The sequence below is a fragment of the Pseudomonas sp. NPDC090752 genome (assembly GCF_055584805.1).
The window spans coordinates 344032-399075 of sequence record NZ_JBVJLI010000001.1 but is presented as its reverse complement, the minus strand read 5'-3'; the positions used below and the strand labels follow the sequence as shown (position 1 = coordinate 399075).

Annotated in this window: 58 protein-coding genes and 3 tRNA genes (2 of these 61 cut by a window edge); 39 read left to right on the top strand and 22 right to left on the bottom strand. The window is 61.4% G+C overall.

The features are described from left to right. From ACZ6YA_RS01640 to ACZ6YA_RS01630, 3 genes are all read right to left on the bottom strand, one after another. A protein-coding gene (locus tag ACZ6YA_RS01640; protein ID WP_465895012.1) for an ATPase domain-containing protein crosses the window boundary here: on the bottom strand, positions 1–1072 show its 5' portion. It extends 374 nt beyond the left edge of the window; 1072 of the gene's 1446 nt are visible here — the first part of the coding sequence; its start codon is at positions 1070–1072; the stop codon falls past the left edge of the window. A gap of 4 nt (positions 1073–1076) precedes the next feature. Beyond that, positions 1077–2237, bottom strand: a complete 1161-nt coding sequence (locus ACZ6YA_RS01635; RefSeq protein ID WP_465895011.1) for a two-component system sensor histidine kinase NtrB — start codon at positions 2235–2237, stop codon at positions 1077–1079. An 84-nt stretch (positions 2238–2321) separates the two neighbouring features. After that, positions 2322–2621 carry a hypothetical protein gene (locus ACZ6YA_RS01630; protein WP_465895009.1) on the bottom strand — a complete coding sequence of 100 codons (300 nt, stop codon included), beginning with the start codon at positions 2619–2621 and terminating at the stop codon, positions 2322–2324. A 189-nt stretch (positions 2622–2810) separates the two neighbouring features. On the opposite strand from ACZ6YA_RS01630, the gene ACZ6YA_RS01625 reads away from it, so the two are divergent. Continuing rightward, positions 2811–2895: transfer RNA gene (locus tag ACZ6YA_RS01625), tRNA-Leu, on the top strand. Positions 2896–2998: 103 nt separating this feature from the next. Next, positions 2999–3412, top strand: a complete 414-nt coding sequence (locus ACZ6YA_RS01620) for a DoxX family protein (RefSeq protein ID WP_465895008.1) — start codon at positions 2999–3001, stop codon at positions 3410–3412. A gap of 1 nt (position 3413) precedes the next feature. Here ACZ6YA_RS01620 and ACZ6YA_RS01615 read toward each other — a convergent pair whose 3' ends face one another. From ACZ6YA_RS01615 to sohB, 3 genes are all read right to left on the bottom strand, one after another. Beyond that, positions 3414–3608 carry a hypothetical protein gene (locus tag ACZ6YA_RS01615; RefSeq protein ID WP_465895007.1) on the bottom strand — a complete coding sequence of 65 codons (195 nt, stop codon included), beginning with the start codon at positions 3606–3608 and terminating at the stop codon, positions 3414–3416. A 448-nt stretch (positions 3609–4056) separates the two neighbouring features. Beyond that, a tRNA-Cys gene (locus ACZ6YA_RS01610) sits at positions 4057–4130 on the bottom strand. 152 nt (positions 4131–4282) lie between these two features. Then, positions 4283–5302, bottom strand: a complete 1020-nt coding sequence (sohB, locus tag ACZ6YA_RS01605; RefSeq protein WP_465895006.1) for a protease SohB — start codon at positions 5300–5302, stop codon at positions 4283–4285. 198 nt (positions 5303–5500) lie between these two features. Between sohB and ACZ6YA_RS01600 the strand changes: the two genes are divergently transcribed. The 4 genes from ACZ6YA_RS01600 to ACZ6YA_RS01585 all read left to right on the top strand — a co-directional run bounded on the left by ACZ6YA_RS01600 (position 5501) and on the right by ACZ6YA_RS01585 (position 8634). Beyond that, the gene (locus ACZ6YA_RS01600) at positions 5501–6211 is read left to right on the top strand and encodes a histidine phosphatase family protein (protein ID WP_465895005.1); all 711 of its coding nucleotides are present in this window, start codon (positions 5501–5503) and stop codon (positions 6209–6211) included. A 55-nt stretch (positions 6212–6266) separates the two neighbouring features. Beyond that, positions 6267–6584, top strand: a complete 318-nt coding sequence (locus ACZ6YA_RS01595; RefSeq protein WP_400727441.1) for an SCP2 sterol-binding domain-containing protein — start codon at positions 6267–6269, stop codon at positions 6582–6584. Between the two features lie 191 nt (positions 6585–6775). Next, complete coding sequence (locus tag ACZ6YA_RS01590; RefSeq protein WP_465895004.1) at positions 6776–7843, top strand: phosphotransferase family protein; 1068 nt, start codon at positions 6776–6778, stop codon at positions 7841–7843. Between the two features lie 23 nt (positions 7844–7866). Then, complete coding sequence (locus ACZ6YA_RS01585; RefSeq protein ID WP_400794380.1) at positions 7867–8634, top strand: SDR family oxidoreductase; 768 nt, start codon at positions 7867–7869, stop codon at positions 8632–8634. On the opposite strand, the gene ACZ6YA_RS01580 is transcribed toward ACZ6YA_RS01585, so the two are convergent. Beyond that, positions 8635–9456 carry a class I SAM-dependent methyltransferase gene (locus tag ACZ6YA_RS01580; RefSeq protein ID WP_465895002.1) on the bottom strand — a complete coding sequence of 274 codons (822 nt, stop codon included), beginning with the start codon at positions 9454–9456 and terminating at the stop codon, positions 8635–8637. It lies immediately after the preceding gene. Between the two features lie 52 nt (positions 9457–9508). Beyond that, positions 9509–9859, bottom strand: coding sequence for a hypothetical protein (locus ACZ6YA_RS01575; RefSeq protein WP_465895000.1), 351 nt, complete (start codon positions 9857–9859; stop codon positions 9509–9511). A gap of 115 nt (positions 9860–9974) precedes the next feature. Between ACZ6YA_RS01575 and ACZ6YA_RS01570 the strand changes: the two genes are divergently transcribed. From ACZ6YA_RS01570 to ACZ6YA_RS01550, 5 genes are all read left to right on the top strand, one after another. Beyond that, positions 9975–10277, top strand: coding sequence for an RcnB family protein (locus ACZ6YA_RS01570; RefSeq protein WP_465894999.1), 303 nt, complete (start codon positions 9975–9977; stop codon positions 10275–10277). Positions 10278–10402: 125 nt separating this feature from the next. Further along, positions 10403–10582, top strand: coding sequence for a hypothetical protein (locus tag ACZ6YA_RS01565; RefSeq protein WP_465895334.1), 180 nt, complete (start codon positions 10403–10405; stop codon positions 10580–10582). Positions 10583–10633: 51 nt separating this feature from the next. Next, the gene (locus ACZ6YA_RS01560) at positions 10634–11020 is read left to right on the top strand and encodes a glycine zipper domain-containing protein (protein ID WP_400794370.1); all 387 of its coding nucleotides are present in this window, start codon (positions 10634–10636) and stop codon (positions 11018–11020) included. A 149-nt stretch (positions 11021–11169) separates the two neighbouring features. Beyond that, positions 11170–12999, top strand: coding sequence for an SLC13 family permease (locus ACZ6YA_RS01555; RefSeq protein ID WP_465894998.1), 1830 nt, complete (start codon positions 11170–11172; stop codon positions 12997–12999). A 136-nt stretch (positions 13000–13135) separates the two neighbouring features. Then, positions 13136–14560, top strand: coding sequence for a GGDEF domain-containing protein (locus ACZ6YA_RS01550; RefSeq protein WP_465894997.1), 1425 nt, complete (start codon positions 13136–13138; stop codon positions 14558–14560). A 1-nt stretch (position 14561) separates the two neighbouring features. Here ACZ6YA_RS01550 and ACZ6YA_RS01545 read toward each other — a convergent pair whose 3' ends face one another. Further along, positions 14562–15323, bottom strand: coding sequence for a sulfite exporter TauE/SafE family protein (locus ACZ6YA_RS01545; RefSeq protein WP_465894995.1), 762 nt, complete (start codon positions 15321–15323; stop codon positions 14562–14564). Between the two features lie 99 nt (positions 15324–15422). Between ACZ6YA_RS01545 and ACZ6YA_RS01540 the strand changes: the two genes are divergently transcribed. Next, the gene (locus tag ACZ6YA_RS01540) at positions 15423–16343 is read left to right on the top strand and encodes a LysR family transcriptional regulator (protein WP_465894994.1); all 921 of its coding nucleotides are present in this window, start codon (positions 15423–15425) and stop codon (positions 16341–16343) included. A 116-nt stretch (positions 16344–16459) separates the two neighbouring features. On the opposite strand, the gene ACZ6YA_RS01535 is transcribed toward ACZ6YA_RS01540, so the two are convergent. Beyond that, positions 16460–16654: a hypothetical protein gene (locus ACZ6YA_RS01535; protein ID WP_465894993.1), complete on the bottom strand. Its 195-nt coding sequence runs from the start codon at positions 16652–16654 to the stop codon at positions 16460–16462. Between the two features lie 560 nt (positions 16655–17214). Between ACZ6YA_RS01535 and ACZ6YA_RS01530 the strand changes: the two genes are divergently transcribed. Both ACZ6YA_RS01530 and ACZ6YA_RS01525 read left to right on the top strand, forming a co-directional pair. Continuing rightward, positions 17215–18255: an alpha/beta fold hydrolase gene (locus ACZ6YA_RS01530; protein ID WP_465894991.1), complete on the top strand. Its 1041-nt coding sequence runs from the start codon at positions 17215–17217 to the stop codon at positions 18253–18255. A gap of 302 nt (positions 18256–18557) precedes the next feature. Beyond that, on the top strand, positions 18558–18743 hold the full coding sequence (locus tag ACZ6YA_RS01525; RefSeq protein WP_465894989.1) for a hypothetical protein: 186 nt from the start codon (positions 18558–18560) through the stop codon (positions 18741–18743). 20 nt (positions 18744–18763) lie between these two features. Here ACZ6YA_RS01525 and ACZ6YA_RS01520 read toward each other — a convergent pair whose 3' ends face one another. Continuing rightward, a complete protein-coding gene (locus ACZ6YA_RS01520) occupies positions 18764–19918 on the bottom strand; it encodes an MFS transporter (protein ID WP_465894988.1) in 1155 nt (384 codons plus the stop codon). 269 nt (positions 19919–20187) lie between these two features. On the opposite strand from ACZ6YA_RS01520, the gene ACZ6YA_RS01515 reads away from it, so the two are divergent. Then, positions 20188–21405 carry an amidohydrolase family protein gene (locus ACZ6YA_RS01515; protein WP_465894987.1) on the top strand — a complete coding sequence of 406 codons (1218 nt, stop codon included), beginning with the start codon at positions 20188–20190 and terminating at the stop codon, positions 21403–21405. Between the two features lie 8 nt (positions 21406–21413). On the opposite strand, the gene ACZ6YA_RS01510 is transcribed toward ACZ6YA_RS01515, so the two are convergent. Next, positions 21414–22292: a LysR substrate-binding domain-containing protein gene (locus ACZ6YA_RS01510; RefSeq protein WP_465894986.1), complete on the bottom strand. Its 879-nt coding sequence runs from the start codon at positions 22290–22292 to the stop codon at positions 21414–21416. 262 nt (positions 22293–22554) lie between these two features. On the opposite strand from ACZ6YA_RS01510, the gene ACZ6YA_RS01505 reads away from it, so the two are divergent. The 3 genes from ACZ6YA_RS01505 to arfB all read left to right on the top strand — a co-directional run bounded on the left by ACZ6YA_RS01505 (position 22555) and on the right by arfB (position 23904). Then, entirely contained in the window at positions 22555–22764 is a 210-nt protein-coding gene (locus tag ACZ6YA_RS01505) for a hypothetical protein (RefSeq protein WP_465894985.1), read from the top strand. Between the two features lie 171 nt (positions 22765–22935). Next, positions 22936–23379: a YqaA family protein gene (locus ACZ6YA_RS01500; protein WP_465894983.1), complete on the top strand. Its 444-nt coding sequence runs from the start codon at positions 22936–22938 to the stop codon at positions 23377–23379. 111 nt (positions 23380–23490) lie between these two features. Then, positions 23491–23904 (top strand): alternative ribosome rescue aminoacyl-tRNA hydrolase ArfB, encoded by a 414-nt coding sequence (gene arfB / locus ACZ6YA_RS01495; protein ID WP_465894982.1) that lies wholly within the window; start codon positions 23491–23493, stop codon positions 23902–23904. 79 nt (positions 23905–23983) lie between these two features. Here arfB and ACZ6YA_RS01490 read toward each other — a convergent pair. Then, positions 23984–24071 (bottom strand) — tRNA-Ser (locus ACZ6YA_RS01490). 134 nt (positions 24072–24205) lie between these two features. Here ACZ6YA_RS01490 and ACZ6YA_RS01485 point away from each other — a divergent pair. The 8 genes from ACZ6YA_RS01485 to ACZ6YA_RS01450 all read left to right on the top strand — a co-directional run bounded on the left by ACZ6YA_RS01485 (position 24206) and on the right by ACZ6YA_RS01450 (position 29959). Next, positions 24206–24877: a Bax inhibitor-1/YccA family protein gene (locus ACZ6YA_RS01485; RefSeq protein ID WP_400794346.1), complete on the top strand. Its 672-nt coding sequence runs from the start codon at positions 24206–24208 to the stop codon at positions 24875–24877. 185 nt (positions 24878–25062) lie between these two features. Next, positions 25063–26442: a nucleobase:cation symporter-2 family protein gene (locus ACZ6YA_RS01480; RefSeq protein WP_465894981.1), complete on the top strand. Its 1380-nt coding sequence runs from the start codon at positions 25063–25065 to the stop codon at positions 26440–26442. A gap of 85 nt (positions 26443–26527) precedes the next feature. Beyond that, positions 26528–26920 carry a sulfurtransferase complex subunit TusD gene (tusD, locus tag ACZ6YA_RS01475; RefSeq protein ID WP_465894980.1) on the top strand — a complete coding sequence of 131 codons (393 nt, stop codon included), beginning with the start codon at positions 26528–26530 and terminating at the stop codon, positions 26918–26920. Between the two features lies 1 nt (position 26921). Further along, the gene (gene tusC, locus ACZ6YA_RS01470) at positions 26922–27281 is read left to right on the top strand and encodes a sulfurtransferase complex subunit TusC (RefSeq protein WP_465894979.1); all 360 of its coding nucleotides are present in this window, start codon (positions 26922–26924) and stop codon (positions 27279–27281) included. Beyond that, entirely contained in the window at positions 27281–27577 is a 297-nt protein-coding gene (tusB, locus tag ACZ6YA_RS01465; protein ID WP_465894978.1) for a sulfurtransferase complex subunit TusB, read from the top strand. Before tusC ends, tusB begins: the two co-directional genes overlap by 1 nt. Next, positions 27574–27909 (top strand): TusE/DsrC/DsvC family sulfur relay protein, encoded by a 336-nt coding sequence (locus ACZ6YA_RS01460; protein ID WP_465894977.1) that lies wholly within the window; start codon positions 27574–27576, stop codon positions 27907–27909. Before tusB ends, ACZ6YA_RS01460 begins: the two co-directional genes overlap by 4 nt. Continuing rightward, complete coding sequence (locus tag ACZ6YA_RS01455) at positions 27906–28910, top strand: glycosyl transferase family protein (protein WP_465894976.1); 1005 nt, start codon at positions 27906–27908, stop codon at positions 28908–28910. The genes ACZ6YA_RS01460 and ACZ6YA_RS01455 overlap by 4 nt, the downstream gene beginning before the upstream one ends. 92 nt (positions 28911–29002) lie before the next feature. After that, entirely contained in the window at positions 29003–29959 is a 957-nt protein-coding gene (locus tag ACZ6YA_RS01450) for a glutathione S-transferase family protein (protein ID WP_465894975.1), read from the top strand. Positions 29960–29993: 34 nt separating this feature from the next. Here the strand turns inward: ACZ6YA_RS01450 and cysG are convergent, their stop codons facing one another. From cysG to ACZ6YA_RS01420, 6 genes are all read right to left on the bottom strand, one after another. Continuing rightward, the gene (cysG, locus tag ACZ6YA_RS01445; protein WP_465894974.1) at positions 29994–31385 is read right to left on the bottom strand and encodes a siroheme synthase CysG; all 1392 of its coding nucleotides are present in this window, start codon (positions 31383–31385) and stop codon (positions 29994–29996) included. Further along, complete coding sequence (serS, locus tag ACZ6YA_RS01440; protein WP_465894973.1) at positions 31386–32666, bottom strand: serine--tRNA ligase; 1281 nt, start codon at positions 32664–32666, stop codon at positions 31386–31388. A gap of 30 nt (positions 32667–32696) precedes the next feature. Next, a complete protein-coding gene (gene crcB, locus ACZ6YA_RS01435; protein WP_465894971.1) occupies positions 32697–33071 on the bottom strand; it encodes a fluoride efflux transporter CrcB in 375 nt (124 codons plus the stop codon). Beyond that, entirely contained in the window at positions 33068–34393 is a 1326-nt protein-coding gene (locus ACZ6YA_RS01430) for a replication-associated recombination protein A (protein WP_465894969.1), read from the bottom strand. The genes crcB and ACZ6YA_RS01430 overlap by 4 nt, the downstream gene beginning before the upstream one ends. A gap of 12 nt (positions 34394–34405) precedes the next feature. Continuing rightward, entirely contained in the window at positions 34406–35029 is a 624-nt protein-coding gene (gene lolA, locus ACZ6YA_RS01425; protein ID WP_465894968.1) for an outer membrane lipoprotein periplasmic chaperone LolA, read from the bottom strand. Between the two features lie 61 nt (positions 35030–35090). Further along, positions 35091–37556 carry a DNA translocase FtsK gene (locus ACZ6YA_RS01420; protein WP_465894967.1) on the bottom strand — a complete coding sequence of 822 codons (2466 nt, stop codon included), beginning with the start codon at positions 37554–37556 and terminating at the stop codon, positions 35091–35093. Positions 37557–37928: 372 nt separating this feature from the next. Here ACZ6YA_RS01420 and aat point away from each other — a divergent pair, with 372 nt between their 5' ends. From aat to infA, 3 genes are all read left to right on the top strand, one after another. Beyond that, positions 37929–38609, top strand: a complete 681-nt coding sequence (gene aat, locus ACZ6YA_RS01415) for a leucyl/phenylalanyl-tRNA--protein transferase (RefSeq protein ID WP_465894966.1) — start codon at positions 37929–37931, stop codon at positions 38607–38609. 56 nt (positions 38610–38665) lie between these two features. Further along, the gene (locus ACZ6YA_RS01410; RefSeq protein WP_465894964.1) at positions 38666–39373 is read left to right on the top strand and encodes an arginyltransferase; all 708 of its coding nucleotides are present in this window, start codon (positions 38666–38668) and stop codon (positions 39371–39373) included. A 102-nt stretch (positions 39374–39475) separates the two neighbouring features. Continuing rightward, positions 39476–39694: a translation initiation factor IF-1 gene (gene infA, locus ACZ6YA_RS01405; RefSeq protein ID WP_002553999.1), complete on the top strand. Its 219-nt coding sequence runs from the start codon at positions 39476–39478 to the stop codon at positions 39692–39694. Between the two features lie 161 nt (positions 39695–39855). Here infA and clpA read toward each other — a convergent pair whose 3' ends face one another. After that, positions 39856–42126: an ATP-dependent Clp protease ATP-binding subunit ClpA gene (gene clpA / locus ACZ6YA_RS01400; RefSeq protein WP_400794318.1), complete on the bottom strand. Its 2271-nt coding sequence runs from the start codon at positions 42124–42126 to the stop codon at positions 39856–39858. A 30-nt stretch (positions 42127–42156) separates the two neighbouring features. Next, entirely contained in the window at positions 42157–42519 is a 363-nt protein-coding gene (gene clpS, locus ACZ6YA_RS01395; protein ID WP_012315251.1) for an ATP-dependent Clp protease adapter ClpS, read from the bottom strand. A 230-nt stretch (positions 42520–42749) separates the two neighbouring features. On the opposite strand from clpS, the gene cspD reads away from it, so the two are divergent. Continuing rightward, positions 42750–43007: a cold shock domain-containing protein CspD gene (gene cspD, locus ACZ6YA_RS01390; RefSeq protein ID WP_465894962.1), complete on the top strand. Its 258-nt coding sequence runs from the start codon at positions 42750–42752 to the stop codon at positions 43005–43007. A gap of 68 nt (positions 43008–43075) precedes the next feature. Here the strand turns inward: cspD and icd are convergent, their stop codons facing one another. Next, a complete protein-coding gene (gene icd / locus ACZ6YA_RS01385; protein WP_465894961.1) occupies positions 43076–44332 on the bottom strand; it encodes an NADP-dependent isocitrate dehydrogenase in 1257 nt (418 codons plus the stop codon). Between the two features lie 415 nt (positions 44333–44747). Between icd and ACZ6YA_RS01380 the strand changes: the two genes are divergently transcribed. The 9 genes from ACZ6YA_RS01380 to ACZ6YA_RS01340 all read left to right on the top strand — a co-directional run. Beyond that, the gene (locus tag ACZ6YA_RS01380) at positions 44748–46973 is read left to right on the top strand and encodes an NADP-dependent isocitrate dehydrogenase (protein WP_465894960.1); all 2226 of its coding nucleotides are present in this window, start codon (positions 44748–44750) and stop codon (positions 46971–46973) included. 218 nt (positions 46974–47191) lie between these two features. Next, a complete protein-coding gene (locus ACZ6YA_RS01375) occupies positions 47192–47632 on the top strand; it encodes an NUDIX hydrolase (RefSeq protein ID WP_465894959.1) in 441 nt (146 codons plus the stop codon). A 59-nt stretch (positions 47633–47691) separates the two neighbouring features. After that, positions 47692–48816: a tRNA 2-thiouridine(34) synthase MnmA gene (mnmA, locus tag ACZ6YA_RS01370; RefSeq protein ID WP_465894958.1), complete on the top strand. Its 1125-nt coding sequence runs from the start codon at positions 47692–47694 to the stop codon at positions 48814–48816. Then, positions 48813–49439: a high frequency lysogenization protein HflD gene (gene hflD, locus ACZ6YA_RS01365; RefSeq protein ID WP_403129916.1), complete on the top strand. Its 627-nt coding sequence runs from the start codon at positions 48813–48815 to the stop codon at positions 49437–49439. The genes mnmA and hflD overlap by 4 nt, the downstream gene beginning before the upstream one ends. Before the next feature lie 200 nt (positions 49440–49639). Next, positions 49640–51010 carry an adenylosuccinate lyase gene (gene purB, locus ACZ6YA_RS01360; RefSeq protein ID WP_465894956.1) on the top strand — a complete coding sequence of 457 codons (1371 nt, stop codon included), beginning with the start codon at positions 49640–49642 and terminating at the stop codon, positions 51008–51010. Positions 51011–51091: 81 nt separating this feature from the next. Continuing rightward, the gene (locus ACZ6YA_RS01355; protein WP_465894955.1) at positions 51092–52258 is read left to right on the top strand and encodes a ribosomal protein uL16 3-hydroxylase; all 1167 of its coding nucleotides are present in this window, start codon (positions 51092–51094) and stop codon (positions 52256–52258) included. Beyond that, positions 52251–52685, top strand: a complete 435-nt coding sequence (locus tag ACZ6YA_RS01350) for a GNAT family N-acetyltransferase (protein ID WP_465894954.1) — start codon at positions 52251–52253, stop codon at positions 52683–52685. Before ACZ6YA_RS01355 ends, ACZ6YA_RS01350 begins: the two co-directional genes overlap by 8 nt. 151 nt (positions 52686–52836) lie before the next feature. After that, a complete protein-coding gene (locus ACZ6YA_RS01345; RefSeq protein WP_465895324.1) occupies positions 52837–54783 on the top strand; it encodes a DNA topoisomerase III in 1947 nt (648 codons plus the stop codon). A gap of 179 nt (positions 54784–54962) precedes the next feature. After that, positions 54963–55044 carry the beginning of an NAD(P)/FAD-dependent oxidoreductase gene (locus tag ACZ6YA_RS01340; RefSeq protein ID WP_465894953.1) on the top strand. It continues 1208 nt past the right edge of the window, so 82 of the gene's 1290 nt are visible here — the first part of the coding sequence; the start codon lies at positions 54963–54965; the stop codon falls past the right edge of the window.

The window sequence follows — 55044 nt, the reverse complement described above, 5'->3', positions numbered from 1 at the left end:
TATCGATCAGCACACGCTTGCTGCCCTGCTGCTCGACACATTCGAGCAGTCGCGCACCTACCTGGTCCAGCAACCCTTCGGTTGTCGGCTGCCAGCACAATTGCAAGGCGCCTTGCCGTTCCAGCTCGGCAAAATCGTATCCCAGCGACGCGGCCTTCAGGCGCAACCGCGCTGGTGTTTCGTAGAATCCGAAATGCAGCGCGGGCGCATCGCTAGTGGCGGCGCCAAGAAACGCCAGGCCCAGGGAGGTCTTGCCAATCCCCGAAGGGCCCATCAAAAGGCTGACCGAGCCTGCGGCCAACCCGCCGCCCAGCATGTCATCCAGTGCCTGTACGCCTGTGGTGACCCGCGACAATGTGGCGGAGCCCAACTGGCTGGGGTGACTGTAAAGTGACTCCAGGCGCGGATAGACATGCATCCCTGCCTCATCGATCAAGCATTCATGGCGCCCGGACAGTGAGCCGCTGCCGCGCGTCTTGCGCAGCTGTATATGGCGCACGGCGCGGCTGCCAAGCAGCTGCTCGCCCAACTCGATGACGCCATCGACCATGGTGTGCTCCGGGCTGCCCTCATCCAGCCGCGCGCTGGTCAGCAGTAGCACGGTACACCCGGCAAAGGCGGCATGGCCCTGCAGTTCCGAAACGAACTTCTTGGTGTCCAATGTGGTTTCAGCGCGTACCCGGGCGTTGAGCACGCCATCGACGATCAACAGGCTGGCCTGCTGCCGCACGATCTCCTGGCGGAGCAACTTGACCACCGCGTCCAGCCCTTCCTGTTCGAGGGTATCGAAGGCGCTGACGAATTGAATCTGGTCACCGACCAGGGTCGGGTCGAAAAAATCGAGGGTCGCCAGGTACTGGAACAGCCGCTCATGCGACTCGCTGAGCAAGGTCGCTACCAGTACCCGGCCACCATTGCGCACATGGCCATAGGCCAACTGGTTGGCAAGAATGGTCTTGCCCGCCCCAGGCGGTCCTTGAACGATGTATGAAGCGCCCGCAACCAAACCGCCCATGAGCAGTGCATCGAGCCCTTCAATTCCCGTCAACAGTCGATTGAGTGTCTGAACCATGGGGCTACCTGCGGGGTTGTGTATCTGCATCCTGCTGGGACGCTGGCAAATACAGGCGCATGCAGGTGCCCACGCCAACCGTGCTGTCCACAGTGATTGCACCATTGCTTTGCTTGGCGAAGCCGTAAGCCTGGCTGAGCCCAAGGCCTGTGCCCTTGCCGAACGGCTTGGTGGTGAAGAAAGGCTCGAAGATGCGCAGCAGCACCTGCGAGTCGATACCCGCCCCGTCGTCACTAACTTCGAAGCACACGAACGGCCCGTACAACCCATCCACTTCACCGTTGAGCGCAACAGCATCGAGCGCAATGCAGATCGTGCCGCTCTCGCCGATTGCGTCACGGGCATTGAACAGCAAGTTGAGCAGGACCATCTGCAGTTGTCCCGCGTCCACCTCGATGAAAGGCAAGCCAGGTTGCAGCCGCTCTTGCAGAACAATCTCGCGAGGCAAGGCGTGCTCCAGCAGGCTTCGTGTCGAAGCCAGCACCGTAGCGGGCGCAATAAGGCTGACTTCCAGCTGTCGATGACGGGCAAAGGTGAGCAGTTGCTGCGTCAGTTCCGTCCCCCGCTGACCAGCATCGAGAATGTGCTCGAGCATGCGCTGCACGCGAACCGTGTCCTGACTGCCCAGGGCCAACTTCGCCGAGGTGATGATGATGGTCAACAGGTTATTGAAGTCATGTGCCAGCCCCCCGGTCAGCTGGCCCAGCGCTTCGAGCTTTTGCGCCTGGAACAGTTGCGCACGAACGGCGTCCAGTTGCAGTGCCGATTCGCGCCGATCGGTAATATCGCGGGTAACCTTGGCCAGGCCAATGATCTGCCCCACGTCGTCGCGAATCACGTCAAGGGCGGCCAGTGCCCAGAACTGCGTACCGTCCTTGCGCAACCGCCAGCCCTCATCCTGGGCCACACCTTGTTCCATAGCCTGCTTGAGAAGAAAGTCGGGGCGCCCTTCCGCACAATCCTGAGGTGTGAAGAACAGCGAAAAATGCCGACCGATCACTTCCTCTGCACGGTAACCCTTGATGCGCTCGGCTCCCGCATTCCACGACACCACGCGGCCCGAAGGGTCAAGCATATAGATGGCGTAGTCCACCACCGATTGCACCAGCTGCTCATAGCGGCTGGCGGGCATGACAGGGTGATCGATGCAGTCAGCCGAAACCATGCAAACTCCACAGGCGCAGCGGGAGGGACGTAGTGAGCTTAGCCAATACTACTCGCTTAGGTCAGGCTGCGTGGTAGCGGATCATCAATGCTCACGCTCGACGAGCACAGGGCTGATCCGCCTCGGCATCGCCGCTTTCAACAGCCACAGCCCCACGAACGAGATCAGGACACCAGCGCCCAGCGCCGTCAGCCGCTGATCCAGGGGATGCTCGGCATCAAAGCCGAGCATCAGCAGATAGGCGCCTACACAGATCAGGCTGAAATAGAGGAAAGCTCCCATGAGCACGACCAACATGAATAGCAGACGCCAGATCAGCCTTGGGCGGACAATGCGCCTGTGAGCGTTTGATTTGCTGCCCTGCATCATGGCACTTGCACTCATTGGATCCAACCAGAAGGCTCACAGTGGCCTAATGGCAGCATGGTGTCAATTGCCCGTTAGATCACATCTCCGTACCTTTGATCATAGGTGCTGTAGTTGACTCAAATATAACAATGGGTTATAAAGCGCCCTTGATTGCCAGGCCCTTCTGCTTAGAGGCGCGCCGGTCCAGGTGACCCTTTCAAGCGTGCGAGTGTGGTGGAATTGGTATACACAGCAGACTTAAAATCTGTCGGCGTGAGCCTTGCGGGTTCGAGTCCCGCCACTCGCACCATATTCCTGTAAAAGGCGCCCATGAGGCGCCTTTTTACTGTACGGCGGAAATCCTTAGCGCACCTGCTAGAGTGGAGCTTGTCACCGCCCATTGGAATTTCGCCATGCGCTACTCCCTATTTGCTGGTCAACGCGATGCCATCATCCTCATCGCCCGCATACTCCTGATGATCCTCTTCGTGATTTCTGGCTGGGCCAAGCTGACCGGGTTCGAAGGCACGGTCGGCTACATGACCTCACTGGGCGCCCCCGCCCCCATGCTTGCCGCAGCGGTAGCGGTGATCATGGAATTCTTCGTTGCCATCATTCTGATTCTGGGTTTCTACACCCGTCCGCTGGCCTTCCTGTTCGCCCTGTTCGTGCTGGGCACAGCACTGCTTGGCCACCCGTTCTGGAACATGGTCGACCCTGAGCGCGCCGCCAACATGACCCAGTTCCTGAAAAACTCGAGCATCGTTGGCGGCCTGTTGTTGCTGGCGGTAAGCGGCCCCGGGCGCTTCTCGCTCGACGGGCGCTGAATCAGTCGTCCAGGTCGTCGTGCCAGGCTGGGTGATCGCGCTCGTCGTCATCAAGGTCATCCATCCCTGCTTCGTCTACCTCGACCTCATCCTCGGCACCCTGGGCGTCTGCTTCGGGTTCGAAGTCCTCGTAGAAAAATTCGTGATCGAGCAGGTGATCGTGCTCGGGCTCGTGCAGGTCGTCATTGTCGCGCATGGTTGCTCCTGGGATTTGGGTTCGCCTGTAAGCCGCATCGTCATCCGGGGTCAATGAATTGTGGTTAATGCTGACTTAACCGGCGGGCTTCATCCTACAGCCTTTCCCTTCAAACGCTCCTTGCCCGCCTTCACGGCGGGTTTTTTTTGCCCGCCAGGTGCTGCGGCCTGCATGTCGTGCAAGAAGGGGAATGACCGCGTGTCGACAAACTCTTCACGATTTCATGACATGTGCTTTGCGACATTACCCTTGCTTCGTACGTTCTTTAGGCCCGCCACCTCTTGTTGGCGGGTTTTTCTTTTTCTGGGCTGCGCACTCGAGGAAGAAACCACCAAGCCCGCTCAAGACTAGAGACTCGGAGTCTCCGTCCCTTTATTTTGGCACTCTTGGCTTTTTTTACCCACAAAGAAAAACCCCGCAGACGTTAATCTGCGGGGCTTTCGAATGGTGGAGGCCGAGGTCGGAATCGAACCGGCGTAGACGGATTTGCAATCCGGAGCATAACCACTTTGCTACTCGGCCTCAAAGTTCGGATCTAGCTGCTTGCGCTTCTATCTCCTTGAAACACCGAACCTTTTTCAAAGTTTCCTGCGTTTCGATGGGCGCCATTATGTCTGCATTCATCCAACCTTGCAACCCCCTGAACATAAAAAATATTCAAGGCGTTCAAGGTGTTAGCGCAAGCGGCCCAGTTTGCTCCACAAGCCCACCACGGTGTTCTCCACCGTGCCGCTGGCAGCTATGCCGATACGCTCCTGCAGGCTTTTGCGTTCGGCATAATGCAGGTGGAACAGGTTGGCATTGCGGGCGCGGTCGCTGAGGTACTCGTCACTGGTCTGCAATTGATCCACCAATTGGCGATTCAGCGCAGCGACGCCCAACCAGACCTCACCGGTGGCCACCTCGTCTATGTGCAACTGTGGGCGATAACGCGAGACGAAATCCTTGAACAGCTGGTGCGTGATGTCCAGATCTTCCTGGAACTTCTCCCGCCCTTTATCGGTGTTCTCGCCGAATACGGTCAGGGTGCGTTTGTATTCGCCTGCGGTCAGCACCTCGAAATCGATATCGTGCTTCTTCAGCAACCGGTTGACGTTGGGTAACTGCGCAACCACGCCTATCGAGCCCAGCACAGCGAAAGGCGCGCTGACAATTTTCTCGCCGATACAGGCCATCATGTAACCGCCGCTGGCGGCCACCTTGTCGATGCACACGGTCAGCGGGATGCCGGCCTGACGGATACGCGCCAGCTGCGACGCGGCCAGGCCGTAGCTGTGCACCAGGCCACCACCGCTTTCCAGGCGCAGGACCACTTCGTCTCGCGGCGTGGCCAGGGTCAGCAGTGCAGTGATCTCGTTGCGCAGGCTCTCTGTGGCAGAGGCTTTGATGTCGCCATCAAAGTCGAGCACGAAAACCCGACTCTTCTCCTCTGCCTTGCCCTTCTTCTGCTGTTTTTCTGCCTTGGCCTGCTGCTTGCGCAGGGCCTTGAGCTGGGCTTTGTCGAGCAGGCCCGACTCCAGGCGCTCGCGCAGCTCTTTATAGAACTCATTGAGACGGGTGACCTGCAACTGCCCCCCAGCCTTGCGCCGGCCCTTGCCGCGCAGACCGGCAATGGCGGACAACACCACCAGTATGGCAATCACCAGGGTGGCGGTTTTAGCGAGAAAGCTTGCGTATTCGGCAAGAAACTCCACGTTGACTCCTTCATGAACCAGCGCCTTTAAGGCGCGAAACTGTAGCAAGCATACCGGTGCGACCGTGGCACTGCCAGCGGCGGTAAACGCTAGCAACATAGTTCAAACGACCTTTTCAAACGCTTGTATGTTTTTTCGTTGACAGCCCGAGTAGCGCGTCCTAACCTCGCATCAACCTTCAAGCGGCCGGACATTTTTGTGGGCAACCTCTACCTGATCCGACATGGCCAAGCCTCCTTTGGTGCCGACGACTATGACGTCCTGTCGCCGGTGGGCGTCCAACAAAGCAAGGCGCTGGGCGAGCATTTCGCGCAGCTGGGCCTGAGGTTGGACCGTTGCGTTGCGGGTAACCTGCGCCGTCAGCAAGACACCGCGCGATTGGCACTCACAGCATTGCAAGACAATGGCCACGCAACTCCGGCCGTTGAAACCGACTCGGCGTTCAATGAGTTCGATGCCGACGGCGTGATTCGCGCCCTGCTGCCGGGTCTGTTACCAGACGAGCCAAACGCACGACACATATTGCGCAACGGTACGCAGAATCGCAGCGAATTCCAGCGCCTGTTCGCTCTGATGGTGCAGCGCTGGCATGCCGGCGAACATGCCGACGACGGCCTGGAAACCTGGCAGGCATTTACTTCCCGGGTCAACGCCGGCCTGCAGCGTGTGCTGGACACCGCCGGCAGTGGCGACAACATCGCCGTGTTCACCTCCGGTGGCAGCATTGCCGCCCTGCTCCATCTGGTTACTGGAATTACCCCCAGTCAGGCCTTCGCGCTGAACTGGCAGATCATCAACACGTCGCTCAGCCAGCTGAAATTCCGTGGCCGCGACGTGACGCTGGCTTCCTTCAACAGCCAAGCACATGTACAGCTGTTGAAGGTGCCGGAGCTCATTACTTATCGATGAGCCCGGCCCATTGTGTCCTTGCGGACGCGAATAATTACTTAATAAGGAATACACCATGAGCGACGTAGCTAAAGCAGTCGAAGCGATGAAAGCAAAGTTCAATCCCGCCGCTGCCGCCGGCCTGGACCTGGTGTTCGGCTTCAATATCACCGATGAAGACAAGCACTACGCACTGCTCGTCAAGGATGGCACCTGCGAGATCCAGGAAGGCGAAAACGCCGATGCCAACTGCACCCTGGTCCTGGACAGCGAAACCCTGAAAGGCATCGTCAGCGGTGAAACCGACGGCATGCAGGCCTTCATGGGCGGCAAGCTGCGCGTCGAGGGCGACATGATGCTGTCGATGAAGCTCAGCGAGCTGTTCCCTTCCTGAGTGACGGGCACGCCAAGCGATGCGAAAACCGAAGCCCGAACGGCTTCGGTTTTTTTTTGCCCAACTGTGGCATTCGGGGCAGTGATCGGCCGGCAACACCCTCACCTATAGGGCGTTTGGCACGCTTGTTCCAGAGCAGCAACGCCATTAGATTAGCCAATAATCCTTGCGACTTATAATAAGGAAAACGCATGACGCTCACCGACCAGTCCACCCAGGTACGCCCCGGCGAAGAACTCGACGCGGACGTCATCGACGCTTACCTCAAGGCCAACATCGCAAGCCTTGAAGGCATGCCGCGGATCAGCCAGTTTCCCGGCGGCGCGTCCAACCTGACTTATCTGGTTGCCTACCCGTGCCGCGAATTCGTGTTGCGGCGGCCGCCGTTCGGCCAGAAAGCCAAGTCTGCCCACGACATGGGCCGGGAATTTCGCATTCTCAACCAGCTCAACAGCGGCTTCCCGTACTGCCCCAAAGCCTACGCCCACTGTACCGACGAAACGCTGATCGGCGGCGAGTTTTATGTGATGGAGCGGGTCAACGGCATCATCCTGCGCTCGGACATTCCTGCCGAGCTTGGCCTGGATGCCAAGCGCACCGAAGCGCTGTGCAAAAGCTTCATCGACCGCCTGGTAAAACTGCATCAAGTCGACTATCAGGCCTGCGGCCTGGCCGACCTGGGCAAGCCGGAAGGCTATGTGCAGCGCCAAATCGACGGCTGGACCAGCCGCTATGAAAAAGCCCTCACGCCCGATGCCCCACGCTGGGAACACGTCATCGCCTGGCTGCACGAGAAGATGCCCGCCGACCATCCGCGCCCAGGCATCGTGCACAACGACTACCGCTTCGACAACGTGATCCTCGACGCCGACAACCCCATGCGCATCATCGGCGTGCTCGACTGGGAGATGGCCACGATTGGCGATCCGCTGATGGACCTTGGGAACAGCCTGGCCTACTGGATCGAGGCAAGCGACCCGGCCCCCGTGCAACTGATGCGCCGCCAACCGAGCAATGCCCCCGGCATGCTCACTCGCCGCCAGTTCGTCGACTACTACGCCGAGCGCGCAGGCATCAGCCTCGACAACTTCGATTACTACTACTGTTACGGCCTCTTCCGCCTGGCGGGCATCGTCCAGCAGATCTACTACCGCTTCTATCACGGCCAGACCCAGGACAAGCGCTTCGCCCAATTCATCCACATGAACCGGTTGCTTGAGCAAATGAGCTTGCAGGTCATCGCCAAATCCACGCTCTGACGACAGACAACAAGGAAAACAGCATGTCCAAGACCCACCTGTTCGACCTCGATGGCAAGATCGCTTTCGTTTCCGGCGCCAGCCGTGGCATTGGCGAGGCCATCGCCCACCTGCTGGCGCAGCAAGGCGCCCATGTGATCGTTTCCAGTCGTAAGCTCGATGGCTGCCAGCAGGTGGCCGACGCGATCATCGCGGCAGGCGGCAAGGCCACCGCAGTGGCGTGCCACATCGGTGAACTGGAGCAGATCCAGCAGGTCTTCGCCGGCATCCGCGAACAGTTCGGGCGCCTGGATGTGCTGGTCAACAACGCCGCCACCAATCCTCAGTTCTGCAACGTCCTGGACACCGACCCGAACGCCTTCCAGAAGACCGTTGACGTCAATATCCGCGGCTATTTCTTCATGTCGGTGGAAGCCGGCAAGCTGATGCGCGAAAACGGTGGCGGCAGCATCATCAACGTGGCCTCGATCAACGGTGTTTCGCCTGGCCACTTCCAGGGCATCTACTCGGTGACCAAGGCCGCAGTGATCAACATGACCAAGGTCTTCGCCAAGGAATGTGCGCAGTTCGGCATCCGCTGCAACGCCCTGCTGCCAGGCCTGACCGACACCAAGTTCGCCTCGGCACTGGTGAAGAACGACGCCATCCTCAATGCCGCACTGCAGCAGATCCCGCTCAAGCGCGTGGCCGACCCCAAGGAAATGGCCGGCGCGGTGCTGTACCTGGCCAGCGACGCGTCCAGCTACACCACAGGCACCGCGCTCAATGTGGACGGCGGCTACCTGTCCTGATCAAGCCTTGATCGCCTGCAGCGTGTAGCTGAGCGGCAGGCGCTCGGGACACTCTCGCAGGCGCCACTCGCCGTCGGGGCCTTTGTCCATCTGCCCCGGCAGCGCCTCCCAGGGGATGCTCTGGTGCTCGACCAGGGCCGTTAGTTGCAGGCCGTGCGCCAACAAGGCGCTGATGACCTCGCCGAGGCCGTGGTTCCACTCATGGGTTTCGGTCTGTGTGAGGCGCTGGTCACTGTCGACGTAAGTCTGGTCGGTATGCCATACCGTGGGCGTCTCGTGCTCGAAGTACGGATACTCCAACTGCAGCCGATCCTGCTGGTCCTCGTTGACCGCCATAAGCATCGGGTGCCCATCACGCAAGAACAAGCGTCCTCCCGGCTTGAGTAAGGTCGCCACGGTTCGGGCCCAGGGCTCGATACGTGGTAGCCAGCAGAGTGCGCCAATACCGGTGTAAACCAGGTCGAACGTACCCGCCTGCAGCACCTGATCAGCCTGATAGACATCGGCTTCGACATACTCGATCAGCGTACTGCAACGCTTGGCCAACTGGCGTGCTTCTGCCAGCGAAGCTGCCGAGTAATCCAGGCCGCTGACCTGTGCGCCCAACCGTGCCAGCGAAAGGGTGTCGGTACCGATATGACATTGCAGGTGGACGGTTCGCAGGCCGTGAATGTCGCCGAGCCGTGGCAGGTCGAAGCGCACGGTTTCCGAGAGATGGGCAGGCTGCTGGACCAGTCGCTCGACCTCGTAGTCCTTCGAGGCGGCATGCAGGGGGGCACGTTCGTTCCAGCTGGCACGGTTGAGTTGCTGTGATCGGTCCATGGTGAACATCCTTGTTGCCATTTTTGGTAGGTTGATTGACCCTGCTCAAGCACTACAAGCAGGTAGCCGCCGCCGCACGGCGTTGCAACGCCACACCATCGTTCTTCTGCGCATAGTAGTCCACCCGCGTGCCGCCGCCCTGTGGATACACATCCACAAACGATTCCGCTTCGCGGGTATAGACTGTCAGCCCGCCTTGCTTGCGAGGCTCCAGGTAACCACTGGCGTCATCCCCGAACACATCCTCTTTCTGCCAACTGAACTGAATGCATTGGGCCACCAGTTCCGGCGCCTTGCGCGAGTCGAGTTGCACAGTCGGCTTACCGCCACGTGCCGTATCCATGGTCGCTGAAGCGCAACCGACCAACACCAGCGCTGCAGCCATCGGCAGAATCGCTCGCATGTTCCATCCTCGGGGCAAAAAAGAAAGCGACTCTAGCACTGCCGGGCAGGGCGAGTGAATTGTCCCGCGCTGGCTGCTGTCGCAGATAAAGCATGCCTACAACAGGAGATTTGTCATGAAAGCACGCCATCTTTTGCCTTCGCTGTTCCTCGCCGCCCTGCCCTGCCTGCCCATGGTCGCTTCAGCTGCGCCATCGGCCGAAGAAAGTATCACTGCTCCGGAAACCCATAACCGCGAACTCAAAGTCGGTGACAAAGCGCCGGATCAATACAAGCGCGACGACCAGACTGTCAAGGACTGGAAGGCCAAGGGATTGCCGGCACCCGAGAAGGAAAGCCACTGGGTGCGTATGGGTGAGCACTATGTACTGGTGCAGATTACCAATGGCGTCGTGCTTGCTATCCACCCTGCCTCCTAACTCAGGGCATCAAGCTGCGCCGCTCATCGCCGGCGCAGCAAATCTTGTCCGCTCAGGAAACCAAATGGATCAATCACAGTCCTAGCAAGTGTCCCGTAAACCTATGCGGATCAAGGACCTATATCGTGATGACCCGCCTTGCAAGCTTTTCGCTGATCGGTGCATTCCTGCTTCTCGCCGGCTGCCACCACCATTACCACGATAACGATGACGGCTGGCGCGACGGCGATCGCGGCCATCGTCACCACCATCGGCACGATCGCGACGATGATGATCGCCGCTACCGTGACCGCGACTACCGTTGATACGTCTTTCCACTCCACACATAAACTGATGATTCTTCCGAGGCTCTTATCATGCGTCTGACTTTGCCTTCCCTTGCTCTTGGCCTGCTGCTGTGCCAAGGCGCTTTCGCCGGTGACGGTACTGCCGCCATTGGCGGCGGCCTGGGTGGTGTCCTGGGTAACGTTGTCGGCAAACAGCTCGGCGGCAGCACCGGTGCGGCCATCGGTGCTGGCGTGGGTGGCGCCGCGGGCAGCGCGGTCGCCGCGCGCAAGGGCAACCGCACCGAAGCCGCCATCGGCGGGGGCCTAGGTTCGGCTGGCGGCTCGCTGCTGGGCGGCAAGGTTGGCGGCTCGGCCGGCTCGACCATCGGTGCTGGCCTGGGCGGCGCGGCCGGTGGCGCCATCGGCAATCACCTCGGTGACAATAACGGCAAGAAGCACCGCCGTCACCGTCACTGAGTCATGCAGCACCAGGGCCGCCTTCGCGGCCCTTTTTGTTCAAGCGCTCGCGCGAACCCTGCAACACATCAATACCACCTTCACTACAAACTGCCACACTGACTGCTACTGTCATCCGTGCCCTTTGAGTGAAGGAACACCCCCGCCCCATGAACCAGGAACTGCTCTGGGTACTCGGCCTGCTGGCTGTCGTCGTCGTCCTCTTCGTCATCAACCGTCCGCGCATGGACGTGGTCGCCCTGCTGGTGATCCTTGCCCTGCCTTTGATGGGAATCCTCACCGTCGACCAGGCGCTGGCCGGTTTCAGCGACCCCAACGTGGTGCTGATCGCCGCCTTGTTCGTGATCGGCGAGGGGCTGGTACGCACTGGCATCGCCTACCGCATCGGTGAATGGATGAGCGCGCGTGCCGGCGACAGCGAGGCGCGCCTGCTGGTGTTGCTGATGGTGTCGGTGGCCGGGCTGGGCTCGGTGATGAGTTCGACCGGCGTGGTCGCAATTTTCATTCCGGTAGTGCTGAGCATCGCCGCGCGCCTGCGAATTTCCCCCAGCCGCCTGATGATGCCGCTGAGCTTCGCTGGCCTGATCAGCGGCATGCTCAGCCTGGTGGCCACGCCGCCAAACGTGGTGGTGCACAGCGAGCTGGTGCGCCATGGCGAACAAGGGTTCAGCTTCTTCAGCTTCACCCCTTTCGGCCTGGTAGTGCTGGTGCTCGGCATCGGTTATATGCTGCTGACGCGCAATTGGCTGAACGGTGAAGTTCGCAAGGACGGCCGGGTGGAAAGCCGCCGTACCCTGCTCGACCTGGTGCTCGACTACAAACTCAATGGCCGCGAGCGACGCCTGCGTATTCGCCCACACTCCCCCCTGATCGGTCACACCCTCGGTGAGTTGGCGCTGCGTACCCGACATGGCGCCAACGTGATCGGCATCGAGCGCCAGCACAAGTTCACCACGCGGGTAATCGCCGCTGACTCCAACACCGTGCTGCATCAAGGTGATGTCCTGCTGCTCGACTTGTTCGCCAATCGCGACGACCTGCGCAACTTGTGCCAGACCATGCAACTTGAACCCCTGCACTTCAAGGCCGCCTACTTCATCGACCAGTCCCAGGAGCTGGGCATGGCCGAAGTCTCGCTGCCTCCCGGCTCGCAACTGATCGGCAAAAGCATCCTGGATCTTGCCTTCCGCACCCGCTATGACCTCAACGTGGTCGGCCTGCGCCGCGAGCAGGCAGCGATCGAAGAGCAACTGGTGGAGGAGCCGCTGCGCCAGGGCGATACGCTGCTGGTGGTCGGCCTCTGGAAGGCGGTGCGCCAGCTGCAAAGCCAACCGAAGGACTTCCTGGTGTTGAGCTTGCCCGCGGAAATCGACCAGGTCGCACCGGCGCGCGTTCGCGCGCCCTACGCCTTGATCAGCCTGGCAGTAATGGTCGGGCTGATGGTCAGCGGTGCGGTGCCCAACGTAATCGCCGCGCTGATCGGTTGCTTGCTGATGGGTGCCGGGCGTTGCATCGACATGAACAGCGCCTACCGGGCGATCCACTGGCAAAGCCTGATATTGATCGTCGGCATGCTACCGTTTGCTCAGGCCCTGCAGAAAACCGGCGGCATCGACCTGGCAGTTGGCGGGTTGGTCAGTTTGCTGGGCGGCGCCGGCCCGCTCGTCATGCTCGCCTGCCTGTTCATGGTGACCGCCGTGATCGGCCTGTTCATCTCCAATACCGCCACGGCGGTACTCATGGCGCCCGTGGCCATCAGCACCGCAGCTCAGCTGGGCATGTCGCCTTACCCGTTCGCAATGACCGTGGCTCTGGCCGCCTCGGCGGCATTCATGACCCCGGTCTCCTCGCCGGTAAACACCCTCGTGCTGGGCCCTGGTCAGTACCGCTTTGCCGATTTCATCAAGGTCGGTGTGCCCTTCACTGTACTGGTGATGCTGGTGACGGTGTTGATGGTGCCTTGGTTCTACGGGCTATGAGGGATACAGCGACATGCAGGCTATTTGGCATTATCCTGCACGATTGCGGCAGATTGACATCAACTAGCCTGTGGAAACACACTGTTACGTTATTGCCCCAGGTGCCTGCAGCCGTTGTCCTGGATTTCGTCTCCGCTTGTCGGTCGAACCTATGGTTTTCCCAGCCCAATCGCGCTTGTTACCCTTTGTCGCCCTTTTCGGGCTGACCTTTGCCCTGACCCTAGGTGGGATTCTGGCCCGGCCAATCGAATCTCTGTCGTTGTTCTGGCCGGTCAATGCCGTGCTGGCCGGCATGCTGTTGCGCTATCCGCGCCAGGCCGGCCCGATTGGGTTCGTCTTGGTTTGGCTGGCGATGGTCGCCGCCGACTTGGTCTGCGGCAGCGCCTGGGCGCCGGCGCTGTGGTTCAATCTGTGCAACCTGAGTGTGGTGGTGACAGTGTGGCTGTTGCTGACACGCCTGCCGCGCCAGCACCGACGCCTGCGCAGTCCGCAGGGGGTACTCAGTATGTTCGGCGCCAGCACCGCAGGTGCAGCGGTGGCGGCCAGCCTTGCCTGCGTGATGGCCGCACCGTGGTTCGAGCAATCATTGCGCGCCACCTGGATGGCCTGGTTCAGCGAGCAGTTTTCGACCAGCGTGCTGGTATTACCCGTGCTGCTTACCGCGCCTTCGGCCCGTGCGCTGGTGCGTAGTGGCGCCCAGGCGATCCGCCTGGCCCCCCTGCTGGTGCTGCTGGCGTCGCTGGCCTTGAGCATTCTCTTCGGCGGGCCGGGAGCGATTGCCTTCCCGATCGCAGCGCTATTGTGGTGCGCCTGGACCTACTCGCCGTTCCTGGTATCCCTGCTGACACTCACGGCCGGCAGTACGTTGATCGTCGCTGTGGCGCAGAACCTCATGCATTTCAGCGTGCCGCAGAGCGAACCGGGAGTCACCACACTGATGTCCGCGCGCCTGGGCATCGCCATGCTGGTACTCGGGCCACTGGTGGTCGCCTGTGTCAGCCAGGCCAATCGCAGCCTGCTGGCACGCCTGGCGCATCAGGCCACCGTCGACCACCTGACCGGCGTGCTGACCCGCAGCGCCTTTACCCAGCGCGCCAGCGCCCTGCTCGACAGTCGCCAGGTGCATGCCCAGGCACTGCCGCTGACCTTGATGATGCTGGATATCGACCACTTCAAATCAATCAATGACCACCATGGCCACGGCGTGGGTGACCAAGTGCTGCGTCAGTTCGCCCGTACGTTGCAAGACCAGCTGCACGACGGCGAGCTGCTGGCGCGCATGGGTGGAGAAGAGTTTGTGGTGCTGCTTCCGGGGCTTGCACCAGAGCGCGCGAAGTTCACCGCAGAACGCTTGCGCCGGGCCGTGCAGGACCTGTACGTGGCTCAAGGCGATGCGCGCCTGCAGATCACTGTCAGCATCGGCCTCGCCGGCTGCGCCGCCGAAGTCGCGGCACCAGGCCTTGACGAACTATTGGCACACGCGGACCAGGCGCTCTACCGCGCCAAGGCCCACGGCCGCAATCGCGTCGAACTGGCCGAAGCGCAGCGCCAGGTGGTCTGACTCAACCTGCCAGCAAATCCCAGGACAGCTTGGCGATCAGCACGCACAACAGCATCAGGAACAGCCCGCGCACGAACCCTGCGCCCTTGTGCACGGCCAGCCAGGTGCCGGTCAGCGCGCCGAGCACATTGCACGCCGCCATCGGCAGGGCAATGGCGTACAACACATTGCCGGAAGGCACGAAGAACACCAGGGCCGCCAGGTTGGTAGCGATGTTGACCACTTTGGCCGAGGCTGAGGCATGCAGGAAGTCCAGGGCGAAGAAGCGAATGAACAGGAAGATCAGGAAGCTACCGGTGCCCGGCCCGAATAGACCATCGTAGAAGCCGATAGCCCCACCGATCAGCACGGCCAGGCATTGCTCCTTGCGGCCGATTTTCGCCGGCTTGTGCAAGGTGCCGAAATCCTTCTTGCAGAAGGTGTAAATCGCCATCAGCACGATCAGCACCAGCACCGCCGGCCGCATCACGCTGGGCGGCACCAGCGACACGGTAGCGGCGCCTGCGAACGACATGACGAACGCACTAAGCGCCGCCGGCACGATCAATCCCCAGTCCAGCGTCACCTTGCGGATGAACGAGCGCGCCGCAAAGGCCGTACCGCAGACCGACGCCAGCTTGTTGGTGCCCAACAAGGCCGCTGGTTGCGCGGTGGAAAGCACGTTGAACAGTGCCGGGATCTGAATCAGCCCGCCTCCGCCGACGGCGGCATCGATCAGGCCAGCGGCAAAGGCGAACAGGGAAAGTACGGCAATATCCATCATGAAGCGGTTCCAGACAGCGAAGGCAGACCGCAAGGCTAATCAAAACGCCGCGCTTGTGTTGAAATGCCATATTGCACAAACCGCAACAAGGAGCCTTTCATGGCATTGGACATGCTGCGCGAAATCCAGGCCTTCGTCAGCGTCGCGCACAAGCGCAGCTTCGTCGCCGCCGCCCGCGCCCTCGGCCGCTCGCCCAGCGCCGTGACTCGTGCGGTGCAAACACTGGAAGACAATACCGGATGCAAATTGCTCAACCGCAATGCCAATGCGGTAACCCTCACCGACGCCGGTGAGCGCTTGCTCCCGCACGCCGAACGCTTGCTGGATGTGCAACGTGACGCTGCCGATGAACTGGCCGCGCTCAGTGGCAGCGCGCAAGGCTGGATCCGCTTCGGCGTGCCGCAACTGCTCAGCGAACATGTGCTACCGGGCGTGCTTACGGGATTTTCCCAACGTCACCCGCAGGTGACCCTGGATGTGCAGTACAGCGATGAGGCCCTGGACCCGTTGCTGAGCAAGCTCGATTTCGTGGTGCGGGGCGCCTTCCCACAATCGAGTGAACTGATTGGCTATCCGTTGTGGCGCTACCAGCGCCATGTCTATGCCAGCCCTGCCTACCTGGCCCGCAATGGCACACCTCGACTGCCAGAAGAACTGATGGATCACTCGTTGATCCTGCACACCGCTCCACGCATCCTCAAGGCATGGCATTTCTGCCGCGATGGCCGTATCACCAGCCTGCGCCCTCATCCAAAACTGCGCCTGAGTTCAGGTGATGCGGTGTTTCACAGCACGTTGGCAGGTGCCGGTATCGCTCGCCTGGCTGGCTGGGTCGGTGAAGCACAAGTGAGGGCAGGACGCCTGGTGCGTGTTTGCCCGGATTACCGGTTGACCTCCAGCACTGGACAAGACCCTCAAATGCACGCGGTGTACCCTGCCGGAGAGTTGCCAGTACGGGTACGCGAACTGCTGCTGGCGTTGCGCCAGGCAGGTGAAGCGACTGTTGAACAGCCCGCCTGACGGCTGTTCAAAATCTGCTCAATTTAACAGAAGCCACAAATGGCTTGGCTTGCAGCATTTTATCCACAGACCTACCCACGTTTTTTGTGGACAGATTTCCCCTTGCAAAGAAGGACTTATCGCACGCGCAACAGTGCCGCATTCGCCGCCTTGACCAACTCAATCCATTCAACTGCGCTGATAACACCCGATTGCTCCAGGGCTTCGGCACTGCGCAGCGCAAGATCATATTCGTCCTCGTCGAGGACGTCGGCAGTGAGAAAACGGCTACGCCACTCCAGCATGGCTGAAGTGCCCTTCTTGCATTCCATCTATGTATTGACTCCAAGGCAAATGACTAGGCGCTATGCGACCCATTATGACGCGACCGCGAGAGTACACGAGCAATTTGCACTTGAGAACGACTTGCAGCTACCGCCAGTCCAGCGGTATACCAAATTAGACTGACGAGCAGGTGTGAGATTGGCCCATCTGACGAAGGAGACGGGCCGGAGGGGGGGCGGAACGTCAGCTTGGCGGAATAGTCCCCAGCAGGCCTATCAGAATCGTCAGTAGCAAAAAACCACCCAGAAACAGCGCAAGCTTGCCCATTGGAACCTCTTCAAATGTGGTGTGGGATGAAAAGCATTATGGGCGGTGGGCTGATATGGATACAGATTCAGCTTTGTAGAAAAAAAGCGTATCAGATGACCACTTAGGCCACTGGCTTGTCCTTTCCCATGAGCGGCCGATTTGTATCTGTGTATGTACGAACTGAGACCTGATACACAAAAACGCTTTCTGCAGGGCAACACGACACAACCGCGATACAGCGATGCTATTTACTGGCTTGCACCCAAACAGAGCCGATGGCCAAGCCGAGGAAACACCCATGTACGCCAGCCATGCCCCCGCAATTCGCCGCCCTAAACGTTCCAACCTGTTTGCCTGTGCCCTGCTGCCGCTCGCGCTAATGAGCGCTGGTGCAACCCTGGCAGCACAAATCCAGGCGCCAGCATCCGTAGCGGCTGCAGATGAATTCGGCCCACTGAAACATATCAACGCCGGTGTGCTCGATGTCGCCTATGTTGAACAAGGCCCGGCCGATGGCCCAGTGGTGATTCTTCTGCATGGCTGGCCCTACGACATCCACAGTTTTCAGGAGGTTGCCCCAACCTTGGCCGCTAAAGGCTATCGCGTTCTGGTGCCCTATGTACGCGGCTACGGCGCAACTCGCTTTCTCTCGGCGCAGACGCCTCGCAACGCCCAGCCTTCAGCGCTGGCCAGCGACGTGATCGCCTTCATGGATGCACTGCAGGTAAAACGCGCCGTGCTGGCCGGCTTCGACTGGGGCGCGCGCACTGCCGACATCGTCTCGGCCCTGTGGCCCGAGCGGGTGAAGGCGCTCGTATCGGTCAGTGGCTACCTGATCAGCAGCCAGGAAGCCGCCAAGGCCCCCCTGCCGCCGAGCGCCGAGTTGCAGTGGTGGTACCAGTACTATTTCGCGACCGAGCGCGGCCAGGCGGGCTATGAGAAGGACCGCCATGCCTTCGCCAAACTGATCTGGCAGACCGCCTCGCCAAAGTGGGCGTTCGACGATGTCACGTTCGAACGCAGCGCCAAGGCGCTGGACAACCCTGATCAGGTGGCGATTACCGTGCACAACTATCGCTGGCGCCTGGGGCTGGCGCAGGGCGAGACACGCTACGATCCGCTGGAAGCGAAATTAGCCAAATTCCCCAGCATCAGCGTGCCGACCATTACCCTCGAAGGGGACGCTAATGGTGCGCCGCATCCGCCTGCCCAGGCCTATGCGCAACGGTTCACCGGCAAGTATGAGTACCGGCTCATCGATGGCGGTATCGGGCATAACTTGCCACAAGAGGCGCCGCAGGCATTCGCCCAGGCGGTGGTGGACGCAGATCACTTGTAGGCCCTGGAGGTTTAATTGCTACATCAGGTTTCAGCTCACACCTTCACGGTCCAACTACGGTCGTCAGCGCCCTGCGACCAACCGGCTGGCAAAACTCGAGCAAACTCGGGGGTCAGAGCGGGTCCCGATCTACATGAATAGAAACAGGTGCAACTCAAATTTGTAGGATTTTTTTCCACGCCTAGTGCGAGATATCGTGATCGCATGCCTTCGCTGTATGAAACCTCAGTTTTCGCAGGATTATTGAGCTGCTACGGTCCATTTTCCTACAACGGCACGGAGGCCCTCAGCGTGAGAGACACATGGACCCGTTCAATACTTCTGGCTTGGCACTGCAAAAAAACCTACTCGCATTGCGCAAAGAGCGAGACCGCCTGAAGGCACTGGGCAAGCTTGAGGAGGCGCTGCAGCTTGCGCGACAGATTGCCCAGATCGAGGTAGTCGTTGAGAGGTTACCTCAGGGTGTGAAGCCGCCAACGTTGCAGTAGCGGCTACTCCCTATGCCCGATCAGCATGCAGCCCGAGTGCCGACTCGCTTGGGCATCGCTCCAAGGCATGTCACGGCAAAGGCAATCACCAGCGCCCCAGTTCCCAGCAGGAAGATCAATTGCTGGTTGGAACCGTCCACCAACATCGCGATCAGTGCCGGGGTCACCGCTGCGGCCCCCATCAAAGTGATGCTGACCAGCGGCGTGAGCTTGCCTGTCGGGTCGTTGGTGGTGATCAGTGCCATGTAGTACGACAGCGACAGCACCCAGCCGAAATTAAGCAGCAACAGCGCGACACACAGTTGCATCGGCGTGCGCGTGTGGCCCGTGAGCAGGGCGATGGAGATGAACACCGCCAATAAGCCCACAGCGATCATCAGCTGGCGGCTGATCCGTGCACCGAGCACGCTTGGCAACGCGGCCCCCGGCAAGCCGCCAATGGCCGAGAGGCCGAACGCCCAGCCGATATCGACGCCGCCGATTCCCTGATCACGCGCCAACTGGTCGATGAAGCCCCAGACACAGTAAATGGCGATCTGCATGAACAGCATCCCCACCAGCGCGCTGCGCCCCGTACGTACCGAACCACCTTGGGCCGGCGTACCTTCGCCGCTGTCCGGCAAAGCCATAGGACGACCTGGCAATACCAGACTGGCGACACAGATCAGTAGGTACCACAGACCAAAGGAGCACAAGGCGGTCATGGCGCCACTCTGTGCGGCAAGTAAAGGCAACGCGGCGGAAAACAACGAATACTCCGGCGTCTGCAACAACAACATCAGCCCGAAGGAACGGTCCTGATTGGGCAAGCGCCCCAGCGTCGTCACGGCGTACGCATAGACCAGCCCTGCGCAGGTACCGGCTGCCAGGCGCACGATCAACAGCGTCATGCTGGTGGTGGCAAAGGCAGTGGCAATGCTCAAGGCCACACACAGCACCCCACCCCACAGACACAAGCTGCGCCCGCCATGGCGATTCATCAGCAGCGGACACAGCAAGGTGCCGAGGGTCATGCCGATCATCTCGACCGACACCACCCAGCCCTGCAGGTCGAGTGACAGGCTCAGTCGCTCGGTGATCAATCCCATGAAAATGGGTTGAACTCCACAGACGATGAATGACGTACAGGCAATGAATATGAGGGCGGCACGCACTCGCTTGGAATCGATGATCATGGGCGGACTCCGACACAGCATTTGTTTTTATTGTGGGTGGCGCCCCGACCGGAAAACGCTGCAGCAGGCGGTTGGACGGGGTGCGTGCCCAATGCTGGGCCGAGCGGGTAGGCTTTGAAAGTTAATTATCGGAATCGACCCCAGTGGGCTTTTTAATGCAGGTCCGCATCCATAAATGCACTGCCGTCGATCCTGATAATTAATTTGAGACCTATCCCGATCCTCCCTACCGTGTGACTTCATCCAAGCCTCGAAGAAAAGGCCCTAACATGAACGACCGTGAGTTCATCAACGCCATCGACCCGGATGGCCAGCCCCTGCATATTGCCGTCAAGAACGGACGCATTACCCACATCGGCGCACAGCGCGCCGCCGAAGCGGCGAGCGAGACCATCGACCTGGAAGGCCTGCTGGCTCTGCCAGGCTTCGTCGACGGCCACATCCACCTGGACAAGAGCTTCGTCGGCGACCGTTGGCGCCCGCACCAACCAGTGGCGTCCTTACGTGAGCGCCTGGCTGTGGAAAAACGCGAACTGGCCAGCGCCCCGCCCATCGTCGAGCGCGCCAATGCCCTGATGCGCCAAGCCGCCTCCTTCGGCACGATAGCCATGCGCTGCCATGTAGACGTGGACGCCACCACCGGACTCGCCAACCTGCGCGCCATCCTCGAAGCCCGCGAGCAGTGGAAAGGCCTGCTCGACATCGAGCTGGTCGCCTTCCCACAGGCCGGCGTGATCACCTGCCCCGGTACCGCCGAAGTGATGGAAGCTGCCGTGCGCGAAGGCGTTCAGGTGGTCGGCGGTATTGATCCGACCACCCTGGACGGCGACGCCGAGGCCCAGCTCGACATCGTCTTCGGCATGGCCGACCGGCATGGTGTGAAAGTCGATATCCACCTCCATGAGCCGGGCGACATCTGCATCGCGCAGCTTGAACGTATTGCCGCGCGAACCCAGGCACTGGGGATGCAAGGCCTGGTGGCGGTCAGCCATGCCTACGGCCTTGGTGATGTATCCGAGAGTGTGGTCGACCGCTGCGCCGAGGTACTGGCCCGCGCCGGCATATCCATCATGACCAACGCCCCCGGCGAGCACGCCTTCCCGCCCGTGTTGCGTCTGCGTGCCGGCGGCGTGCGGGTGTTCACCGGCAACGACAACATCCAGGACGCCTGGTGGCCTTACGGCAACGGCGACATGCTGCAACGAGCCATGCTGGTCAGCTACCGCTCGGGGTTCAATACCGACGAAGAATTGCGGGTAGCGCTGGAGATGGCCACCGACGCCGGCGCCGGGGTCATGGGCAAACAGGACTATGGTTTGAAGGTTGGCAACGAAGCGAGCTTCGTGCTGTTCAAGGCGCCGAATGCGGCAGCGGCAGTGGCGGCGGCCATCCATGAGCGAGTGATTGTGCGCCATGGCGCGTTCTGGGGTGGACCTGCACAGTTACACTTGAAAGCGGCGCAGTTCGCCGAAGAATTGCGCCGCTGATCGTTGGCTTAATCCGCCTCTGACCTGAGGATGCCAATCAGGATTTCCGCCAGCGCCTTGACCACCGGATCGGCTGTCGGGCGATGGAAGATCGCGGCCTCGAATACCGTGATTGGCTTGAAGCCCTCCTCCGCCCCCAGTACCCGATGCGCCGCCGTCACCACCCGGTGCGGCAGCAGGCTGACGCCCAACCCATTGGCCACTGCTTCCTGGATCCCCGCAAGGCTCGAACTGGTAAAGCCGATGCGCCAATTACGGCCCATGGCTTCGATGGCACTGATCATGTCGTCACGGTACAGGCCACGCGGCGGGAAGGTCACCAGCGGGATCGGGTCCTGGGCAAAACACGGAAACTGCGCGCTGTCGAGCCAGTCGATGCGCTCCGGCTGGCAGGCTACAGCTTCACGGCTGTGGCGACGCTGCTTGACCAGCACCAGGTCCAGTTCGCCGCGATCATAAGTGCTCATCAGGTCACGACTGAGCCCGCCAGTGATCTCCAGCTTGACCTTGGGGTTCTTTCGGTTGAACGCCGCCAACGCCTGCATCGTCTTGCCTGCGACGAAGTCGTCCGGCAGGCCGATGCGCACGGTGACCGTGATGCCACCCGACATCGCTTCGGTCAGCTGGTTGCTTACCGCTAGCAGGTGGCGTGCGTAGCCCAACAGGGTTTCGCCGGCGTCGGTGGGGTGTACTTCGCGGTTGCTGCGGTCGAGCAATTGCTGGCCAACCATTTCTTCCAGGCGGCGGACCTTCTGGCTGACCGTGGACTGCGTGGAATGCAGGCGCGCGGCGGCGGTGGTGAAGCTGCCGCAGTCGGCCACCATGACCAGCGTGCGGAGCATGTCCAGGTCGTAGATGGGGCGATTGGGTTTGGTGGAGTCTGACATTGGGGGTTCAGTTTTGAATTTTTGGCTGGTGTGCATGATGCCAGAATGTGTCAAATAATCAGATTCCGCCCCTGTCTTGTAGTCCATTTCCCAAACATACTGATGCCGCCTGTTCTCCATTGCGGTTGCTGTACTCGTTGGGCTCGCCTGCACAGCCTTTCAATACTGTAATTTTCGCCTCACGTTGGCGTCAGAAGCAGGTCTTTAAGCTTCAGGGCATCGAAACCACACGATCTCTCAGGATCCAGCCCCGGAGTTTGACATGCGACTGACCAAACTATTTTTTATTGCCGCCCTGGTAGCAGGTGTCAGCGGACACGCCCTCGCAGAGGGTGGGGCTGAGCGCGCCCACAAGTTCAACAAGGCGTTCCGGGAAGATCAGCAACGGCTTTGGAGCGATGAGCAAAAGGAAGCACAAAAGCCGGCTCCACTCGTCCACAAAACAAAGGCGGATTCTAAAAGTCGCTCCTGAGCTACTGCTTTTTGCTTCTCGATGATCAAAGGCGCTGCGGCGCCTTTTTTTCGTTCCCGTACACTCCGTTCGTGACACATCGCATCCAGGAAAACCGCACCACAGGAAGTTTTGCATGCTATCAGTGCTGAAAAATCGAGAATTCAGACATCTCCTCTCGAGACCGTCGCCATGATCTTTGCCATAGGCAGCTACCTTGGTCTCTTCCTGGCTGCATTCGGCGCCGCGACATTACTGCCGATGCAGTCCGAGGCGGTGCTCGTGGGTATGCTGGTGTCAGAGCACTACGCCACCTTGACGCTACTTGCCGTTGCAACCCTGGGTAACGTGCTGGGTTCGCTGGTGAACTGGCTTCTCGGCCGGGGGATTGATCATTACCGGGACCGCCGCTGGTTTCCCGTGGGGCCTGACAAGCTGCAGAAAGCGCAGAACCTGTACCAGCGATATGGCTATTGGTCACTCTTGCTGAGTTGGGTGCCTTTGATAGGCGACCCATTGACGCTGGTCGCGGGGGTGATGAGAGAACCCTTGTGGCGCTTTCTGCTGATTGTGTCGCTGGCCAAAGGTGGCCGATACGCGATTCTTGCGTTTGTGGTACTGGGGAGCATGCCTTGAGTGCCGAAGTTCAGGCTGTGCACGCTGGGGCTCCGCCGGAGGGAAATGTACGTTGTTCTTTGGGAGAGCGGCGAAGGCTAAGATAATGAGGGCAATTAAAAGGGCCCTGTCATGCTGACCATCTCCAATACCGTGCATCTGCCGGATGCCGACATCGAACTAACCTACATCCGCGCGCAAGGCGCGGGTGGGCAGAATGTCAACAAGGTCTCCAGCGCCGTGCACCTGCGCTTCGACATCCCGGCCTCATCGCTGCCCGAGTTTTACAAGGAACGACTGCTGGCGCTGCGTGACAGTCGCATCACCGGCGATGGCGTGTTGATCATCAAGGCCCAGCAGTACCGCACCCAGGAGCAGAACCGTGCTGACGCGCTGGCGCGTCTGGCCGAGTTGATCATCAGTGCGGGCAAGACCGAGAAGAAACGCCGCCCCACCAAGCCGACCCTCGGCTCGAAGACCCGTCGCCTCGACGGAAAAGCCAGGCGGGGCACTGTTAAGGCGGGTCGGGGCAAAGTGGAGTTCTAGGGCTGGTGGTGGAACGCGCCAGGTCACGGGACATCAGACACAAAAAAGCCCTGAAAAATCAGGGCTTTTTCGAAAATGGTGGCGGAAGCGTAGAGATTCGAACTCTAGGATAGTTGCCCATCGACGGTTTTCAAGACCGTTGCCTTAAACCACTCGGCCACGCTTCCAGCTCGTTTTGCGGCCGCCATAATACCGTAATGAAACACGCTGTCAAACTCTCTATGTCGCCGGTTGCAGGAGCTCTGATAGACTCCTAGCATCTGAACGTTCCAAAACCACAGGTTTACCAAGGAGTGTCGCCATGCGCGAACAGGATTACGCCGTACACAACGGCCAGCAGGTCGAGCAGCGCGAGGTCAGCAAAGTCCTGCGCAATACCTACAGCCTGCTGGCACTCACCCTTGCCTTCAGTGGTGTCATGGCTTTCGTTGCCCAGCAGATGCGCGTCGGCTATCCGAACGTATTCGTCGTGCTGATCGGCTTCTACGGCCTGTTCTTCCTTACCGCCAAACTGCGTGATTCGGTCTGGGGCCTGGTGTCCACCTTCGCCCTCACCGGCTTCATGGGCTTCATTCTCGGCCCGATCCTTAACCGTTACCTGGGTATGAGCGGTGGCGCCGAAGTCGTCAGCTCGGCCTTCGCCATGACCGCCCTGGTGTTCGGCGGCTTGTCGGCGTACGTGCTGATCTCCCGCAAGGACATGAGCTTCCTCAGCGGCTTCATCACCGCCGGCTTCTTTGTCCTGCTGGGTGCGGTCGTGGCAAGCTTCTTCTTCCAGATCAGCGGCCTGCAACTGGCGATCAGCGCTGGCTTCGTGCTGTTCTCCTCGGTCTGCATCCTGTTCCAGACCAGCGCGATCATTCACGGCGGTGAGCGTAACTACATCATGGCGACCATCAGCCTGTATGTATCGATCTACAACCTGTTCGTCAGCCTGCTGCAGCTGTTCGGCATCATGGGCCGCGACGACTGATCCTGATCGGTTGCCCGCACCACGAAAGCCCGCTTCGGCGGGCTTTTTTGTGCCTAAAGGCTGACTTAAAAGTCAGCTTGTTCAGCGATAAACCCGCGATCGTGCGGGCATCGTGCTTGCCACTACCCCTATTGCGCTCCACCCCGTAGAATGCGCTCCTTTTTTCTTCCGGGGCAGCTTCACCGATGAGCTCACACGAACACAGCCCAGGCGCGGATGCGCCTGCCAATGAACTGGTGCTTGGCCTTGAGGACAAGCCACGGCTGCTGATCGGCCTGCTGGCGGCACTGCAGCACTTGCTGGCGATAATCGTGCCAATCGTTACTCCAGGTTTGCTGATCTGTCAGGCGCTGGGCGTTTCGGCGCGGGACACCAACCTGATCGTGTCGATGTCGCTGGTCATCTCGGGCATTGCCACCTTCGTGCAGTGCAAACGCTTCGGTCCATTTGGCGCCGGGCTGCTGATCGTGCAAGGCACCAGTTTCAACTTCGTCGGGCCGCTGATTGCCGGTGGCGCGTTGATGGTCAAGCAGGGCACGCCGGTTGAAAGCGTGATGGCAGCGATCTTTGGCGTGGTGATCGCCGGTTCGTTCGTCGAGATGGGCGTGTCGCGCATCCTGCCGTTCGTCAAACGTCTGATTACGCCGCTGGTAACCGGCATCGTGGTGCTGATGATCGGCCTGACCTTGATCAAGGTCGGCCTGATCAGCATGGGCGGTGGCTTCGGCGCTATGGCCAATGGCACCTTCGCCAATGGCGAGAACCTGCTGCTGTCGGGCGTGGTGCTGGCAATCATCGTTATCCTCAACCGCATCCCTGTGGTGTGGATGCGCAGCTGCGCCATCGTCATCGCCCTGGCGGTGGGTTACGCCCTGGCGGGATACCTCGGCCGCCTGGACTTTACCGGTATGCATGACGCCGCGCTGTTCCAGGTGCCGACGCCACTGCACTTCGGCCTTGGATTCTCCTGGGCACTGTTCATCCCGATGCTGGTGATCTACCTGGTCACCTCACTGGAAGCCATCGGCGATGTCACTGCCACCAGCAAGGTCTCGCGCCAGCCGGTCGAAGGCCCGGTGTGGATGCAGCGGATCAAGGGCGGCGTACTGGTCAATGGCGCCAACTCCCTGCTGGCCGGCCTGTTCAATACCTTCCCAAGCTCAATCTTTGCCCAGAACAACGGCGTGATTCAGCTGACCGGCATTGCCAGCCGTCATATCGGTATCTGGATTGCCATTATGCTGGTGGTCCTGGGCCTGTTCCCGAGCGTTGCCGGCGTGATTCAAGCGGTGCCTGAACCCGTACTGGGGGGCGCGGCCATGGTCATGTTCGGTGCCGTCGCCGCCTCGGGCATCAACATCCTGGCAAGCACCCGCCTGGACCGCCGTGCGCTGCTGATTATCGCGGTGTCGCTGGCATTGGGCCTGGGAGTGGCCCAGGTGCCGGAGTTCCTGGCACACATGCCGGCGGCCATCCGCAACGTGCTGGAGTCCGGTGTAGCCACCGGCGGCATCTGCGCCCTGGTGCTGAATTGGTTCCTGCCGGAGAGCAAGGAACACGCCTGACGGCCCGGCCCCAGTCAAAAAGCCCGCGCCCACCCGTGCGGGCTTTTTGCTTTATCATGGCGGCATTCCTTTGCACGAGTTGTCCATGAAATTCGCACTCGCGGTTTTTTCCCCGGCCCATGCGCCCTCCTCGCGGCGCGCCCTGCGCTTCGCCGAGGCGGTGCTGGCCGACGGGCATGAGATTGCCCGGCTGTTCTTCTATCAGGACGGCGTTCACAGCGCTTCGGCCAACGTGGTCGCACCCCAGGATGAACAGGATATCGCCGCCCAGTGGCGCGCCTTTATCGACAGCCAGCAACTCGACGCCGTGGTCTGCATTGCTGCAGCCCTGCGTCGCGGCGTGCTCGACGAAGCCGAAGCCAATCGCTACCAGCGCCCAGCGGTAAACCTGCCCGAGCCGTGGGAGCTGTCAGGTCTGGGCCAACTGCATGAAGCGGCACAACTGGCCGACCGCCTGGTCTGCTTTGGAGGCGATTGAAATGGCCAAGTCCCTGTTGATCATTAGCCGCCAGGCACCCTGGAACGGCCCATCGGCGCGCGAGGCCCTGGACATCGCCCTGGCTGGCGGTGCCTTCGACCTCCCGCTGGGCATGCTGTTTCTCGATGACGGCGTATTCCAACTTGCGCCAGGCCAGCAACCTGCGGCGCTGCAACAAAAGAACCTTGCTGCCAACCTGCAGGCCCTGCCAATGTTCGGCGTCGAGGAACTGTTCGCCTGCAAGCATAGCCTGTCTATCCGTGGGCTGGCTGCAGATACGCTGGAAATGCCGGTAGACGTGCTGGACGATACCGCGCTGAAGGCACTGATTGCCCGCTTTGACCAGGTAGTGACTCTCTGATGCCAACTTTGCATGTGATATCCCACTCTCCCTTTGGTGACGACCGCCTGAACAGCTGCCTGCGCCTGCTCGACAGCGAAGATGCGTTGCTCCTGTGCGGCGATGCGGTCTATGCCCTGCGCGACGGCAGCGAGACGCAGCGCCTGCTGCAATCGGCCGGGCTGGGCCAGCGCCTGTTCGCGCTCGACGAAGACCTGCAGGCACGCGCCATCACCAGCGAACTGGCCAAGGCCGTGGACTATCAGGCGTTCGTCACGTTGTCGCTGCACTACGACAAGGTCAACAGCTGGCTATGACCATCCTTACGGTAGACAACCAGGCGATCGCCCTGGATAAAGACGGTTTTCTGGTCGACCTGCAAGACTGGTCCCACGCCGTCGCCGAAGCGCTGGCCGAGCGGGAAAGCATCCCGCTGACCGCCGACCACTGGGAGATCCTCGAACTGCTGCGCCAGTTCTACGAGGAGTACCAACTGTCCCCGGCCACACGCCCGCTGATCAAATACACCGCGCTCAAGCTGGGCGCGGAAAAGGGCAACAGCCCGCACCTGAACCGCCTGTTCAACGGCACCCCCGCCAAACTTGCCGCCAAGCTGGCGGGCCTGCCCAAACCGACCAATTGCATATGACCGAAGCTCGCCCGCTGACCCTGGAAACCCCGGCCGAACACCCGTTCGCCGAATTCGTGCGCATCCTTGGCAAAGGCAAGCGCGGCGCCCGCGGCCTGACCCGCGATGAAGCCCGCGCAGCCATGACGTTGCTGCTGGAAGGTAAGGTCGAAGACACCCAACTGGGCGCCTTCCTCATGCTGTTGCGACACAAGGAAGAGAGCGCCGAGGAGCTGGCCGGCTTCACCGAAGCCCTGCGCGCCCACCTGCAAGCCCCGCGCATCGCCGTCGACCTGGACTGGCCAAGCTACGCCGGCAAGAAACGCCACCTGCCCTGGTACCTGTTGGCCGCCAAGTGCCTGGCCGACAACGGCGTGCGCATCCTGCTGCACGGAGGCGGCGCCCACACCGCTGGGCGCATGTACACCGAGCAACTGTTGGCGCTGCTGGAGATTCCACTGTGCCGCGACTGGGATGCCGTCGAGCAAGCCCTGGACCAGCAGCGCCTGGCGTTCTTCCCATTGCAGGACTGGGCGCCGCAACTGCAGCGGATGATCGACCTGCGCAACACCCTCGGCCTGCGCTCGCCGATCCACTCGTTGGCCCGGGTACTCAACCCTCTGAGCGCACGCTGCGGCCTGCAGAGCATCTTCCACCCTGGCTATCAGGCCGTGCACCGCGAAGCCAGCCGACTGCTCGGCGATCACGTTGTGGTGATCAAAGGCGATGGCGGCGAAATCGAAGTCAACCCGGACGTTATCAGCCACCTGTATGGCACCAGTGCCGGTGAAGCCTGGGACGAGGAATGGCCGGCCCTGAGCGAAAGGCGACATGTGAAGCCGGCGAGCTTGCAGCCCGAGCAGCTGCTGTCGGTTTGGCGGGGTGAAGCTGCAGACACCTACGGTGAGATGGCCGTGGTGGCGACCATGGCCTTGGCACTGCGGGGCTTGGGCCAAGACCGCGATCAGGCGTTCGCTACCGCACGCGGTTACTGGGGCGCTCGAAACCAATCGAATAAGTAGATTATTACCCCGCAGTCTTTGCGCTATTTATTCGAACGCTTTTCCCTAGACTGGGCTCCAACGACAAACAACTTTGTTCCGAGGAGCTCACCATGGGCCTTTTGATCGACGGCCGCTGGCATGACCAGTGGTACGAAAACGGCAAGGATGGCGCCTTTAAGCGCGAGAACGCCCAACGCCGCAATCAGCTGCCCGCCCCTGAAGCCGGTCGCTACCATCTGTATGTCTCGCTGGCCTGCCCATGGGCGCACCGCACCCTGATCGTCCGCGCGCTCAAAGGACTGGAGTCACTGATCGATGTGTCGGTGGTGAGCTGGCTGATGCAGGAAAACGGCTGGACCTTCGACCAGCAGCAGGGCTCCACTGGCGACCACCTCGACGCCCTCGATTTCATGCACCAGCGCTACACCCAGGATGACCCACATTACACCGGCCGAGTGACCGTACCCGTGCTGTGGGACAAGAAAGAGAAACGCATCGTCAACAACGAATCGTCAGAGATCATCCGCATCTTCAACAGCGCCTTCGACGAGCTGACGGGCAATACGCTGGACCTGTACCCCGAGCCGCTGCGCCCAACCATCGACGCACTCAATGCACGCATCTACCCGGCCGTGAACAACGGCGTATACCGTGCAGGCTTCGCCACCACCCAGGAAGCCTACGAGGCTGCCTTCGATGACGTGTTCAACGAGCTGGATGATCTGGAAGAGCTGCTGAGCCGCAACCGCTACTTGGCGGGCGAGTACCTGACCGAGGCCGATGTGCGCCTGTTCACTACGCTGGTGCGCTTCGACGCGGTGTATCACGGCCACTTCAAGTGCAACCTGCGCCGACTGAGCGACTACCCAAACCTGTCCAACTGGCTGCGTGAGCTGTACCAATGGCCGGGCGTGGCGCAGACCGTGAACATGGAGCACATCCAGAAGCACTATTACATGAGCCACAAGACCATCAACCCCACCGGTATCGTGCCCAAGGGGCCGTTGCAGGACTTCAATCTGCCGCATGATCGGGAACGGTTGGCGGGTAAAGGGATCTGGAGCTGAAAATGAAAAGGGCCGCTTAGCGGCCCTTTTCAATTCAGTCTTGCTGCGAGCCTTCGAACCAGGCCAGCTTCTCGCGCAACTGCACCACTTCCCCGACAATCACCAGGGTCGGTGCATGCACTTCATGCTGGGCCACCAGTGCCGGCAGGTCCGCCAAGGTGCCGGTGAACACCCGCTGATTGCGCGTAGTGCCCTGCTGCACTAACGCCGCCGGGGTAGTGGCCGCTCGACCATGGCGAATCAGCTCGGCGCAGATGGTCGGCAACCCCACCAGGCCCATGTAGAACACCAGGGTCTGGGCCGGCGCCACCAAGTCATCCCAAGGCAGGTTGCTGGTACCGTCCTTGAGGTGACCGGTAACGAAACGCACCGATTGGGCATAGTCGCGGTGGGTCAGCGGAATGCCGCCGTAAGCAGAGCAACCACTGGCCGCGGTAATGCCAGGCACCACCTGGAACGGGATGCCTTGCTCGGCCAGCTCTTCGATCTCTTCGCCACCCCGGCCGAAGATGAACGGATCGCCGCCCTTCAGGCGCAACACACGCTTGCCCTGACGAGCGAGATCGACCAGCAGGCGGTTGATCTGGTCCTGCGGCACTGCATGATCAGCACGGCGCTTGCCCACGTAGATACGCTCGGCATCACGGCGGCACATCTCAATGATCGCTGGTGCTACCAGGCGGTCGTACAGCACCACGTCAGCCTGCTGCATCAGGCGCAAGGCGCGGAAGGTCAGCAAGTCCGGATCGCCCGGCCCCGCCCCAACCAGATACACCTCGCCACCCTGCTGCACCGGAACGCCGTCGACCATCGCCTGCAGCAGCCGCTCGGCCTCGGCACCCTGCCCGGCCAGTTGGCGCTCGGCGATCGGGCCCTGGAACACGGTTTCCCAGAAGCCACGGCGCTGGTTGACGTCCGGGTACAGCGCCTTGACCTTGTGGCGGAATTTCGCTGCCAGGCCGGCCAACTCGCCATAAGTGGACGGAATCCAGGCTTCCAGCTTGGCGCGAATCAAGCGCGCCAGCACGGGGGCGTCACCACCACTGGACACCGCCACCACCAAGGGTGAACGGTCGACGATCGCCGGGAAGATCACCGTGCACAAGGCAGGTGCATCCACCACGTTGACCGGCAGGCTACGCGCCTGCGCATCGGCCGACACCTGGGCATTGAGCCCAGGGTCATCGGTGGCCGCAATCACCAGGCGGCAGCCGAGTAGGTCGGCCGCCTGATAGCCGCGCACCAGCACTTCACCGCCACCTTCACGGGCCAGCGCAGCCAGCTGGCCGTCGACATCCGGCGCCACCACCCGCAGCGCGGCGCCGGCATCGGCCAGCAGGCGTGCCTTGCGCAAGGCAATCTCGCCGCCGCCGACGACCAGCACACGGCCGCCCTGCAGCTTGTGGAACAGCGGCAGGTAATCCATTTAGCGGATGACCTCGACACCGCCCATGTAGGGCTTGAGTACTTCTGGCACAACAATCGAGCCATCGGCTTGCTGGTAGTTTTCCAGCACCGCTACCAGGGTACGGCCCACCGCCAGGCCGGAGCCGTTGAGGGTGTGCACCAGTTCCGGCTTGCCGGTTTCCGGGTTGCGCCAGCGGGCCTGCATGCGGCGCGCCTGGAAGTCACCGCAGTTGGAGCAGGAGCTGATCTCACGGTACTTGTCCTGGCTCGGCACCCATACTTCCAGGTCGTAGGTCTTCACGGCGCCGAAGCCCATGTCGCCGGTGCACAGGGCCAGCACGCGGTAAGGCAGCTGCAGCAACTGCAGAACGCGTTCGGCGTTGGCGGTCAGGCCTTCCAGGGCTTCCATCGACTTGGACGGCTCGACCACCTGGACCATCTCGACCTTGTCGAACTGGTGCTGACGGATCATGCCGCGGGTATCACGACCCGAAGCGCCGGCCTCACTGCGGAAGCACGGCGTGTGGGCAACCAATTTGAGCGGCAGCTGCTTGGCGTCGATGATTTCGCCGGCCACCAGGTTGGTCAGCGACACTTCGGCGGTCGGGATCAGGTAAAAATCAGCTTCGCCTTCGCGGGTGATCTTGAACAGATCTTCCTCGAATTTCGGCAACTGACCGGTACCCTGCAACGCGGGGGCCTGGACCAGGTACGGGGTGTAATGCTCTTCGTAACCGTGCTCGCCAGTGTGCAGGTTGATCATGAACTGCGCCAGGGCGCGGTGCAGGCGGGCAATCGGGCCGCGCAGCACGGCGAAACGGGCGCCAGACAGTTTGGCTGCGGCCTCGAAGTCCAGGCCACCGCTGATTTCGCCCAGGGCGACGTGGTCCTTGATGTCGAAATCGAACGCTTTCGGCGTGCCCCAACGGCGCACTTCGACGTTATCGTCTTCACTTGCACCCACCGGGACGCTGGCGTCCGGCAGGTTTGGAATGGTCAGGACGATGCCGTCCAGTTCAGCCTGGATCTCGTCCAGCTCAACCTTGCCGGCGGCCAGTTCAGCGGCCATGCGCTCGACGTCTGCCATCAGCGGTGCGATGTCTTCGCCCTTGGCCTTGGCCTGGCCGATCGACTTGGAGCGGGCGTTGCGTTCGGCCTGCAGTTGCTCGGTGCGGGTCTGTACCGCCTTGCGGCGCTCTTCCAGCGATTCGATGCGCGCGACATCCAGGCTGAAGCCACGGGAGGCGAGGCGGTCAGCCACTTCCTGAAGTTGGCCGCGTAACAGTTTGGAATCGAGCATGTCGTTCTCTCGTTATGTGTGTAGGTTGGTTCAGAGTCGGGTCAGGGACAGGCCGGCCCAGGTGGCCAGTAGCCCGCCCATCACGCTAATACCGGTATAGCCCACGGCCAGGGGCACTTGCCCACTTTCCATCAAGCGCACGGTATCGAGCGAAAAAGAGGAAAACGTCGTCAGCCCACCCAGGAAGCCGACGATCAGGCCGGCGCGCAGTTCGACCGGCGCCAGCGGCTTGTGTAGAAACAGGCCGTAGAGCAGGCCGATCAGCAGGCAGCCGACCAGGTTGACCGCCAGCGTACCGAGGTAGTAGTGCCGGGGCCAGTGGGCCGTGACCCAGTTCGAGGTGGCGAAGCGCAACAAGGTACCAGCGATACCGCCCGCACTCACTGCGGCGATGAGTGCGATCACGGTTTTCTCCGCTGGCGGGGGCTGTTGCGGTCGAGGTCGGCCAGATGGCGCAGTTTTTCGCCGATCTTCAGCTCCAGTCCGCGGGGCACCGGCTGGTAATACTGGCGTGGTTCGAGCTGGTCGGGGAAGTAGTCTTCGCCTGCGGCATATGCATCGGGCTCATCGTGGGCATAACGGTACTCATCGCCATAGCCCAGCTGCTTCATCAACTTGGTGGGCGCGTTGCGCAGGTGCAGCGGCACCTCCAGCGAGCCATGCTCGGCAGCTTCGCGCAGGGCAGTCTTGAAGCCCATGTACACGGCGTTGCTCTTCGGTGCGCAGGCAATGTAGGTGATCGCCTGGGCCACCGCCAGCTCGCCTTCGGGGCTGCCCAGACGTTCCTGCACGTCCCAGGCAGCCAGGCACAGGCTCAAGGCGCGCGGGTCGGCGTTGCCGATGTCCTCGCTGGCCATGCGCACTACTCGGCGGGCGATATACAGTGGGTCGCAGCCGCCATCGAGCATACGTGCGAACCAGTAGAGAGCAGCATCAGGGTTGGATCCGCGCACGGATTTGTGCAGGGCGGAAATCTGGTCGTAGAAAGCCTCGCCGCCCTTGTCGAAACGACGACGGCTGTCACCAAGCAGGCTTTGCAACATCTCGACGCCAATTTCACTGCCGTCTTCAGCCAGGTCAGAGGCATTTTCGAGGAAGTTGAGCATGCGCCTACCATCGCCATCGGCGGCGGCCATCAACATCTTGAAGGCATCATCACCGACACGCAGGTTGCGCTTGCCCAGGCCCCGCTCTTCGGTCAAGGCGCGGTTGACCAGTTTACGCAGCGCCGGCTCGTCGAGGCTCTTGAGTACATAGACACGCGCACGCGACAGCAAAGCATTGTTTAGCTCGAAGGACGGGTTTTCGGTAGTGGCACCGATGAACAGCAGCGTCCCATCTTCCACATACGGCAGAAACGCGTCTTGCTGCGACTTATTGAAACGATGCACCTCGTCGACGAACAAGATGGTACGCCGGCCATATTGGCCGGCCTGCTGCTTGGCGACCTCGACGGCCTGGCGGATCTCCTTGACCCCTGCCAGCACTGCCGATACCGTTTCGAAGTGCGCATCACAGAACTGTGCCAGCAACCGCGCGAGCGTGGTCTTGCCCACGCCCGGCGGCCCCCAGAAGATCATCGAGTGCAGCGCGCCCTGCTCCAGCGCCTCACGCAGCGGCTTGCCGCGTGCCAGCAGGTGCTCCTGGCCGACGTACTCGTCCAGGTTGGACGGACGCAGGCGGGCAGCCAGAGGCTGGGCAACGGGTTCGCTTCGAAACAGGTCCATGGTGAGCTCAGCTTACTCCTTGATAACGTCCGCGCCTTTCGGGACGTCGAACTTGAACTTGCTGTCCGCCACCGCTTGGTTGGCCTTGACGCCATTGAACAGGATGTTGGTGCGCTGGCCGACGCTGTCGATCAGCTGCATGTCGTTGATCAGGCCTTTGCGGAACGAGACGCGCAGCGAGTCGAACAGGGTGTCCTTGGTCTTGGGCTTGAGGGTGAAGTCAATCACTTCGCCCTGCTCCTTGGAGCTGATGTCGAAGCTCTGGCTGATCTTCGACACGTCACCGGACAGCAACAGCGCCGGCGTCTGGTTCAGGCGCACGTCGAGCTTCTTGATGGTGGCTTGTTCCAGGTCTGGATCCCACAGGGTGACCATCTTGCCATCAGACACCACGACCTGCTCCTGCGGCGCATTGGTGTGCCAGTAGAACAGGCCCGGGCGCTTGACCGTCATCTGGCCAGCAGTCTCCTGCAGGCTGGTACCGTCGGCGCCCAGCGTCAATTGAGAGAAATTGGCCTCGATGGTCTGCGACTTTTCCAGCAACTGGGTCAGGCGCTTCACGTCCAGCTCGCCGGCATGGGCCGACACAGAGCCCATAGCCAGGGCAGAAACCAACAGCATGCGAATCGCGCGCATGGAAATCCTCTTAGCACAGTAAATGAGCCAGGCGCCCTGCAGGCGCCCGGCAAGGTGTTCATCAGTCGCGCGGGCCGCCGGGGGCAATCACTTCCCGCGAGCCGTTGCTGTTCATCGGAGTGACCACGCCAGCCATCTCCATCGACTCGATCATCCGCGCAGCGCGGTTGTAACCGATCTTCAGCTTGCGCTGCACTGCAGAGATGGACGCACGGCGGCTCTCAAGGACGAACTGTACGGCCTCATCATACAGGGCATCGGTTTCGGCATCGTCACCATCGCCACCGCCCCCGCCGCCATCGAAGCCGCTGCCGGCCTCCTCAACGCCATTGAGAATGTCGTCGTTGTAGTCCGGTGCACCGCGCAGCTTCCAGGCCTCGACCGTGCGATGCACTTCGTCGTCGGAGACGAATGCGCCGTGCACACGAATCGGCAGACTGGTACCCGGTGGCATGTACAACATGTCACCGTGGCCGAGCAGCTGCTCAGCACCACCCTGGTCGATGATGGTCCGCGAGTCGATTTTGCTCGATACCTGGAACGCCATGCGGGTCGGGATGTTGGCCTTGATCAGGCCGGTGATCACGTCCACCGACGGACGCTGGGTGGCAAGGATCAGGTGGATACCGGCAGCCCGCGCCTTCTGGGCGATTCGGGCGATCAGCTCTTCGACCTTCTTGCCGACGATCATCATCATGTCGGCGAATTCGTCGACCACCACGACGATGGTCGGCAGCGTCTTCAGCGCTGGCGGCTCGTCGTCCATGCTCTCGCGGCGGTACAGCGGATCGTGAATGATCTCGCCGGCCTCCTGGGCGTCCTTGATCTTGCGGTTGAAGCCGGCCAGGTTACGCACGCCCATGGCCGCCATCAGTTTGTAGCGCCGCTCCATCTCGGCCACGCTCCAGCGCAGCGCGTTGGCAGCGTCTTTCATGTCGGTGACCACCGGGCACAGCAGGTGCGGAATGCCTTCGTAGATCGACAGTTCGAGCATTTTCGGGTCGATCATGATCAGCCGCGCGTCTTCCGGGCCGGATTTGAACAGGATCGACAGGATCATCGCGTTCACACCCACCGATTTACCGGAACCGGTGGTACCGGCTACCAGCAAGTGAGGCATCTTGGCCAGGTCAGTGATCACCGGCTTGCCGCCGATGTCGTGGCCCAGGGCCAGAGTGACCGGCGATTTCTGCTCGTCGTACTGGGGCGTGGCGAGCACTTCGGAGAAACGCACCATCTGCCGGTTTTCGTTGGGGATCTCGATACCCACGGTGGTCTTGCCGGGGATGACCTCGACCACCCGCACGCTGGTCACCGCCAGCGAACGCGCCAGGTCTTTGGCCAGGTTGGCAATGCGGCTGACCTTCACACCGGCGGCCGGCTGGATTTCATAGCGGGTAATAACCGGGCCTGGGTGAATCGAATCTACCGAAACCTCGACGCCGAATTCCTTGAGTTTGATCTCCAGCAGCTGGCCGACACCCGCCAGGGATTCCGGCGAATACTCGATCTTCTTGACCTCGGCCGGGTCAAGGATGGAAATCGATGGCAAGGTGCCTTCAACGGCGCTGTCGACGAACAACGGCGCCTGTTTCTCCTTCATGACCCGCTTGCTCGGCTCTACTGCCTTGGCAGGCGTTGGCGGGATTATCACCGGCGCCACGGATGGTTCACGGCTTATCACCGGCTCGCGGGGCATCTCACGCGGCACCACAGGCTCCCGCGGGGCGGCTGGCCGGACAGGCGGTTCTTCGCGCTCGACCAAGCGTTCGCGCAGCTGGGGCTTGCTCGGCTCACGCTTTTCAGTGGCCTTGGCGCCCAGATCGAAGGCTGGCTCGTCGACCTCACGCAACTGGGCCTCCAGACGCTTGCGCTCGTTGCGCGCCTCCCACCAACGGTTGGCCGCGCCCTGTACCAGTTCAAACAGGTCAAGGGTGATCTTGCCGGTCATGTCCATCACCTTGAACCACGACAGGTCGGTGAACACGGTCAGGCCGAACAGGAACAGGGCAATGAACATCAGCGTGCTGCCCTGCACATTAAGCAGATTGCGCGCCAGGTCGCCGAGGCTTTCACCCAGGGCGCCGCCTGCGGAAAACGGCAGGCTGGCCGGTGGGTGGAAGTGGATATGCGCCAGAGCCGCACCCGACAGTACCAGGAACACCAGGCCGATCAGGCGCCAGGAGAACAGCCAGCCACTCCACTGCCAGGGCTGATGGCGCTCACGGAAAATCTGCCAGGTCTTGATCGCCAGCAGCAGCGGGAAGATATAGGCGAAGTAGCCGAGCACCATGAACAGGATGTCGGAGAAGTACGCACCGGCACGCCCGGCGGCGTTCTGCACCTGGTCAACGTTGCTGGTGTGGCTGAAGCCAGGGTCCGAGGTATCGTAGGTCAGCAGCGCCATCCACAAGTACAGGCACAGGGCGCCGACAGCGATCAACGCACCTTCCTTGAGGCGGTAATGCAGCTGCTGCCGCCACAGGGGCACTGGCAAAGGAGCTGGAGTTGCGGTGGATTTCTTCAAAACGCGTCTATTCCTGCGCGTGCTGCGCGTCCAGTGGTGATCGGCCGGCGCCCGGCCAATGAACCACCACTTTTAACATTACTGCCCGCCGGCCGCCATGGCGGCACGCCGTATGGAGCTTGGCTGGGGGCGACTTTCGTATGACTGCAATTTGAGCATGCATTTTCTTTTGTGACAAAGGCTTATGCTGTGTTTTTGCACAGGTGTGACAGCAAATGTACCAGATGGTGCCTGCAGCCTCACGAATGCGTGGGAAAATGCCTATTGTTTCATCTGAACAGGCCCATTTCCCGGTAAACCTGCGCACGGCATTGACCCCGCCAGCCCGCCTTGCCATGCTGGCCTCTCCCCTCCCCCACCGCACGATAGACCATGCTCACCTGGCTGACCCGCGACTCGCTGACTTTCCCGCCACTGGAAAAGGCCCTGCACGACCCCAACGGCCTGCTCGCCGCCGGCGGCGACCTGAGCCCCGAGCGCCTGGTGCAGGCCTATCGCCACGGCTGCTTCCCCTGGTACCAGGACGGCCAGCCGATCCTCTGGTGGTCGCCAGACCCTCGCACCGTGCTGCTGCCGGACGAACTGCACGTGTCGCGCTCACTGGCCAAGCTGATGCGCCAGGGGCGCTACCAGGTCAGCTTCGACACCGCCTTCCCCGCCGTGATCGACGCCTGCGCCGCACCTCGCGACTACGCCGACGGCACCTGGATCACTGACACCATGCGCAACGCCTACTGCGAACTGCACAAACGTGGCATTGCCCATTCGGTAGAGGTGCGTCAGGACGGCGAGCTGGTCGGCGGCCTGTATGGCCTGGCCATAGGTCGGTTGTTTTTCGGCGAATCAATGTTCAGCCGCGCCGACAATGCCTCCAAAGTCGGTTTCGTAACCCTGGTCAACCACTTGCGCGAGGCCGGCTTCGTATTGATCGACTGCCAGATGCCGACCAACCACCTGCACAGCCTGGGCGCCCGCGCCATCAGCCGCGCCCGTTTCGCCGAGTACCTGGATCGCTACCTGGATCAGCCGAACAGTGCCATCTGGCTCAACTAGGCGAGTTTCTGGAGCTGGCTTACACTTAAAACAAAGTCTCACCGAAGGGGTCGATCATGACAGAGTTGGCGCGATTGAAGTTCTATGCCACTCAGCCCCACTCCTGCAGCTACCTGCCGGACGAGCAGGCGACCACGCTGTTCCTCGACCCCAGCCAGCCAATGGATGTGAACGTGTACGCCGACCTGTCGGAAATGGGTTTTCGGCGCAGCGGCGACCACCTGTACCGCCCGCATTGCCAGAATTGCAACGCCTGCGTACCGGCGCGCATTCCCACCGCGCGCTTCATTCCTAATCGCCAGCAGCGGCGCATCCTCAAGCGCAATGCCGACCTCACCGTGACGGCGGCAAGGCCGGCCTTCAAGGAAGAATATTTCGACCTGTACCGACGCTATATCGAGACCCGCCACGCCGATGGCGACATGTACCCACCCAGCCGCGACCAGTTTTCTACCTTTCTGGTCCGCGACCTGCCGTTCTGCTGGTTCTACGAATTTCGCCTGGCGGGCCGCCTGCTGGCCGTGGCGGTGTGTGACTTGTTGCCAAACGGCCTATCGGCGGTATACACCTTCTATGAACCGGATGAAGAACGGCGCAGCCTAGGGCGTTTTGCCATCCTCTGGCAGATAACCGAAGCCCTGCGCCAAAACCTGGAAGCGGTGTACCTCGGCTACTGGATCAAGAACTGCAAGAAGATGAACTACAAGACCCAGTACCGCCCGATCGAACTGCTGATCAACCAGCGCTGGGTCACCCTCAACTGAAAGCATTGGCTTGACACACTATTTTCCGGCATAATCCACGCCACTTTTTTGCCCGGTGCGGTTATGCGTCGGGCCAACACTGGATACCGAGGGCTCAACTGCATGTCGAAAGAAGACAGCTTCGAAATGGAAGGTACTGTCGTCGACACCCTGCCCAACACCATGTTCCGCGTGGAGTTGGAAAACGGGCACGTCGTAACCGCGCACATCTCCGGAAAGATGCGCAAGAACTACATCCGTATTCTCACTGGCGACAAGGTCCGCGTCGAGCTGACGCCGTACGACCTGAGCAAGGGCCGCATCACTTACCGTGCGCGCTAAGCTCAAGCCATGAAAAAGCCCGGCCATGTGCCGGGCTTTTTTGTGCCTTCAAGATGCAGGTTTGTGGGAGCGGGCTTGCCCCGCGAACACCGGCAAAGCCGGTGCCATGCATCGCAGAGCTAGCTTCGCGGGGCAAGCCCGCTCCCACAGGTGGACTGCTATCAGGCAACCTCGGCCGTCGTCTCGAAGTCGAACACCAGCTCGCCATCGCGCAGGTCGATGTGCACCACGCCACCATGCTCGGCCAGCTCGCCAAACAGGATCTCCTCGGCCAGCGGCCGCTTGATCTTGTCCTGGATAAGCCGCGCCATCGGCCGCGCACCCATCTGCACATCATAGCCAGAGGCCGCCAACCAACCGCGGGCATCGTCACTGACTTCCAGCAACACACGCTTGTCTTCCAGTTGCGCCTGCAGCTCGATGAGGAACTTGTCGACAATGCTCTTGATCGTTTCGTGACTCAGGCGACCGAACTGGATGATGGTGTCCAGACGGTTGCGGAACTCTGGCGTGAAGCTCTTGCGAATGACTTCCATGGCGTCGGACGCATGGTCCTGATGAGTGAAGCCGATCGAAGCCCGCGCCGCCGTTTCCGCACCCGCGTTGGTGGTCATGATCACGATCACATTGCGGAAGTCCGCCTTGCGCCCATTGTTGTCGGTCAGGGTACCGTGATCCATTACCTGAAGCAGCAGGTTGAAGACTTCCGGGTGGGCCTTCTCGATTTCATCGAGCAGCAACACACAGTGCGGCTGCTTGGTAATGGCCTCGGTCAGCAGGCCTCCCTGATCAAACCCGACATAGCCAGGCGGTGCACCGATCAAGCGCGACACCGTGTGCCGCTCCATGTACTCGGACATGTCGAAGCGCACCAGCTCGACGCCCAGTGCCTTGGCCAACTGCCGCGCCGCTTCAGTCTTGCCGACGCCGGTAGGGCCGGCGAACAGGAACGAACCGACCGGCTTGTCAGGTGACTTGAGGCCAGCACGGGACAACTTGATCGCGGTCGCCAGCGAGTCGATCGCCGCATCCTGACCAAACACGGTCAATTTCAGATCACGCTCCAGATTTCGCAGCAACTCCTTGTCGGAACTGGTGACGTGCTTTGGCGGGATGCGCGCAATCTTGGCGACGATATCCTCGACCTGCGGTACGTCGATGCGCTTGACCCGGTTCGCCTCAGGCTGCAGGCGCTGGTAGGCACCCGCTTCGTCGATCACGTCGATGGCCTTGTCCGGCATGTGGCGATCGTTGATATAGCGCGATGCCAGCTCGGCGGCGGCGCGCAGCGCCTCATCGCTGTACTCGATGTTGTGGTGGCTCTCGAAGCGCCCCTTCAGGCCACGCAGGATGCCGACGGTGTCTTCCACCGAAGGCTCGCTGACATCGACTTTCTGGAAACGCCGTGCCAAGGCACGATCCTTCTCGAAAATGCCGCGAAACTCCTGGAAGGTCGTCGAACCAATACAGCGGATTTCGCCAGACGACAGCAGCGGCTTGAGCAGGTTGGAGGCATCCATCACACCGCCCGACGCCGCACCGGCACCGATGATGGTGTGGATTTCATCGATGAACAGAATCGCCTGCGGGCGCTTGCGCAGCTCGCCGAGCAACGCCTTGAAACGCTTCTCGAAATCGCCACGGTACTTGGTGCCCGCCAGCAGCGCGCCAAGGTCTAGGGAATACACCACGCTCTGCGACAGCAGGTCGGGCACCTGGCCATCGACAATGCGCTTGGCCAAGCCTTCAGCGATGGCGGTCTTGCCCACACCGGCCTCACCCACCAGCAGCGGGTTGTTCTTGCGACGGCGAGCAAGAATCTGCGCTACGCGCTCCACTTCCTGCTCACGACCGACCAGCGGGTCGATACGCCCGGCACGGGCCAGTTCGTTCAAATTGCTGGCGTAAGCATCCAGCGGATTGCTTGAGGAAGAGGTTTCGCCCCCTTCCTCGTCCTGCATTTCCTGGTCGCTCTCGGCATGCGAGCCGTGGCCTGGCACCTTGGAAATGCCGTGGGCAATGTAGTTGACCACGTCGATACGGGCCACGCTCTGCTGCTTGAGCAGAAACACGGCCTGGCTTTCCTGTTCGCTGAAGATCGCCACCAGCACATTGGCGCCGGTCACCTCGCGCTTGCCGGAGCTCTGCACGTGGAACACGGCACGCTGCAGCACGCGCTGGAAGCCCAGGGTCGGCTGGGTTTCACGGTCTTCGTCATTGACGGGGATCAGGGGTGTAGTGGAATCGATGAACTCTTGCAGGTCGTGCTTGAGTTTGTCGAGATTGGCGCCACAGGCGCGCAGAACGGTCGCAGCAGCCTCATTGTCAAGGAGTGCCAGCAGCAGATGTTCGACGGTCATGAACTCATGACGTTTCGAACGTGCCTCCTTGAAGGCAAGATTGAGGGTGACTTCGAGCTCGCGGTTTAACATAGCTTCACCTCATACCCAAGTGGTCGGCGATTAACCGTCCTTCTCGATTTCACAGAGTAGCGGATGCTGGCTTTCCCTGGCGTATTGGTTGACCTGCATGGCCTTTGTTTCGGCGATGTCACGGGTAAACAATCCGCACACTGCCCGCCCCTCGGTATGGACGGTCAGCATGATCTTGGTCGCCAGCTCGCGGTTCAAACTGAAGAACGTTTCGAGCACTTCGACGACGAAATCCATCGGCGTGTAGTCATCGTTGAACAAAACCACCTTGTACATCGGTGGCGCCTGCAGGATCGGCTTGGCTTCCTGTACCGCAAGACCTGAGCCGTCGTCCTCATTCGATTGCGGGCGATCCTGATTGAATGTTAGTCGAATCTCGCTACGTGCATGCATGGAAAGAATTTCATCATGATCGTCAGGTTAAGGTTGTGGGTTGACCGCACAGGCCGCCCCCAGCGCACGCGCCGGGCGACCTTGACTATCGGCAAAACGGTGTTACAACCAATAAGAACCCACCGTGGTCGATAAAGATCCGCGCAGTCAACCAGATTTTTCGCAAGGTTCGTATGCGGATGAAGTGGATGATACTCCAGTGATGGAGTCCTTTGCAGAGGGACATAGGGATGGCAAGCGGTAAAGTCAAGTGGTTCAACAACGCCAAGGGCTACGGATTCGTCAATGCCGATGGCGACAGCGAAGATCTCTTCGCCCATTATTCCGCCATCCAGATGGACGGCTACAAGACCCTCAAAGCTGGACAACCGGTGATATTCGACATCGTGCAGGGCCCCAAGGGCAAGCACGCAGTTAACATTTCCGGAAATGCCGCCGCGAAGGCAGAGCCGATGCAGGAGAGCTCCCGCACTCACGTCAACGCCTGACCCGCCCCCTTTTACCGCATACGAAAAACCGGCCGCCTCTTCAGGGAGGCGGCCGGTTTTATAGGGCCTCACATATGCTTGATCATCTCATCGCCAAACCCTGAACTGCCTACCAGCTTCGCCCCTTCCATCAACCGCTCGAAGTCATAGGTCACTGTCTTGGCCCCGATCGCGCCATTGGTGCCCTTGATGATCAGGTCGGCCGCCTCGGTCCAGCCCATGTGGCGCAGCATCATTTCTGCCGAAAGGATTACCGACCCCGGGTTCACCTTGTCCTGGCCCGCATACTTGGGCGCGGTGCCGTGGGTGGCCTCGAACATGGCCACGGTGTCGGACAGGTTGGCGCCCGGCGCAATACCAATGCCACCCACTTCCGCCGCCAGGGCGTCGGACAGGTAGTCACCGTTGAGGTTCAGCGTGGCGATCACGTCGTATTCGGCCGGGCGCAGCAGGATCTGCTGAAGCATGGCGTCGGCGATGGCGTCCTTGACAATGACTTCGCGGCCGGTCCTGGGATTCTTGAACTTCATCCACGGGCCGCCGTCGAGCAGCTCGGCGCCAAACTCGTCGCGGGCCACCTCGTAACCCCAGTCTTTGAAGGCACCTTCGGTGAACTTCATGATGTTGCCCTTGTGCACCAGGGTCAGCGACTCGCGGTCATTATCCACCACGTACTGCAGGGCCTTGCGCACCAGGCGCTTGGTGCCCTCTTTCGACACCGGTTTGACGCCAATGCCGCAATCCTGGTCGAAACGGATCTTGGTGACGCCCATCTCCTCCTTGAGGAACTTGATCACCTTGTTCGCCTCGGGCGAGCCGGCCTTCCATTCGATGCCGGCGTAGATGTCCTCGGAGTTTTCACGGAAGATCACCATGTCGACATCGCCAGGTTTCTTCACCGGGCTCGGCACGCCCTCGAACCACACTACCGGACGCAGGCACACGTAAAGGTCGAGCTGCTGGCGCAGGGCCACGTTGAGCGAGCGAATGCCACCGCCGACCGGCGTGGTCAGTGGCCCTTTGATCGACACGACATAGTCGCGCACCGCATCCAGGGTTTCCTGCGGCAGCCAGGTGTCCTGGTCATAAACCTGGGTAGCCTTCTCCCCTGCGTACACTTCCATCCAGGCGATCTTGCGCTTGCCGCCGTAGGCCTTCTGCACAGCCGCATCGACCACCTTGATCATCACTGGCGAGACATCGACGCCAATCCCGTCGCCTTCGATATAAGGAATGATGGGGTTGTCGGGCACATTGAGCGAATGGTCTGCATTGACGGTGATCTTGGCGCCGTCGGTCGGAACCTTGATTTTCTGGTATCCCATGCTTGCACTACTCCGCTTTCGGGTGTGATTGGACTTCATGCGATCCCACTGAGCCTAAACCACATCCGCCGACCTGCAAGCACTGCGACAACGCACCACATTGCCCCTACGTCTTTGGTCTTATAAATGGCGCCAATGTCACTTGGCCTTGCTGAATAGCCCGAATGGTTTGATATACTGCGCCGCGACCGAAGGGTCATCGGGGCGAAACCCAGGAAAATGCGGCTCGCCCTCGGCCAGCGATGGCCACTAAGCCTGCGCTGTTACCGCAGCCCAGCACTTGACGCTCGACTGATGCATCCACCATCACCGCTCGCAGCCTCTCGACTTTCCGCTCATGGCGTCGCCAGGGCGAAGCGCCTACCCTGCGCACCTCGAGACTCGAGTACGCTCAGCACATAGAGAGTTAACCCGCATGCCCACCCGTTCCAAGATCATCTATACCTTCACCGACGAAGCCCCTGCCCTCGCCACCTATTCGCTGCTGCCGATCGTCGAAGCCTTCACCGCTTCGGCTGACATCGCCGTCGAAACCCGCGATATCTCCCTGGCAGGCCGTATCCTCTCGGCATTCCCGGAGCAACTCGGCGCCGAAAAACAGGTAGCCGATCATCTGGCGGAACTGGGCCAGCTGGCCACCACCCCTGAAGCCAACATCATCAAGCTGCCGAACATCTCGGCCTCGGTCCCGCAACTGAAAGCGGCGATCAAAGAGCTGCAGGGCAAGGGCTACAACATCCCGGACTACGCCGACGAGCCGGCCACCGCCGAAGAAAAGGAATCCCGCGCGCGCTACGACCGCATCAAGGGCAGCGCCGTGAACCCGGTACTGCGCGAAGGCAACTCCGACCGCCGCGCACCGCTGTCGGTCAAGAACTACGCACGCAAGCACCCGCACAAGATGGGCGCCTGGGCCGCCGACTCCAAGTCGCACGTTGCCCACATGACCAAGGGCGACTTCTACGGCAGCGAAAAGGCCGCACTGATCGAAGCTGACGACAACCTGCGCATCGAGCTGGTCGGCAAAGACGGCAACACCTCCGTCCTGAAAGAGAAGACTGCGGTCAAAGCTGCAGAAATCATCGATTGCGCCACCATGAGCCGCAAGGCCCTGAAAGCCTTCATCGTCGAGCAGATCGCCGATGCCAAGGCTGCCGGCGTGCTGCTGTCGGTTCACCTGAAAGCCACCATGATGAAGGTTTCCGACCCGATCATGTTCGGCGTCATCGTCGAAGCGTTCTACGGCGAAGTGCTGGCCAAGCACGCTGCCGCGCTGAGCCAGGTCGGCTTCAACGCCAACAACGGCATCGGCGACCTGTACGCCCGCATCAAGGACCTGCCAGCCGAGCAGCAGGCCGAGATCGAAGCGGACATCCAGGCCCTGTACGCCGAGCGTCCAGCCCTGGCCATGGTCAACTCCGACAAGGGCATCACCAACCTGCACGTGCCGAGCGACGTCATCGTCGACGCCTCGATGCCGGCCATGATTCGTGACTCGGGCAAGATGTGGAACACCGCAGGTGAACTGCAGGACGCCAAGGCAATCATCCCGGACCGCTGCTACGCCGGCATCTACCAGGCCACCATCGAAGACTGCAAGGTCAACGGTGCCTTCGACCCGACCACCATGGGCAGCGTACCAAACGTTGGCCTGATGGCGCAGAAGGCTGAAGAGTACGGCTCCCACGACAAGACCTTCCAGATCAAGGCCGACGGCGTCGTGCGCGTGGTCGATGGCAAAGGCAAGGTCGTGCTGGAGCAGAACGTCGAAGCTGGCGACATCTTCCGCATGTGCCAAACCAAGGACGCGCCGATCCAGGACTGGGTCAAGCTGGCCGTCAACCGCGCCCGCCTGAGCAACACCCCGGCGGTGTTCTGGCTGGACCCGGCTCGCGCCCACGACGGCGTGATGATCGAGAAGGTGCAGGCCTACCTGAAGGACCACGACACCGCTGGTCTGGACATCCGTGTCCTGGCGCCGGTCGATGCCATCAAGTTCTCCCTGGCCCGCATCCGCGAAGGCAAGGACACCATCTCGGTGACCGGCAACGTGCTGCGCGACTACCTGACCGACCTGTTCCCGATCATGGAGCTGGGCACCAGCGCCAAGATGCTGTCGATCGTGCCGCTGATGAACGGCGGTGGTCTGTTCGAAACCGGCGCCGGCGGTTCGGCACCGAAGCACGTGCAGCAGCTGGTTGAAGAAAACTTCCTGCGTTGGGACTCGCTGGGTGAATTCCTGGCCCTGGCCGCTTCCCTGGAGCACCTGGGCAACACCTACGACAACCCGCGCGCCAAGGTCCTGGCCAACACCCTGGACCAGGCCACCGGCAAGTTCCTCGACACCAACAAGTCGCCTTCGCGCAAAGTCGGTGGTATCGATAACCGCGGCAGCCACTTCTACCTGACCCTGTACTGGGCGCAAGCCCTGGCTGCTCAGGCTGACGACGCCGCCCTGCAGGCGCGCTTCGCGCCGCTGGCAAAAACCCTGGCCGAGAACGAAGCGACCATCGTCGCCGAACTCAACGCCGTTCAGGGCAAGCCGGCCGACATCGGTGGCTACTACGCCCCGGATGCCGAGTTGACCGCCAAGGTGATGCGCCCAAGCCAGACTCTGAACAGCGCCATCGCGGCACTGTAAGGCTCGCTTGAAGTAACACCACAAACCCCGGCCACGCACCGGGGTTTGTGCTTTCCGGGATTGGGGCTGCTTTGCAGCCCTTCGCGGGGCAAGCCCGCTCCCACAGTTGAAGTGCTGTCTGTGAGACCTGCATAGCACCTGTGGGAGCGGCGGTGCGGCGATCCGACTTGCCCCGCGAAGGGCCGCACAGCGGCCCCTCGATTGACATGGACACATCAATGACTTGGCAACCCCACATCACCGTCGCCACCGTCGTCGAGCACGACGGCAAGTTCCTCTTCGTCGAAGAATTCAAAGCCGGCCAGCACGTCTTCAATCAACCCGCCGGCCACCTCGAACCCAATGAGACGTTGGCCCAGGCCGCCCTGCGCGAAACCCTCGAAGAAACCGCTTGGGAAGTCGAGCTGACCGGCGTGGTCGGTATCTACCTCTACACCGCCCCTAGCAATGGCGTGACCTACCAGCGCATCTGCTTCGCCGCCCGCCCGCTGCGCCACCACACCGACCTGGCCCTGGACAGCGACATCGTCCGTGCCGTCTGGCTGACCCGCGAAGCACTGCTGGCCGAGCCTGCCCGCTGGCGCAGCGAACTGGTGCCACGCTGCCTCGACGACTACCTCGCAGGCCCGCTGCACAGCCTCGACCTGCTGCGCGACTGACGCGCTGCCGCGGGTTTGATAGAATCGGCGTTTTTCCCCCTTGATACACATCGGTAGCCATGACCAGCCCAGCACTCAAAGACCCCGCCAAGACCCGCGTCATCGTCGGCATGTCCGGCGGCGTGGACTCTTCCGTCTCCGCCCTTCTGCTCATCGAGCAGGGCTACCAGGTGGAAGGTCTGTTCATGAAAAACTGGGAAGAGGACGACGGCACGGAATACTGCACGGCCCGTGAAGACCTGGCAGACGCCCAGGCCGTCTGCGACCGTATCGGCATCAAGCTGCACACCGCCAACTTCGCCGCCGAGTACTGGGACAACGTGTTCGAGCACTTCCTTGAAGAATACAAGGCCGGTCGCACGCCTAACCCGGACATCCTCTGCAACCGCGAAATCAAGTTCAAGGCGTTCCTCGACTACGCCCTGTCGCTGGGTGCCGACCTGATCGCCACCGGCCACTACGTGCGCCGCCGTGACACAGCCGATCTCACCGAACTGCTCAAGGGCCTGGACCCGAACAAGGACCAGAGCTACTTCCTGCACGCCGTTGGCGGCAAGGAGATCGCCCGTACGCTGTTCCCGGTCGGCGAGCTGGAAAAGCCCGAAGTGCGCGCCATCGCCGAAAAACACGGCCTGGCCACCGCCAAGAAGAAAGACTCCACCGGTATCTGCTTCATCGGCGAGCGCCGTTTCAGCGACTTCCTCAAGCAGTACCTGCCGGCCCAGCCGGGTGAAATCCAGACCACCGAGGGTGAAGTGATCGGCCGTCATCACGGCTTGATGTACCACACCATCGGCCAGCGCCAGGGCTTGGGCATCGGCGGCCTTAAAGACGCAGGCGACGAGCCGTGGTACGTGCTGCACAAGGACCTGGACCGCAACGTGCTGGTGGTCGGCCAGGGCAACGAACACCCCTGGCTGTTCTCCCGCGCCCTGCTCGCCTCGGAGATCTTCTGGGTCAACCCGATCGACCTCAGCAGCCCGCGCAGGCTCACCGCCAAGGTGCGTTACCGCCAGAGCGACCAGCAATGCACCCTGGAACTGACAGAGAGCGGCTACCGCGCCGTGTTCGACGAGGCTCAGCGCGCCGTCACCCCGGGCCAATCGGTGGTGTTCTACGACGGTGAAGTGTGCCTGGGCGGCGGCGTGATCGAGACCGCCGAGCCGTGGAGCCCACGCGCATGAGCAATCTGCAGGAGCAATTGATTGCCCTGGGCGGCGTGTTCCAGGCCGCCGTGCTGGTCGACCGCATTGCCCGCACCGGCCAGGCCAGCGAGGCCAATATCGGCTGCATGCTCGGCAGCCTGCTGGTGCGTGACCCCAAGGACACCCTGGAGGTGTTCGGCGGCGATGACATCAACCTGCGCGACGGCTACCGTGCGCTGGTCGGTGCACTGGAGCGCGATCCCAGTAGCTTGCAGCGTGAGCCGCTGCGCTACGCCCTGTCGATGCTGGGCCTGGAGCGCCAGCTGAACAAGCGCGGCGACCTGCTGGACACCATCGGCAACCGTCTGCCACAAATCCAGTCGCAGGCTGACCATTTTGGCCTGGTTCACGAAAACGTCATCGCTTCCAGTGGAGCCTTGTACCAGGACACCCTGAGCACCCTGCGCCAGCGTATCCAGGTGCATGGCGACATGCGCTTCCTGCAGCAGTCCAGCAACGCTTCGAAAATCCGCGCCTTGTTGCTCGCCGGCATCCGCGCCGCGCGCCTGTGGCGGCAGTTGGGTGGGCATCGCTGGCAACTGGTGTTCAGCCGGCGCAAGTTGCTCAACGAGCTGTATGACATGATGCGAACGTCTTCCTGAATCAGCAATGCCGAACGCTGTGTGGGAGCAGGCGATTCGGTGGATGGCACCGGCTACGCCGGTGTTCGCGGGCAAGCCCGCTCCCACAGGTTCCCAGCAGCGATTCAAATGGCCCGACCTTTGGTCAGCCACCCGACCTCGGCGCATTTTTCATGTATGATATGCGCCCTTCCAAAAGCCTGACTGTCCGAGAACACCCCATGCAGCTTTCTTCGCTCACTGCGGTTTCCCCTGTAGACGGCCGTTACGCCGGCAAAACCCAGGCCTTGCGCCCCATTTTCAGCGAATTCGGCCTGATCCGTTTCCGCGCCCTGGTCGAAGTACGCTGGCTGCAGCGTCTGGCCGCCCACCCGCAGATTGGCGAAGTGCCGGCGTTCTCTGCCGAAGCCAACGCCCTGCTGGACGGCCTGGCCACCGACTTCAAGCTCGAGCACGCCGAACGCGTCAAGGAAATCGAGCGCACCACCAACCACGACGTCAAGGCGATCGAGTACCTGCTCAAGGAGCAGGCTGCCCAGCTGCCTGAGCTGGCCAAGGTCAGCGAGTTCATCCACTTCGCCTGCACCAGCGAGGACATCAACAACCTGTCCCACGGCCTGATGCTGCGCGCCGGCCGTGAAGACGTGCTGCTGCCGCTGATGCGCCAGATCGCCGAGGCCATCCGCGCCCTGGCCCACGCCCACGCCGACGTGCCGATGCTGTCGCGCACCCACGGTCAGCCGGCTTCGCCGACCACCCTGGGCAAAGAACTGGCCAACGTCGTATACCGCCTGGAGCGTCAGATCGCCCAGGTCGCTGCCGTGCCGCTGCTGGGCAAGATCAACGGTGCCGTAGGCAACTACAACGCTCACCTGTCGGCTTACTCGCAAATCGACTGGGAAGAAAACGCGCGCGCTTTCATCGAAGACGAGCTGGGCCTGCAGTTCAACCCGTACACCACCCAGATCGAGCCGCACGACTACATCGCCGAGCTGTTCGACGCCATCGCCCGCTTCAACACCATCCTCATCGACTTCGACCGGGACGTCTGGGGCTACATCTCGCTGGGCTACTTCAAGCAGAAGACCGTTGCCGGCGAAATTGGCTCGTCGACCATGCCGCACAAGGTCAACCCGATCGACTTCGAGAACTCCGAAGGCAACCTGGGTATCGCCAACGCGCTGTTCCAGCACCTGGCCAGCAAGCTGCCGATCTCGCGCTGGCAGCGTGACCTGACCGACTCCACCGTACTGCGCAACCTGGGCGTAGGCTTCGCTCATAGCGTTATTGCCTACGAGGCCAGCCTCAAGGGTATCGGCAAGCTGCAAGTCAACGAAGCCCGCATCGCCGCCGACCTGGACGCCTGCTGGGAAGTCCTCGCCGAGCCGATCCAGACCGTGATGCGCCGTTTCAACATCGAGAACCCCTACGAGAAGCTCAAAGAGCTGACCCGTGGCAAGGGCATCACGCCAGAAGCGCTGCTGACCTTCATCGACGGCCTCGACATGCCTGCCGAAGCCAAGGCCGAACTCAAGCTGCTGACCCCCGCTACCTACATCGGTAACGCGGCAGCACAGGCCAAACGCATCTAAGCTGACCGTCGCGTACAACGCCCGGCCTCGCCGGGCGTTTTTATTCCCGTACGAAAATTTCGTTTTTTCAATAGGTTGAACATGAATCCTGATACTCCACTGCAGCTGCTCGGCGGCATCTCGGCCCGCGAATTCATGCGCGACTACTGGCAGAAGAAGCCGCTGCTGGTGCGCCAGGCGTTCCCGGACTTCGAAAGCCCGATCGATCCCGACGAGCTGGCCGGCCTGGCTCTGGAAGAGGAAGTCGAGTCGCGCATCGTGCTCGAGCACGGCGCCCACCCGTGGGAACTGCGCCGCGGCCCGTTCAACGAAGACACCTTCGCCGACCTGCCGGAAAAGGACTGGACCCTGCTGGTGCAGGCCGTCGACCAGTTCGTACCCGAAGTCGCCGAACTGCTGGAGCACTTCCGCTTCCTGCCGAGCTGGCGCATCGATGACGTGATGATCAGCTTCGCCACCCCAGGCGGCAGCGTGGGCCCGCACTTCGACAACTACGACGTGTTCCTGCTGCAGGGCCACGGCCAGCGCAACTGGAAGATCGGCCAGATGTGCGACAGCGAAAGCCCGCTGCTGGAGCACGCCGACCTGCGCATCCTCGCCGAATTCGAACAGAGCGGCGAATGGACCCTGGAACCGGGCGACATGCTCTACCTGCCACCGCGCCTGGCTCACTACGGCGTGGCCGTGGACGACTGCCTGACCTACTCGGTCGGCTTCCGCGCACCGAGCGCCGCCGAAGTGCTGACCCACTTCACCGACTTCCTCGGCCAGTTCCTGCCGGACGAAGAGCGCTACAGCGACGCTGACGCCCAGCCGGCCAGCGACCCGCACCAGATCCAGCACGACGCCCTCGACCGCCTCAAGGCGCTGATCGACAAGCACACCAACGACAAGGACTTGCTGCTGACCTGGTTCGGCCAGTTCATGACCGAGCCACGCTACCCGGAGCAGGTCGTCGGTGAAGAGCTGGAAGAGCAGGAGCTGATCGAAGCCCTCGAAGATGGCGCCCTGCTGATCCGCAACCCGAGCGCACGCATGGCCTGGTCGGAGCTGGGCGATGACCTGATGCTGTTCGCCAGCGGCCGCAGCTGTCCGTTGCCGGCCAAGCTGCGGGAACTGCTGAAGCTGGTGTGTTCCGCCGATGCGTTACATATCGACAACCTTGAGGCCTGGCTGCAGGACGAAGATGGCCTTATGTTGGTACAGCAGTTGATCAAACAAGGAAGCTTGGGATTCGCCAATGAATAAGATTCGTGTGCGCCTCGCCGACTGGCAGAAGGACAACGCCGATATCCGCCGTATCCGGGAAGCAGTCTTCGTCGCCGAACAGCACATTCCACCGGAGCTGGAGTTCGACTCGGAAGACCAGGACGCTCTGCATTTCCTGGCGCTGGAAGGTGATTACCCGATCGGTACCGCACGCCTGCTGGCAGACGGCACCATCGGACGCATCTCGGTACTCAAGGACTGGCGCGGGCTGAAGGTAGGCGATGCGCTGATGCACGCAGTGATCGCCGAAGCGCAGAACCGCGACCTGAAGCAGCAGATGCTCAGCGCCCAGGTGCACGCCACGCCGTTCTACGAGCGCTTGGGTTTCCGGGTCGTCAGCGAAGAATTTCTCGAAGCCGGCATCCCGCATGTGGACATGGTGCGCGAGTCTCGCGAGATCGCTTGATTCGTAGCTGATTTCACCGGCCTCGTCGAGGCTGGTGAAATCGATACACCTCTTCTGACAAAAACCTGTACATCCATCCAGATAAAACTTGCCTACGCGCCCTCGCTTGCGCATCCTAGTGCTCATCGCCCCCGATGAAGCGTTTCCGGCCATGCGCCTGTACCTCTGCGAAAAACCCTCCCAGGCAAAAGACATCGCCAAAGTCCTCGGCGCTACCCGCAAGGCCGACGGCTGCTGGCAAGGCACCGACGTCTGCGTGACCTGGTGTATCGGCCACCTGCTGGAAACCGCCCCGCCCGACAGCTATGACGAGCGCTACAAGCGCTGGAACCTCGCCGACCTGCCCATCATCCCGGAAAAGTGGAAGATGTTGGTCAAGCCCAAGACCGCCAGCCAGTTCAAGGCCGTCAAGCGCTTGCTCGGCGAAGCACGTGAACTGGTGATCGCCACCGATGCCGACCGCGAAGGCGAGATGATCGCCCGCGAGCTGGTCGAACACTGCCGCTACCGTGGCCCGATCCAGCGCCTTTGGCTTTCGGCCCTGGACGACGCGTCCATTCGCAAGGCCCTGGCGCGCCTGCTGCCCGGCCAGGAAACCTTCAACCTCTATCACTCGGCATTGGGTCGCTCGCGCGCCGACTGGCTGATCGGCATGAACATGAGCCGGTTGTTCACCCTGCTCGGGCGACAGTCCGGCTATCAGGGCGTGCTGCCCGTGGGCCGGGTGCAAACCCCGACCCTGCGCCTGGTGGTCGACCGCGACCGCAGCATCGCCGATTTCGTGCCAGTACCGTTCTGGGCCATCGACGTGCAGCTGGCGCATGCTGGCCAGGCCTTCAACGCCCAATGGCGCGCGCCAGAAGACACCTGCGACGATCAGGGCCGCTGCCTCAACCAAGCCTTGGCGCAACAGGCCGCCTGCGCTATGGGCAGCGCTGACACGGCACGGGTGCTTAAGGTCGTCACCGAGCGCGTGCGCGAGGCAGCTCCGCTGCCCTTCGACCTCGGCACCCTGCAAGAGCTTTGCTCGAAAAAATTCGGCCTCGGCGCGCAGGAAACCCTCGACATCGCTCAGGCTTTGTACGAAACCCACAAACTAATCACTTACCCGCGCAGTGACTGCGGCTATCTGCCTGTCAGCCAGCACAGCGAAGCACCCGCAATCCTCAATGCCCTGCAACGCGCCGACGACAGCCTGGCGCCGCTGCAAGCGCACCTTGAGCCGCAGCGTCGCTCGCGGGCCTGGAACGACGGCAAGGTCAGCGCCCACCACGGCATCATCCCCACTGCCGCCGCCAGCGACCCGTCACGTTTGCCAGCCAAGCACAAAGCGGTCTACACACTGATCCGGGCCCGATACCTGGCTCAGTTCCTACCCAACCACGAGTACGACCGCACCCAGGCCGAATTCGATTGCGCAGGCCATGCCCTGCGCGCCGTCGGCAAGCAGGTCGTCGAGCCGGGCTGGCGCCGCGCCTTGCCCGAAGCGCTGACGCCGCCCAAGGGGCGAGAGGCAGTGCCGGCACAGGTGCTGCCAGCGTTGCGCGAAGGCCAGGACTGCAACGTTCAAGGCCTCCAACTGAAAGATCAGTGGACCCAGCCACCCAAGCCATTCACTGAAGGCGACCTGATCAAGGCCATGAAAAACGTCGCCAAGCTGGTGGACGATCCGCGGCTCAAGCAGAAGCTCAAGGAAACCACCGGCATTGGCACCGAGGCGACCCGCGCCAGCATCATCCAAGGCCTGCTCGACCGTGGCTACCTGACCAAGAGCGGCAAGGCCCTGGCCGCCACTCCGGCCGCTTTCAGCCTCATCGACGCGGTACCCCGTGCCATTGCCGACCCGGGGACCACGGCCATTTGGGAGCAGGCGCTGGACATGGTGCAAAGTGGCGAGATGAGCCTTGAGGAGTTCGTCGCCCGGCAGTCAGCCTGGATGGGCAAGCTGGTGGAACGCTGCAGTGGCATGCGCATGACCATCAGCGGGCCACCGATGGGCAAGGCGGCGCCGTGGAAAAAGAAGGGCCGCAGCAAGGGCAAGGCTACTGCAGGCAAGCCAAGACAGCCTCGGCGCAAGGCACCTGTAAAGTCCAGCTGAAGGGTGGGCAATGCTGGCCTCTTCGCGGATAAATCCGCTCCCACAGATTCTGCATTGCCTTCGTAAACAGCGCGTTAGCTGGGGGAAAAGTCACCCGATCATATCGCCACCTGGCGCGATGAAAATTGCCTGCTAGATTTTCATGAAAATAAGCACAATAAATTTCACGAGAATCCGGCATGTTCAAGCAATCCGCCCAGCACGTCGCCACCTACTACGCCCAGACCTACCCGGCGAGCATCCCCCTGCGCCCTACCCTGC

Coding starts and splice junctions, on each gene's coding strand:
- infA (WP_002553999.1), top strand. CDS start 39,476: ATGTCGAAAGAAGACAGCTTCGAAATGGAAGGTACTGTCGTCGACACC.
- ACZ6YA_RS01545 (WP_465894995.1), bottom strand. CDS start 15,323: ATGATGGATATTGCCGTACTTTCCCTGTTCGCCTTTGCCGCTGGCCTG.
- ACZ6YA_RS01540 (WP_465894994.1), top strand. CDS start 15,423: ATGGCATTGGACATGCTGCGCGAAATCCAGGCCTTCGTCAGCGTCGCG.
- tusC (WP_465894979.1), top strand. CDS start 26,922: ATGGCCAAGTCCCTGTTGATCATTAGCCGCCAGGCACCCTGGAACGGC.
- ACZ6YA_RS01485 (WP_400794346.1), top strand. CDS start 24,206: ATGCGCGAACAGGATTACGCCGTACACAACGGCCAGCAGGTCGAGCAG.
- icd (WP_465894961.1), bottom strand. CDS start 44,332: ATGGGATACCAGAAAATCAAGGTTCCGACCGACGGCGCCAAGATCACC.
- ACZ6YA_RS01510 (WP_465894986.1), bottom strand. CDS start 22,292: ATGTCAGACTCCACCAAACCCAATCGCCCCATCTACGACCTGGACATG.
- ACZ6YA_RS01630 (WP_465895009.1), bottom strand. CDS start 2,621: ATGAGTGCAAGTGCCATGATGCAGGGCAGCAAATCAAACGCTCACAGG.
- ACZ6YA_RS01450 (WP_465894975.1), top strand. CDS start 29,003: ATGGGCCTTTTGATCGACGGCCGCTGGCATGACCAGTGGTACGAAAAC.
- ACZ6YA_RS01555 (WP_465894998.1), top strand. CDS start 11,170: ATGAACCAGGAACTGCTCTGGGTACTCGGCCTGCTGGCTGTCGTCGTC.
- purB (WP_465894956.1), top strand. CDS start 49,640: ATGCAGCTTTCTTCGCTCACTGCGGTTTCCCCTGTAGACGGCCGTTAC.
- ACZ6YA_RS01430 (WP_465894969.1), bottom strand. CDS start 34,393: ATGGACCTGTTTCGAAGCGAACCCGTTGCCCAGCCTCTGGCTGCCCGC.
- ACZ6YA_RS01585 (WP_400794380.1), top strand. CDS start 7,867: ATGTCCAAGACCCACCTGTTCGACCTCGATGGCAAGATCGCTTTCGTT.
- mnmA (WP_465894958.1), top strand. CDS start 47,692: ATGACCAGCCCAGCACTCAAAGACCCCGCCAAGACCCGCGTCATCGTC.
- ACZ6YA_RS01500 (WP_465894983.1), top strand. CDS start 22,936: ATGATCTTTGCCATAGGCAGCTACCTTGGTCTCTTCCTGGCTGCATTC.
- ACZ6YA_RS01380 (WP_465894960.1), top strand. CDS start 44,748: ATGCCCACCCGTTCCAAGATCATCTATACCTTCACCGACGAAGCCCCT.
- ACZ6YA_RS01570 (WP_465894999.1), top strand. CDS start 9,975: ATGAAAGCACGCCATCTTTTGCCTTCGCTGTTCCTCGCCGCCCTGCCC.
- hflD (WP_403129916.1), top strand. CDS start 48,813: ATGAGCAATCTGCAGGAGCAATTGATTGCCCTGGGCGGCGTGTTCCAG.
- ACZ6YA_RS01635 (WP_465895011.1), bottom strand. CDS start 2,237: ATGGTTTCGGCTGACTGCATCGATCACCCTGTCATGCCCGCCAGCCGC.
- serS (WP_465894973.1), bottom strand. CDS start 32,666: ATGCTCGATTCCAAACTGTTACGCGGCCAACTTCAGGAAGTGGCTGAC.
- ACZ6YA_RS01505 (WP_465894985.1), top strand. CDS start 22,555: ATGCGACTGACCAAACTATTTTTTATTGCCGCCCTGGTAGCAGGTGTC.
- ACZ6YA_RS01560 (WP_400794370.1), top strand. CDS start 10,634: ATGCGTCTGACTTTGCCTTCCCTTGCTCTTGGCCTGCTGCTGTGCCAA.
- aat (WP_465894966.1), top strand. CDS start 37,929: ATGCTCACCTGGCTGACCCGCGACTCGCTGACTTTCCCGCCACTGGAA.
- ACZ6YA_RS01345 (WP_465895324.1), top strand. CDS start 52,837: ATGCGCCTGTACCTCTGCGAAAAACCCTCCCAGGCAAAAGACATCGCC.
- ACZ6YA_RS01530 (WP_465894991.1), top strand. CDS start 17,215: ATGTACGCCAGCCATGCCCCCGCAATTCGCCGCCCTAAACGTTCCAAC.
- ACZ6YA_RS01455 (WP_465894976.1), top strand. CDS start 27,906: ATGACCGAAGCTCGCCCGCTGACCCTGGAAACCCCGGCCGAACACCCG.
- ACZ6YA_RS01515 (WP_465894987.1), top strand. CDS start 20,188: ATGAACGACCGTGAGTTCATCAACGCCATCGACCCGGATGGCCAGCCC.
- clpS (WP_012315251.1), bottom strand. CDS start 42,519: ATGCATGCACGTAGCGAGATTCGACTAACATTCAATCAGGATCGCCCG.
- ACZ6YA_RS01580 (WP_465895002.1), bottom strand. CDS start 9,456: ATGGACCGATCACAGCAACTCAACCGTGCCAGCTGGAACGAACGTGCC.
- cspD (WP_465894962.1), top strand. CDS start 42,750: ATGGCAAGCGGTAAAGTCAAGTGGTTCAACAACGCCAAGGGCTACGGA.
- ACZ6YA_RS01355 (WP_465894955.1), top strand. CDS start 51,092: ATGAATCCTGATACTCCACTGCAGCTGCTCGGCGGCATCTCGGCCCGC.
- cysG (WP_465894974.1), bottom strand. CDS start 31,385: ATGGATTACCTGCCGCTGTTCCACAAGCTGCAGGGCGGCCGTGTGCTG.
- ACZ6YA_RS01595 (WP_400727441.1), top strand. CDS start 6,267: ATGAGCGACGTAGCTAAAGCAGTCGAAGCGATGAAAGCAAAGTTCAAT.
- clpA (WP_400794318.1), bottom strand. CDS start 42,126: ATGTTAAACCGCGAGCTCGAAGTCACCCTCAATCTTGCCTTCAAGGAG.
- lolA (WP_465894968.1), bottom strand. CDS start 35,029: ATGCGCGCGATTCGCATGCTGTTGGTTTCTGCCCTGGCTATGGGCTCT.
- ACZ6YA_RS01590 (WP_465895004.1), top strand. CDS start 6,776: ATGACGCTCACCGACCAGTCCACCCAGGTACGCCCCGGCGAAGAACTC.
- ACZ6YA_RS01575 (WP_465895000.1), bottom strand. CDS start 9,859: ATGCGAGCGATTCTGCCGATGGCTGCAGCGCTGGTGTTGGTCGGTTGC.
- ACZ6YA_RS01615 (WP_465895007.1), bottom strand. CDS start 3,608: ATGCGCGACAATGACGACCTGCACGAGCCCGAGCACGATCACCTGCTC.
- ACZ6YA_RS01620 (WP_465895008.1), top strand. CDS start 2,999: ATGCGCTACTCCCTATTTGCTGGTCAACGCGATGCCATCATCCTCATC.
- ACZ6YA_RS01520 (WP_465894988.1), bottom strand. CDS start 19,918: ATGATCATCGATTCCAAGCGAGTGCGTGCCGCCCTCATATTCATTGCC.
- tusB (WP_465894978.1), top strand. CDS start 27,281: ATGCCAACTTTGCATGTGATATCCCACTCTCCCTTTGGTGACGACCGC.
- ACZ6YA_RS01525 (WP_465894989.1), top strand. CDS start 18,558: ATGGACCCGTTCAATACTTCTGGCTTGGCACTGCAAAAAAACCTACTC.
- arfB (WP_465894982.1), top strand. CDS start 23,491: ATGCTGACCATCTCCAATACCGTGCATCTGCCGGATGCCGACATCGAA.
- ACZ6YA_RS01480 (WP_465894981.1), top strand. CDS start 25,063: ATGAGCTCACACGAACACAGCCCAGGCGCGGATGCGCCTGCCAATGAA.
- tusD (WP_465894980.1), top strand. CDS start 26,528: ATGAAATTCGCACTCGCGGTTTTTTCCCCGGCCCATGCGCCCTCCTCG.
- ACZ6YA_RS01535 (WP_465894993.1), bottom strand. CDS start 16,654: ATGGAATGCAAGAAGGGCACTTCAGCCATGCTGGAGTGGCGTAGCCGT.
- ACZ6YA_RS01350 (WP_465894954.1), top strand. CDS start 52,251: ATGAATAAGATTCGTGTGCGCCTCGCCGACTGGCAGAAGGACAACGCC.
- ACZ6YA_RS01460 (WP_465894977.1), top strand. CDS start 27,574: ATGACCATCCTTACGGTAGACAACCAGGCGATCGCCCTGGATAAAGAC.
- ACZ6YA_RS01410 (WP_465894964.1), top strand. CDS start 38,666: ATGACAGAGTTGGCGCGATTGAAGTTCTATGCCACTCAGCCCCACTCC.
- ACZ6YA_RS01375 (WP_465894959.1), top strand. CDS start 47,192: ATGACTTGGCAACCCCACATCACCGTCGCCACCGTCGTCGAGCACGAC.